The following is a 57,671-nucleotide window of genomic DNA, read 5'->3' on the forward strand; positions in this document are numbered from 1 at the left end:
ATAATAGTAACACATTTATTAGTTTGTAAATGTGTCTACCTATATCAGGATAAGACAGTAAATGGAGTTCCCCACTGAGGTAAATAAGTTATCCTGCTGGAGTGAATGAAGTGATATAGGCTTATCTGATGTCCGCCCCCCACATTAGTTTATTGCGAAGGGTATCAAAGAAAATATGGTTGAACCGTTTCACTACCTTTATGCTATAGTCGGCACGTGAGATGTGCAACTGGGTCGTTTCTTTGCAGGACTCGCTACGGCCGTCGATGGCAACCAAGAAGTTGTGGCTGCGGCTTTCCACATCAAGTGTAATTTCCCAGTCGTCACAAATGACGATGGGACGGACGTTGAGGCTGTGTGGAGCCACCGGGGTGATGGCAATGGTTTTACTGTGGGGCACAATGACCGGACCGCCGACGCTGAGTGAGTAGGCGGTGGAACCGGTAGGTGTGGAGATAACTAGGCCGTCAGCTTGATAAGTGGTCAACGGAGCGCCATTGATGGCGGCGTGGATACTGATCATGGACGAACTGTCCCGCTTCAATACGGCTATCTCATTGAGGGCGTAAGGGGATTGCATCAAGCGTTCATCGTCGCACCTCAATTGCAGTACACTACGCTCTTCCACCTTATAGTGGTTGTTGTAGATTTCATCGAAGGTCTCTTCCATCTCTTCCGGTGAGATGTCGGCAAGGAAACCCAGCCGGCCGGTATTGATGCCCAATATGGGGATATTCTTCTTTCCTACACGGCTGGCTGCTTTCAGGAAAGTGCCGTCGCCACCGATGCTGATAACCATGTCGGCACAGAAATCATCTCCGTCAAACAATTCGGCGTCAGGTATGTTTAAATGTAAATCGGTAGTCAGGAAGTGATGGAATTCCCGGCAGATGCAGAGCTGTGCATTATGCTGTCCGAGCAACCGGAAGAGGTTTTCTGCATGCGAGGATTTCTTTGCTTGGTAGGTATTTCCGAATATGGCAAATTTCATAATCAATTCTGTTGGATTGAAGTGCAAAGATGCTATTTTTTTCTCAGAATGCTGCCAATATATAACTATTATTTGTACTTTTGTCCCAAACTATAAACCGAATTATGACTAGATTAAGCGTTAATATAAATAAGGTGGCAACGCTGCGCAATGCCCGTGGAGGTGATGTCCCGAATGTTGTGAAGGTAGCGCTGGATTGTGAAGACTTTGGTGCTGATGGCATTACGGTGCATCCCCGTCCTGACGAGAGGCATATCCGCCGTAAGGATGTATATGATTTGCGGCCGTTGCTGCGGACAGAGTTCAATATCGAGGGTTATCCTACACCCGAATTTATGGATTTGGTCTTGAAGGTGAAACCGCATCAGGTAACTTTGGTGCCCGACAGCCCTACACAGCTGACTTCAAACGCAGGCTGGGATACCAAGACCCATTTTGACTTCTTGAACGAAGTGTTGGATGAGTTCAACAATGCTGGTATCCGTACTTCCGTATTTGTTTCCACCGATGCCGAAATGATAGAATATGCTGCCAAAGCCGGTGCCGACCGCGTGGAGCTATATACGGAACCTTATGCTACGGCTTATCCCAAAGGACGGGAAGCGGCTGTAGCTCCTTTTGTCGAGGCTGCCAAGGTGGCCCGCAGCTTAGGTCTGGGGCTGAATGCCGGACATGATCTGAGTCTGGTGAATCTGAATTATTTTTATCAAAACATTCCGTGGCTGGACGAGGTATCCATCGGGCATGCGCTGATTAGTGACGCGTTGTATCTGGGATTGGAGCGTACGGTCAAGGAATATAAAAACTGTCTTCGCTGATGAATGTAATGTTGTTATTGGCCCAAGTGGCTCCGGCACTGACTGACTCTATTGCAGGTGCCAATCCGGTACTGACACAAGTAAACGCTTCCGACGAAATGAATTTATGGAGCATGGCCATCAAAGGTGGCTGGATTATGATTGTCTTGGGTTTGATGTCCGTACTTTGTTTCTACATCTTGTTTGAACGTAATTATGTTATCCGGAAGGCGGGGAAAGAAGACCCTCAGTTCATGGATAAAATAAAGGATTATATTTTGGGTGGGGAATTGAAAGCTGCCATTGCTTATTGTCGCAGTGTGGATACTCCCTCGGCCCGTATGATTGAAAAGGGTATCAGCCGTTTGGGACGCCCGGTGAACGATGTGCAGGCTGCCATCGAGAATGTGGGTAATATTGAGGTTGCCAAACTGGAGAAGGGAATGACGATTATGGCCACGATTTCCGGTGGCGCTCCTATGCTAGGCTTCCTTGGCACGGTGACGGGTATGGTACGTGCATTTTGGCAAATGGCAAATGCCGGAAATAATATTGATATAACGTTGCTTTCCGGTGGTATTTATGAGGCGATGATTACTACGGTGGGCGGTTTGATAGTCGGTATCATAGCTATGTTTGCCTACAATTACCTGGTGACATTGATAGATGGCGTGGTCAACAAGATGGAAGCCAAGACAATGGCATTCATGGATTTGTTGAACGAACCGGCGAAATGATTAATTAAAGAATTAAGAATTAAAACTTAAAGGCGTGTTAAAACGTAGAGCTAAAATATCACCCAATTTCAGTATGGCGTCCATGACGGACCTGATTTTCCTGCTGCTGATTTTCTTTATGATAACATCTACCATGGTATCGCCCAATGCTATCAAGGTACTGCTGCCGCAGGGAAAGCAACAGACTTCTGCAAAGCCTTTGACAAGAGTCATCATAGATAAGAATCTGAATTATTATGCTGCTTTTGGCAATGACAAGGAACTGTCTCTGACGCTTGAAGAATTGACTCCTTTCCTACAATCGTGTGCGGAGAGGGAGCCTGAAATGTATATAGCTTTGTATGCTGACGAAACAGTGCCTTACCGGGAAATCGTGAAGGTGCTGAACATTGCAAACGAGAATAAATTCAAGATGGTGCTGGCTACACGACCACCGGAAAACTAAATCGTACATTGTACATGGCTAAATTGTAAATGCAATGGTGAATCGGAAGAAGAAAGGAAAATATATAGGTATGGCAGGTGCACTTGTGGTGCATGTTGCCATTATTGCCCTTCTGATACTGGTAGGATTCACACCGCCGGAACCCTCGGAAGAAGGCGGTGTACCCGTTATGCTGGGAGAGGTGCCCGATGCACTGGGCGCTGCCGACCCTTCTTTAGTAAAGGTGGATGTCATGCCGGAGGAAACCGCTCCTCAGGTGCAGGAAACGGTGGAGCAGGACATCATTACGCAGGAAACTGAAGAAACCGTTGCCATAAAGCCCAAAGCCGAACCCAAGAAAAAGGAGGAGGTGAAGAAACCGGAAAAGACGGAAGCCGAAAAAGCGGAAGAGGCCCGCAAACTGGCAGCGGCAAAAGCCGAACGGGAACGTAAGGAAGCCGAGGAAGCTGCCCGTAAACGGGTAGCTGGCGCTTTTGGCAAAGGTGCCCAAATGGGTAGTAAAGGCGATACGGAAGGCGAAGGTATTCAAGGAAGTCCTACGGGAAATGCTCCGTCCGGAGCCACTTCGGGTACGGGAGGCTACGGCTCGTTTAATTTGGGCGGACGTTCTCTTGGTGAGGGCGGATTGCCGCGGCCGGTATATAATGTGCAGGATGAAGGTAGGGTTGTGGTGACCATCACAGTGAACCCTGCCGGACATGTGATAGCAACCAGCATCAACCGCCAGACCAATACCGTCAATCCCGCATTGCGGAAAGCGGCGGAGGATGCTGCCAAGAAAGCCCGTTTCAATGCGGTAAGCGGCTTGAACAATCAGACGGGAACAATAACGTATTATTTTAATCTAAAATAAGAGGAGGAACAATTATGGGTACAGTTTATGTTTTTTTTGCCGACGGATTTGAAGAAATAGAAGCTTTTACTTCTGTGGATGTGATGAGACGCGCCGGACTGAACGTAGAAATGGTGACGGTAACCCCTGATGAAATAGTGACGGGAGCACACGATGTTCCGGTCTTGTGCGATAAGAATGTAGTGAACTGCGACTTCTTTGATGCAGAGCTTGTATTATTGCCTGGCGGTATGCCGGGTGCGTCCACTTTGGAGAAGTGTGGAGAACTGCGTAATCTGGTACTGCGTTTTGCCCAAGAGCAGAAACCGATTGCTGCTATTTGTGCGGCTCCTATGGTATTGGGTAAGCTGGGATTGCTGAAAGGCAAGAAGGCTACTTGCTATCCCGGCTTTGAACAGTATTTGGAAGGTGCCGAATGTACGGGTGCTCCGGTAGAAAGAGATGGCAATATCATCACTGGTAAAGGACCGGGCGCTGCCATGGAGTTTGCATTGGCCGTAGTGGAGCTGTTGCAAGGCAAAGAGAAGGTGCAGGAACTGAAAGAAGCTATGTGCGTAACGGATTTATGATTTTAAATCATAAATCATAAATCATAAATCATAAATGGTTCAGTATGCTCTGATTGTTGCCGGTGGTAAGGGGTTGCGCATGGGGACCGAACTCCCCAAACAGTTTCTCCCGATAGGGGGGAAACCTGTTTTGATGCGCACTCTGGAGGCGTTTTATGACTACAATGCTGAGATACGGATAATATTGGTACTTCCCCACAGCCAGCAGGATTACTGGAGGCAGCTGTGCAGGGAGTACCGTTTTTCATTGCCGCATGCCATTGCAGATGGGGGGGAGACGCGGTTCCACTCCGTAAAGAACGGTTTGGCTTTGGTCAAGACACCTGCTTTGGTCGGTGTGCACGATGGGGTGCGTCCGTTCGTGGCCCGGGAAGTGATTGCACGCTGTTATGACTTGGCGGCCGAGAAAAAGGCCGTAATTCCGGTAATCGGTGTGGTGGAGACCGTTCGCCGTATGGAAGGGGAAAGCAGTGTGACTGTCGGCAGGGATGATTATAGATTGGTGCAGACTCCCCAGGTTTTTGATGCGGAACTGCTGAAAGCGGCATACGAGCAGCCCTATACACCCCATTTTACCGATGATGCTTCTGTGGTGGAGGCATTGGGTGTATCTGTCTTTTTGACGCCGGGAAACCGGGAAAACATTAAAATAACCACTCCTTTTGATTTAAAAATAGCCACAGCTCTGATAGGTTCATGTTCGATTTAGCCACGCGTGACATAAAATATTTGTCGGGCGTCGGGCCGCAGCGTGCTTCGGTGCTCAATAAGGAATTGGGCATTTACTCCTTGCACGATTTGCTATATTACTTTCCATATAAATATGTAGACCGCAGTCGGATTTATTATATTCAGGAGATCGATGGGACGATGCCCTATATTCAGCTGAAAGGTGAAATACTAAGTTTTGAGACGGCTGGAGAAGGGCGCCAGCGCAGGTTGATTGCTCATTTCTCGGACGGTACGGGGGTGGTGGACCTGGTTTGGTTCCAGGGCATCAAATATTTGGTAGGGAAGTATAAAGTGCATCAGGAATATATTGTGTTCGGAAAACCGACCTTCTTCAATGGTAGAATAAATATGGCTCATCCGGATATAGACTCTGCTTCGGATTTGAAATTGTCGTCCATGGGGTTACAACCTTATTATAATACGACTGAAAAGATGAAACGGAGTTCTCTCAATTCGCATGCCATCGAGAAGATGATGAATACGGTGGTGCAGCAGTTGCGTGAGCCGTTGCCCGAGACCCTTTCTCCCGCTATACTTGCCGAGCATCATCTGATGCCGTTGACGGAAGCTTTGGTCAATATACACTTTCCCGCTAATCCGGATTTATTGCGTAAGGCACAGTATCGCCTGAAGTTTGAGGAGCTCTTTTACGTACAGTTGAATATCCTGAGGTATGCAAAAGACCGTCAGCGGAAATATCGCGGTTATATTTTTGAAAGGGTGGGCGAAGTGTTCAATACCTTCTACTCCCGTAATCTTCCTTTTGAACTGACCAATGCACAGAAGCGGGTATTGAAGGAAATCCGTAAGGATGTAGGCTCAGGAAAGCAGATGAACCGCTTGCTGCAAGGGGATGTGGGAAGTGGAAAGACGCTTGTCGCACTGATGAGTATGTTGATGGCGCTCGATAATGGTTTTCAGGCATGCATGATGGCACCTACCGAGATTTTGGCAAACCAGCACTATGAAACCATCCGTGAGCTGCTGTATGGAATGGAGGTACGTGTGGAACTGTTGACCGGTTCTGTTAAGGGCAAGCGGCGCGAAGCTATCCTTGTCGGTTTGTTGACGGGAGACATACATATACTGATAGGTACCCATGCCGTCATTGAAGATACGGTGAATTTTGCTTCGCTCGGTTTGGTTGTGATTGACGAGCAGCATCGTTTCGGTGTGGCCCAACGGGCACGGTTGTGGACAAAGAATGTGCAGCCTCCCCATGTATTGGTGATGACGGCAACCCCGATTCCCCGTACATTGGCAATGACGCTTTATGGCGATTTGGATGTGTCTGTCATCGATGAATTGCCTCCCGGACGTAAACCGATTGTCACTCTTCATCAGTTTGATAGCCGTCGGATAAGCTTGTATCAGTCCATGCACAAGCAGATTGCCGAAGGCCGGCAGGTCTATATTGTCTACCCGCTGATTAAGGAAAGCGAAAAGATTGACTTAAAGAACCTTGAAGAAGGGTATCTGCATGTTTGTGAAGAGTTTCCCGAGTATAGGGTTTGCAAGGTACATGGAAAGATGAAACCTGCTGAAAAGGATGCTCAGATGCAATTGTTTGTATCCGGCGAGGCACAGATAATGGTGGCTACCACCGTGATTGAGGTAGGTGTAAATGTGCCCAATGCTTCGGTGATGGTGATTGAGAACGCCGAGCGTTTCGGGCTGTCCCAGCTTCATCAGCTTCGGGGACGTGTAGGACGTGGAGCTGACCAGTCCTATTGTATCCTGGTTACCGGCTACAAGTTGGCGGAGGATACAAGGAAGCGTTTGGAGATAATGGTGCGGACTAATGACGGCTTTGAAATAGCGGAAGCAGACTTGAAACTACGTGGTCCTGGAGATTTGGAAGGGACACAGCAGAGCGGCATTGCTTTCGACCTGAAGATTGCCGATATAGCCCGTGACGGACAATTGCTGCAATATGTCCGTGAAGTGGCGCAAACGGTGGTGGATGCAGATCCACATGGCATGTTGCCTGAGAATGAGGTCTTGTGGCGACAACTGAAAGCGTTGAGAAAAACGAACATTAATTGGGCTGCCATTAGCTGAAAAAACGGTTAAACATGCACTTTTATTGCATTTTATGTTGTAAAACATGTTTGCTTGTAAATCTCCTATCCATAGGGAATTAAGGCTTCTTTGCGGGCCTTGTAGTTCCCTCCACTTCGAAAAAATAGTTAATGACTGATGTCGTTTTTCAGAGAGAAATGTTACCTTTGGGAGAATTTTTGAAAATCAATCTGGATATTCGCATAGAACAGGTGGTGTTTGATTTGCCGAGATGCTTGCAACGGATATCAAAATGAATGACGAAACGGATGAATTTTAATTGGATAAAAACTGCTTTATTGGCTGCGACGGCAATGGTTAGCTTGAATTCTTTCTCGCAAGACCTGATTGCCCGCCAGGCCCCTATCGACAGAAAACTTAAGAGTGTTGATTCACTGGCTTTGCAAAAACAGATACGTGCAGAACAATCATTGTATCCGGGTTTGGATTTGTATCCCAACTGGAACAACGAATTCGTACAAGCCTATGGCAATGCGATTGTGCCTGAGAGCTATACATTTGATTTGACAGGTTTCTGTATGCCTACTCCCAATACCCGTATCACAGATGTATTCGGTTACCGTCCCCGGAGAAGAAGAGCTCATTATGGTTTGGATATCAAGGTGTATGTAGGCGATACAATCCGTGCGGCTTTTGATGGAAAAGTACGCGTTGTCAAGAATCAAGGTCGTCGTGGATACGGCAAATACGTCGTTATTCGTCACGACAATGGCTTGGAAACCGTTTACGGACACTTGTCTAAACAATTAGTTGATACAAACCAGTTGGTAAAAGCTGGCGAACCGATTGCATTGGGAGGAAATACCGGACGTTCTACCGGTTCACACCTTCACTTTGAAACCCGTTTCTTGGGTATTCCCATCAATCCTGCGCTTATGTTTGATTTTGAAAAGCAGGATATCGTAGCTGATTCCTATACTTTCCATAAAACAAAAGGCTCTTCCGGTACGGCGCGTAGCATGGCATCGGGTGAAGGTCTGTTCTATAAGGTAAAGAAGGGAGACACATTGGGACGGATTGCAGCACGTCAGGGAACCTCCATCGACAAGCTTTGCAAACTGAACAGAATTACGCGTAAAACAATCCTGAGACCGGGACAAGTATTGCGCTGCTCATAAAAACGTAAACAATCTCTATAGAAGAGGGTACTTTAATAGATTTTAGAGTGCCCTCTTTTTCTTTTTCTTTAATTATTCCTATCTTTGCAGCGCACTGTGAAAAAAGGAAATGAAAGATACCAAGCAACAATTTGAACATGTCATTGCGGTTTGCCGTGACTTGTTCTCTAAGAAACTTCATGATTACGGTCCGGCGTGGCGCATTCTTCGTCCGTCTTCCGTAACAGATCAGATATTCATCAAAGCCAACCGTATCAGAAGTATTGAAACGAAAGGGGTGACTTTGGTAGACGAAGGCATCCGTTCTGAATTCATAGCTATTGTCAACTATGGAATTGTAGGGCTGATACAGTTGGAACTTGGTTATGCCGAAGCTGCCGATATGACCAATGAAGAGGCATTGGTGCTGTATGACAAATATGCCAAAACCTCTTTGGAGCTGATGCTTGCCAAAAATCATGACTATGATGAGGCTTGGCGTAGTATGCGTATCAGTTCGTATACGGATTTGATATTGATGAAGATTTACCGGACAAAGCAGATTGAAAGCTTGTCCGGAGCGACTTTGGTTTCGGAAGGTATTGATGCCAACTATATGGATATGATTAACTATTCTGTATTCGGCTTAATTAAGATTAAATTTGGAGATTGACAAGAAACATATTGTCGGGAAAGTTTGGGTGAACCTCTGCCGTTTTCTGCTGGGGGCTTTGTTCATATTTTCCGGATTTGTGAAAGCTGTTGATCCGTTGGGTTTCTTCTATAAAATTCAAGATTACCTGACGGCTTTCGGCATGATTTCCTGGTTTCCTTCTTATGCGCCCTTGCTGGTAGGGATAGCGTTGTCTGCCATAGAGTTCAGTGTAGGTGTTTTCTTGTTTTTGGGTATACGCCGGAAGGTGGCATCTGTATTGGCATTATTGCTGATGGTTGTAATGACTCCGCTAACACTTTATCTGGCTTTGGCGAATCCGGTATCCGACTGCGGATGCTTCGGTGATGCGTGGATATTGACCAATTGGCAGACTTTCGGCAAGAACGTAGTATTGTTGGTGGCGGCAGTATCTGTATTCAAGTGGCAGGATTTACTGGTGCGTTTCATTACTCCGAAGATGGAGTGGATGATTTCCATGTATACGTTTCTATTTGTGTTTGCGTTGTCCTTCTATTGCCTGGAGAATTTGCCGATACTTGATTTCCGACCTTACAGAATTGGAGCGAATATCAAGGCGGGCATGGAAATTCCGGAAGGTGCTAAACCAAGCGTGTTTGAAAGCCGGTTCATTTTGGAAAAAGGAGGAAAGCGTCAGGAATTTACATTGGACAACTATCCGGACAGTACATGGACGTTTGTAGAATCGCGTACGATACTGAAGGAAAAAGGTTATGAACCTCCCATTCATGATTTTTCCATGATGAGTCTGGATACATGGGAAGATATAACGGACAGCGTACTGTCGGATAAAGGATATACGTTTCTGCTGGTTGCCCATCGGATAGAAGGAGCGGACGACAGTAACATCGACCTTATCAATGAAATATACGATTACAGTGTGGAGCATGGTTATGGCTTTTATGCCTTGACTTCATCTCCGGAAGACGAGATAGAATTGTGGCGTGACAAGACTGGAGCGGAATACCCTTTCTGCCAGACAGATGATATTACGCTGAAGACCATTATCCGTTCAAATCCCGGTTTGCTGTTGGTAAAGGACGGAACAATTTTGAATAAGTGGAGTGACAACCGGCTGCCTGATGAATATGTGCTGACCGATAGCCTGGACAAGTTGGAATTGGGCAAGCAGAAGCAGGAAAGTGACTTACAAACAATAGGCTATGTGTTGCTGTGGTTCATCCTTCCTCTGATGATGGTGCTTTGTGTCGATATTTTAGTCGTAAGGCGCCGGGAGAAACAACGCCTCAGACAACAATAGTATCAAATAGTAAATAGTAAATACATTAACCCTTTTAATAATAAAACAAAATGAGAAAAAACATTGTTGCAGGAAACTGGAAAATGAACAAAACCCTCCAAGAGGGTATTGCTCTTGCAAAAGAACTGAATGAAACATTGGCTAACGAAAAGCCTAACTGTGATGTAATCATCTGTACTCCGTTTATCCACCTGGCATCTGTTACTCCTTTGGTAGACGCTGCCAAGATTGGTGTAGGTGCAGAAAACTGTGCAGACAAGGAGTCAGGCGCATATACCGGCGAAGTATCAGCTGCTATGGTTGCTTCTACTGGTGCAAAATATGTCATTCTGGGTCACTCTGAACGTCGTGCTTACTATGGTGAAACAGTTGCTATTCTGGAAGAAAAAGTAAAATTGGCTTTGGCTAACGGTCTGACTCCGATTTTCTGTATCGGTGAGGTATTGGAAGAACGTGAAGCAAACAAGCAGAATGAAGTGGTAGCCGCTCAGCTGGCTTCTGTATTCTCTTTGTCTGCCGAAGATTTCTCTAAGATTATTTTGGCTTACGAGCCGGTTTGGGCTATCGGTACCGGTAAGACTGCTACTGCAGAACAAGCACAGGAAATCCACGCTTTCATCCGTTCCTTGATTGCTGAAAAGTATGGTAAGGAAATTGCTGACAACTGCTCTATCCTTTATGGTGGCAGCTGTAAGCCTTCTAATGCAAAGGAACTGTTTGCCAACCCGGATGTTGACGGCGGTCTGATTGGTGGTGCTGCCTTGAAGGTTTCTGACTTCAAGGGTATCATCGATGCCTTTAATTAAATAGTTGAAAGCTGAAAGTTGAAAATTGAAAATGGATTGCATGTTGTATCTGCATGACTGTTTTTCATTTTCTATTTTCCATTTTCAGCTTTCCATTTTCCGTTATATAAAGATATTGACTCATGAAAAAGCTTGGTTTACTTTTAGTTGCATGTTTCGCTTTTGCAACGATTTCTGTAGCGCAGAATAATATTGTGAAAAGCCTGGAACGTAATGTGCCGGGACAAGGCAAGGTGACTATCCATCAAGATGCACGCATTGCGGCATTGATAGGTTCGGAGTATGTTCCTGCCGGTTCGGATGAGCAGAAAGTGATTAAAAGTTCGGGTTACCGCATACAAGTTTATGCAGGGAATAATACCCGTCAGGCCAAGAACGAAGCTTATGCGGTAGCTACCCGCATCAAGGAACATTTTCCCGAACTTACAGTTTATACCTCTTTCAATCCCCCCCGTTGGCTGTGCCGTGCAGGAGATTTCCGCAGTATCGAAGAAGCGGATGCCATGATGCGTCAGTTGCGGGCTACTGGTGTATTCAAGGAAGTTTCTATCGTGAAAGAGCAGATAAACATCCCCTTATAAAGAATTATCATGTTAGGAAAAGAAGAAATTGTATCTCCTTCATTAGATGAATTGAAGGAACATTATCACCGCATCCTTACTCTGTTGGGTGAAGATGCCGGACGTGAAGGTTTGCAGAAGACACCTGAACGGGTGGCGAAGGCCATGTTGTCGTTGACGAAAGGGTATCATATGGACCCGCACGAGGTACTCCGTTCAGCCAAGTTTCAAGAAGAATACAGTCAGATGGTGATTGTGAAAGACATTGATTTCTTCTCGCTTTGCGAACATCACATGCTTCCCTTCTACGGAAAGGCACATGTGGCATATATTCCTAACGGCTACATTACCGGACTGAGCAAGATAGCCCGCGTAGTGGATATTTTCTCTCACCGCCTGCAAGTGCAGGAACGTATGACTCTCCAAATAAAAGAGTGTATTCAGGAGACGCTGAATCCGCTGGGGGTTATGGTTGTTGTGGAAGCCAAACACATGTGCATGCAGATGCGCGGAGTAGAGAAACAGAACTCCATTACCACTACATCCGATTTTACCGGAGCATTCAACCAAGCGAAGACCCGCGAGGAATTTATGAATTTAATCAGGCATAATTCTTGACGGAGAACTCCCCGAATTGAATTTAAAAATTCAGGATGACTCTGTCTCCCAGCCGCTTTGCCATGATGCTTTTTACTTTGTTCAATTCGTTGTAGCGCTCCATGATGCTGTTACACTGGGTTTCATCATTGGCTATGGCAGGGTTCTGTAACGCAAATAGGGTATGCTTCAATTCTTCGCAGACGATGGCATATTTGAAGTTTATCATTAACCGTGGAATTAGCTCATAGAGGCGTTCTTCGTCCGTCACCATTTGTTCTATCTGTGATTTCCTTAACTGATAGCGGTTGCTGATAAGCTCCACACTCAGCTTGCTGATGACGGGGTCGGGATGCGCCACAAAATACCGTTCGGCGGTAAAACCCTCATTGTGGATACGTTCGGCAGCCTCTGTCAGGATTTGCCGGTGAAGCGGATTGTGGAAGGCAAGTTCGTCTTCTTTTAAATCATTGACTATATATTCAGTTACAGTGATAGGGGTTTCCTGCCCCTCTTCATTGGTGACATTGCACATCACCCGCTCACCATAGAGCACTACCATCTTCAGAATAAGTCGTTCGTATTTATAGAACTCCTGGCCCTCCTTGCCCTCCTGCGGGATGAAGGATACATATTCTTCCTCGGGTGGAAAAGGTGGAGGTGTTTCGGAAGGGAGACCGGCAGGCAGTGATTGGGACGGATAGCCAGCTTGTTGTGCGTCGGGGCTGGTAGCTGCAGTATGACTGCCATTGACCTCCGCTTCTGCATTGGCTCTTGCGGCATTGGCCGACCGACGCTCACGTTCTGCTCGCTCAGCTTGTTGCTCGGCTTGCTTTTCTCGACGCTTGGCAACCTCAGAAACCAGCAGTTTGTCTTCTACGTGCAATAATTGGGCGCACTCCTTGATATAGACATCACGCACAATGGCTTCGGGAATGATGGAAATGCTTTGCACAAGGTTTCCTATAAGCTCGGCACGCTTGATGGGGTCTTTTCCAGCATCTTCCAGCAACAGATTGGTTTTGAAGCGGATAAAGTCCGTTTCATTCTCTTGTATGAAGGCCTGGAACTCCGTCGCATTGTGTTTGCGGGCAAAGGAGTCCGGGTCGTCACCATCGGGCAGGAGGCAGACTTTGACGTTCATGCCTTCTTCCAGCAACATATCAATACCTCGGATAGAAGCCTTTATACCGGCAGCATCACCGTCGTAGAGCACTGTCATATTGTTGGTGAAACGATGAATCATCCGGATTTGTCCGGATGTCAATGCTGTGCCCGAAGAGGCAACCACATTCTCTATGCCCGATTGGTGCATGGAAATGACGTCTGTATAACCTTCGACCAGAAAACAACGGTCTTGTTTCACAATGGCTTGTTTGGCAAAATATATGCCGTACAGTTCATTGCTTTTATGGTAAATCTCCGATTCAGGCGAGTTGACGTACTTCACCTTGACGCCTTTGGTGGCGCCGGCAAGCACACGTCCCCCGAAAGCCACCACCTTACCGGAGAGAGTGTGTACCGGAAAGATGACCCGCCCCCAGAAGCGGTCGCGCAGTCGGTGGTCGTCCGTCTCGTAGCAGAGGCCGGTCTTGACAAGATAATCCTTTTTATAGCCTTTTTTCAAAGCTTCCTGGGCAAGGGCATCGTGGCTCTCGGTACAATAGCCCAACTGGAACTTCTCGATGATGTCATCCCGGAAGCCGCGGCTGCGGAAATAGGCCATGCCGATACTCCGTCCGTCTACGTGGTTCTTTAGGATATTCTGGAAGTAGTCACGGGCAAAGTTGTTCACAATGAAGAGGCTTTCCCGTTCGCTCTGTGCTATCTTCTCCTCGCTGGATAGTTCGCGTTCTTTGATTTCAATGCCGTATTTTTTTGCGAGATATTTCAGCGCCTCAGGATAAGACATCTGTTCGTGCTCCATGATGAAATGCACTGCATTTCCTCCTTTTCCGCAGGCAAAACACTTGCAGAGCCCTTTGGCGGGGGATACATAGAAGGAAGGGGTTTTGTCATCGTGGAAGGGACACAGTCCTACATAATTCACGCCGCGTTTGCGCAGGGTAACGAAGTCCGATACGACATCGTATATTTGTGCGGCATCGAGAATTCTGTCTATAGTGGGTTGGTCTATCATGAAAGCGGTTCTATTAACAGTGCAAAGATAAAAAAAATCCCTCGTTGAGGACGAGGGAACCTGATGTTTTCACAATGGACATCTTTTCTATTTAATCTTTTCTCTGATTTTGGTCAGATACTTCTTCATGCCTTCCGCATCCTTGTTGTTGATGATTTCCAGCAGATTCTTCAGTTCCAGGCGGATGTTCTCCACTTGTGAGGGAGTGCGCGGGTTGAAGAGAATTTCTTGGAGCAAGTAGTCATCTTCACTCAGCAGTCCTTTGGCAATAGCCATGTGCTTCTTGAATGTAGTGCCTGGAGCTTCCTGGTGTTTCATTACCGCTGCAAACACGAAGGTGGATACAAACGGAATGGACAGCGAATAGGCTACAGTCTCATCATGCTCGTCGAATGTATATTCGAAGATGTTCAGTTTCATTGTCTGGTAGAGGTCCTTGAAGAAGATTTTTCCCAAGTGGTCACCTTCGCTGATGATGATGGCATTCTCTGTATTCAGATTGCTGAGACTGGCAAAAGTAGGGCCGAACATGGGATGTGTCGATACATATCGGAAACCGCTTTCTTCGTAAAATTTCTTCAATCCGGTCTTTACCGAAGCAATGTCACTGATGATGCAGTCCTTAGGCAGTACTGGCAGCACTTGGCGGAAGGCGTCCAGTGTGTATTTCACCGTAGCGGCATTGATGACCAGTTCCGGCTCGAACTCCTTGATTTCCTCCAATGTAGTGAAGCGGTAGGTGTTGTAGACAAAACGCAGTTGGTGCGGGTTGACATCGAACACAGCCGTCTCGTGCTGGAAACTCAATATATCTGTAAAGAAAGAGCCCATTTTTCCGGCCCCAAGTATAAGTATTCTCATGATGTTTAATGTGCTAATGTGCTAATGTGCTTATTGCCATGCGGCATCACTGCGCAGCCAATAAGCACATTGGCACATTAAATAATTACTTATTTATAATTTCCATTTGTTGCCTCACACTTTCTTCGTGTATCGCCTCAAATACCTTTTTGATGAATTCAGCATCCATGCCACACAATGCGCCTTGCGAGCCGCGTTTCTCGAGGATTTCGTTGTAGCGTCCGGTTTGCAGGATGGTCATGTCATGCTCTTTTTTGTATGTACCGATTTCACGTGCCACACGCATCCGTTTGGCCAGCTCCTGAATAAGATTGTTGTCGCATTCGTCTATCTGCTTGCGCAATTCGCTGAGGTTCTCGGTGCTTTGTGTTTCCTTGCGGATGACCAGCAGGTTGAGGATGTAATCCAGCACATCCGGGGTGACTTGCTGGGCTGCATCGCTCCAGGCACAGTCCGGGTTGCAGTGGCTCTCGATAATCAGTCCGTTGAAGCCCAAATCCATAGCTTGCTGGCAGAGTGGAGCAACCAGTTCGCGCTTTCCACCTATGTGGCTGGGGTCACAGATAATAGGAAGGTTGGGAATTCGGCGGCGCAGCTCAATGGGGATATGCCATTGGGGCAAGTTACGGTAGAGCTTTTTGTCATAGCTGCTGAATCCGCGATGGATGGCACCCAGACGTTTCAAGCCTGCATTGTTGATACGTTCCAAAGCTCCAATCCACAGCTCCAGGTCAGGATTTACCGGATTCTTCACCAGTACCGGGATATCTACGCCTTTCAGTGCATCGGCAATTTCCTGTACGGCGAAAGGATTGGCGGTGGTACGTGCACCTACCCAAAGAAGGTCAATTCCAGCCTTCAGGCATTCGTATACATGTTTGGCGGTAGCTACTTCTGTTGAAACGTACATGCCGGTTTCTTTCTTTACCTCCTTCAGCCATGCAAGGCCGTCTACGCCTACTCCTTCGAAGCCGCCCGGTTTGGTGCGCGGTTTCCAGATGCCGGCACGGAATAGCTTGAGGCCTTTGTCTGCCAATTGTTTGGCGGTGCTCATTACTTGTTCTTCGGTTTCGGCACTGCAGGGGCCGGCTATTACCATAGGGCGTTTGTCTTCAACACCAGGTAATGTGATAGGTTCTAATTCGAGTTCCATATTCTTTATTTGTTTAATAATATTCTTTAATTATGCTTTTTCTTCCTTGTGACGTTTCCTCCTTTTCAGAAGACTTTCTGAGCAAGGTCCCGGAGATTTAGTAAAACGTCGGAGAAGATTTACTAAATCGTTCCTCCCGTTTTAGTAAATCTCCGGTGGAGTTTTAGTAAACGGGATTCCGGCTTTAGGGTGTTCATCTCTTACTTGTAAGCATTTATTTCATGTCCTTGATACGCTTCAATGCTTCTGCCAGTTTATTGTCCTTACAGCAGAGGGAGATGCGGATATACCGTTTCCCGTTACTTCCGAAGATAAACCCGGGAGTAATGAACACTCTGGCTTTATGCAGCACGTGTTCAGTCAGTTCTTCCACGTCTGTACAGCTGTCGGGGATTTTGCCCCAGAGGAACATGCCTACCTGGTTTTCGTCGTAGGTGCAACCCAAGGTATGCATGATTTCTCCTGCCAACTGACGGCGGTTGCGGTAATTCGCGTTGTTGCCGTCATACCAGTCTTGCTCTGCTTCCAGGGCAGTGGCGGCTGCCAGTTGCATGGCACGGAACATACCGCTGTCGATGTTGCTTTTTACTTTCAATATCCATTGCACGAAGTCGGCATTCGAGGCAAGCATGCCGATACGCCAGCCCGGCATGTTGTGGCTTTTGCTCATGGAATTGAATTCTATGCAGCACTCTTTGGCACCCGGAATGCTGAGGATGCTGATAGGATGTTCGTTCAGGATGAAACTGTAGGGGTTGTCGTTTACGATGACGATGTCCTTGCGGCGTGCGAAGTCCACCAGTTTCCGGTACAGTTCCGGTGTTGCGTTCGCCCCGGTGGGCATATTGGGATAGTTGGTCCACATCAGTTTTACACGGCTCATGTCCATCCGTTCCAGTTCGTCGAAGTCGGGCATCCAGCCGTTTTCTTCTTTCAAGTTATAGTTCACGACCTCGGCACCCAGAATCTTGCTTAATGAAGTATAGGTGGGATAGCCGGGATTGGGAACCAATACTTGTTCACCGGGGTTGACAAAGGCCAGCGTCACGTGCAGGATGCCTTCTTTGGAGCCGATGAGCGGTTGTATCTCTGTGTTGGGATTCAATGCTACACCGTACCATTTTTGGTACCAGTCCGCAAAACCGCGGCGCAGTTCGGGGATACCTACGTAGGGCATGTAACCATGTCCGTCCGGATTGCAGGCAGCTTCGCAAAGTGTCCGGATTGTCTTTTCGGAAGGCGGCATGTCGGGGCTTCCGATTCCCAGGCTGATGACATCCATTCCTTCGGCATTCATTTGTGCCACTTCTTTCAGCTTCTTCGAGAAGTAATATTCGCTTACGCTTGCCAGGCGGTCGGCAGGCTTTATTCTACACGTTTGATTTTCCATCTTCATATTCTCCTAATATTTTCAGCTCTTTGGTCAGCGGTGTGATGGCCGCAATGGATTGTTTATATCTCAGTACATTGTCGAAGACGACATCTACGTAAAACTGGTATTCCCATTCACGCCCGATGATGGGCAGTGATTGTATCTTGGTCAGGTTGATGCGGTAGAAAGACAAAATAGACAATACTTGGGAAAGGCTTCCTTCAGTATGGGGAAGTGTGAATACCATGCTTGCCTTGTTGACGTCCTTGCTGCGATGCCGGTTCAGTTCATCTACTTGCCAAGGGTCGGCTACGACCAGGAAACGGGTGAAGTTATGTTTGTTGGTTTCGATACCTTCCTGCAGGACCTTCATGCCATAACGCTCTGCAGCAGCTTTGGAGCAGATAGCTGCATGGCCTTTCAGATGTTCCTGTTGGATGATTTCGGCACTGCGGGCGGTATCTTCGCCTTCCACCACTTTGATTCCGGGGTGTTGTCCCAGGAATTCACGGCATTGCATCAGGGCGATAGGGTGGGAGTTGACTTCGGTAATATCATCCCAGTCTTCATCGGGCAGGCAGACAAAACTATGGGAAATACGCAGCTTGTACTCGCCGACAATCTGTGCGCCACTTTGGCGTAATAGCTCATTGTTATGCAGCAAACTACCTGCAATGGTGTTTTCTATCGCCAGCATTCCTATGGTCTGACTGTCTTTTTTGATGGCACCGAACACGTCTTCAAAGTTGGCGCAACAGATTAACTCTATTTCTTCTCCTTCGAAGTACTTGTGTGCGGCGATGTCGTGATACGAGCCTAATGTTCCTTGAATGGCTACCTTTTTCATTATTTTTATTTTCTTGGTTATGCTATAAAAAAAATCCCGCTTCCATACGATGGAGCGGGATTCTGTATATTTACTTGTTTCTCTATTCAGTCCTTAAGCATCACTGTCACTTGATACATACAAACTCCCGCTCTACTTTCTGGCTAAAGTAAAAGTAAAAAAAGAAGTAATATGCATAAGTAAATGACTTCATACTTGTATTCTCTATTTTTGAATTACGTGACAAAAGTAATGCTTTTCTTTTATATACAAACAAAAAACAATGTTTTTTTTAGGGATAGTAGCAATTTAACTTATTTCCCTTTAACTTGTACAATGACTTGAACCGGACGATGGTCGGATGAAATGGTGTCTTCTATGACTTTCCGGTATTGTACGTCAAACCGATACCCATTCTTGGAATAGCCGTAGATGTAGTCTATACATCGGTTGGGACGGTCTGCCGGGAAAGTATAAGAGGTTGTGTCATTGAGGGTGGCAAAATGTTTTGCCAATTCCAGCTGGGGAACGCTTGCTGGTGCAGAGTTCATGTCGCCTGCCATAAAGATGGGCTTATCGACGTTTTGCAAGGCTTTTTCTATCAATGGTACGGCAAGGAGCTGGTCTTCTGGAGTGAGGGACTGGTGTGTGGCACAAAATACATAATCTTTAAATTCTGCAATAATGAGGGTACGTTTTTCTTCCCGTCCGGGCATTGGAATGATTTTGTATTTTATGGGTATCTCTCTGGAGAGGATTCCGATGCCGTAGCTTCCACCCTGAAAAGGAATGGCTGCTGCATAAGTCCCGTGCATTCCGGTCAGTTTTTCTAGTTCTCCGAGAGCATGGATTCCTTTGTTGCGCACCGTTACACTGTCAAGTTCCTGCAGGGCGACTATGTCCGGAGAAGTTTGACTGATAACATTGGCAATGCGCCGGTAATTGTACTCCTTGTCCATACCTATGCAATTATGTACGTTATAGGACAATATGTTCACTTGCTGTGCATGGGCAGGTGCGAACATCAGTACAAAAAGTACTGATAGAAATAAATTTCGTTTCATTGGCGGCAATAATTGAATTTGTCATAATCCCAGGATATTACCGGTACTTCCCCCCGGTTGGTTACCATATTGTCCGTTAAAGTTCTGTATCTCTTTAGGATTGAGTTCCAGTCCTTTCTTCATGTCTTCTGCAGAACCTTCCTTGTCGCCGTTCAGCAACTTGGCACGTCCGCGCTCATGATAGGCCTCTGCGAAATTAGGGTTCAGTTCTGTGGCTTCCGTAAAGAGCTCGATGGCTTCTGCCAGTTTGTTTTGGGTGATGTAAAGCTGTCCTAAGTAGAGGAAGGCTTGTTCGTTGAAGGGATTCAACTCCGTCACTTTCTGATAGCTGCTTTCTGCTTTTTCTTTGTCTCCCGTAGCTTCTTCTATCTTTCCGCGGAGCAAGATGGCACTTTCGTCTTCCGGGTCTTGTGCCAGAATGGTGTCTATGTCTTCCATCGCTTCCTTGTATTGCTGCATTTGGACCAGGGCTTCGGCACGGAGCAGACGTGCTTCGATGAAATCATCTTTCAGTACGATGGCTTTCGTAAGATGGGCGATGCACATGATGCCGTCCCCTTGCCCATTGTCTGCTTTGCCGAGCAGGTAATGTGCCATGGCGTTGCCCTCTTCTATTTCGATAGCCTTCTTTGCCGCTCCTGCCATGGCGGGATAGTCTTCCTGCATGTAGCATACGTTGGCAAGACTGAGGTAGGTGGAGATATGTTCCGGCTCTATTTCGGTCATGCGTTCCAGTAGTTTGTGCGCCTCGTCCAGTTCGCTGGTCTGGGTGTAGACTTGGGCGAGATATCCCATGGTCTCGAAGTCTTCCTGAATGGCAAGGGCTTCAGTGAAGCATTTGATGGCGTAGTCTGTACGGCCCATGCGTTGTGCGCGCATACCGTCATACTTGAATATCTCAAAATTCTTCTGTTCGTTTTTTTGTTTCTCATTTGCCGGACTGTCTGACTTGCCGGAGAAAAAAGATTTAAAGAATCCCATAGGTGATTAAAATTAAAGAATTAAAAATTAAAAAGGAAAAGGAGGGGCATGGCTGATAGGAGATGTTCCTCTCAGCGGCAGGACATTCTTTTCCAACGGCAAAAGTAATGAATTATTTTTTGATTTGAAGCATTCCGTTGACAGCAATTACCTTGCCTTCGTCCAACAATCCATGTAACACATCGATGAGCATGTTTTTATCGTCTGCTATCTGTTCTGCCAAAGTGGCTGGAGTTTGTCGTTTATCAGATAGGGCTTGAAGAATCTTTTCAGAAAGTTCCTTTTCCGAAAGGTGGCCGGAAGGTTTCTTGTTCTTCAAATTGATGCAAGTGTCGCACTGCCCGCAGTTATGCTCGTTCTTCTCTCCGAAGTAGTGTAGCAGCATCCGGCTACGGCACACGGTATCGCTGCTCACGTAATCCAGCATGGCACTTATGCGTTTCTCATATCGCTCTTTGCGTTCCTCGTACACGGTGGAAGGGATTTGCAGGTGGCGCATTTCAACCCTCTCTCGCGTGTATATTATATATGGTGTCTTTTTGCGGGGGATGTAACTGACGATATGTAGCTTGGCTAGGTGGATGAGCTGTTCATACACTTGCCGGCGTGTGAGTCCAGTGCGTATGGCCAGTGAATCTTCATTGATGAAAGCATGGTCTGTGAAAACCCCGGTATAGGAGCGGAGAATGGTTTGGATGAGTTTGTCCATATCTTCGCCGAGCTCTCTCAGTTTATAAAGTTCATCTCGACGGATAGTGAACAGTAGCCGGGATGCATTGTCTTGTTCGTCTGTATATTCCAGGTATCCCGCTTGTGTCAGAATCTTCAAGGCACTGTCCACGGGAACGGGGAAGTACTTGAACTTTCGACAAAAGTCTTCTATATTGAACTCGCGTACACAGCCTTGTCCGTCTCCCATTGCCATCTGGTAATAGTATTGAAGATGCTCATATACTTCCTTTATATACTCTTTTTCAGGAAAGGTGTCGGGAATGCGTTTGTGCAGTGTTGCCTTATCCGACTTGGCGTAAAGGACGACCGCGTAGGCTTTTTGTCCGTCCCTTCCGGCACGTCCTGCTTCCTGGAAGTAGGCTTCTATGGAATCGGGCAGGTCCATGTGGATGACAATCCGTACATCCGGTTTGTCGATACCCATACCGAATGCATTGGTGGCGACCATGACACGGCTTTCTCCTGTTTGCCAGCGTTGTTGGCGGATGTCTTTGGTGGCGTCATCCAGTCCGGCATGGTAGAAATCTGCGGTGATGCCTTCGTTGTGCAGCAGTTCGGTAATTTCCTTGGTGCGGCGGCGGTTGCGCACATAGATGATGGCGCTTCCGGGCATACGGCGCAGGATGTGCAACAGCTCTCCCGTCTTGTTTTCCGTTTTACGGACGATATAGGCGAGATTTTTGCGCTCGAAACTCATGCAGAACACATTTTCCTCACGGAAATGCAGACGGGCCTGGATATCTTTCACTACTTCCGGAGTGGCAGTGGCTGTCAGTGCCAGCACGGGTACACCGGGTAGCAGTGTGCGTATCTCGGCTATCTTCAGATAGGCAGGACGGAAGTCGTAGCCCCATTGCGATATGCAGTGGCTTTCGTCTACCGTAATCATACTGATTTTCATCTTCTGCAGTTTGGTGCGGAAGATTTCAGTATCGAGCCTTTCGGGGGAGATATAGAGGAACTTGAAATTGCCGAATATACAGTTCTCCAGTGTGACGATGATTTCCTGCCTGCTCATGCCTGAGTAGATGGCAAGCGCCTTGATTCCCCGCTTTTTCAGGTTTTGTACCTGGTCTTTCATGAGGGCAATCAACGGAGTGATGACCAGGCAAAGTCCTTCTTTAGCAAGTGCCGGAACTTGGAAAGTGATGGATTTTCCTCCTCCCGTGGGCATTAGTCCCAAAGTGTCCCGTCCCTCGGTAATGCTGTTGATGATATCTTCCTGGATTCCCCGGAAGGTATCGTATCCCCAGTATTGCTTCAGAAGCCTCACCCCCAATCCCTCCCCCATAGGGAGGGGAGTTTTGAAGTTACTACTGCTGCTCATGGTCTTATTGAACTTTCTTGCTACTTCTTATCGTTGAATTGATATTCTTTCCTTCTCTATGCTAATAGTAGTGATTACTAATCTTATAGCATCAACCAATTTTCATCATTTCCTTAATATAAGGAGACTATTCTTATTCCCCTCCCTGTGGGGGAGGGGTTAGGGGAGAGGCTTTCAGTTCGGCTTTATGTCTTCAATCTGCAACTGCACTTCACCCCTCTTATGGGTATTCTCTTCAATGGAATAGCAGATGTCGAAGGAACGTTTGGTCTTGATGAAGCGTACGTGGGAACTTTGCCCGAAAGCGATGCCGTTCATTACATTGTTCGATTTATTATCCACCAGTTCTAGCTTGATATGTTCCTGGTCGCGGCCTACGACTTTGCTGGTACCATAATCATAGACATTGTGCGTACAGAAAATGGGTTTGGCATTGTCCGGTCCGAATGGATTGAATTTCTTCAAGTCGCTGAAGAATTTCGGAGTGATGTCTCTGAAATCAATCTCGGCATTGATGTCGATGACGGCGCATGTCTGTTCCGGCAGGATATTTTGTGATACGAACTCTTCGAAGCGTTCGATAAAGGCCGGTACATTTTCCACCTTCATGGAAAGACCGGCGGCGTAGGTATGACCTCCGAAGTTTTCCAGAAGGTCGCGGCAGTATTCAATGGCTTTGTAGACATCGAATCCGGAGACGGAACGGGCAGATCCGGTTGCCATGTCATCCGTACGTGTCAGTACTACTGCCGGCCGGTAATAGATTTCCGTCAGCCGGGAGGCTACGATGCCGATGACGCCTTTATGCCAGTCTTCATTGTACAATACGATGGAACGTCGGTCGGCAAGTCCGTCCAGGTCAGCTACAATCTTGTTGGCCTCCTCGGTCATGGTCTTGTCCAAGTCCTTGCGTGTCTCGTTGTATTGGTTGATTTGTCCGGCTTTCTCCAGGGCAAGAGAGAAATCTTTTTCAGTAAGCAAGTCAACAGCTTCTTTCCCGTTCTGGATACGTCCGGAGGCGTTGATGCGGGGACCTATTTTGAATACAATGTCACTGACGGTGATGTCCTTGTCCGTCAGTCCGCAGACATCAATGATTGCTTTCAGGCCTACGCTGGGATTACTGTTCAACTGCTTCAAACCGTGGTAGGCGAGAATGCGGTTTTCACCCATAATGGGGACAATATCCGATGCGATACTGACGGCGCAGAGGTCCAGTAAAGGGATAAGGTGATGGAACTCGATACCGTTGTTGAGGGCAAATGCCTGCATGAACTTAAAGCCTACACCGCATCCGGACAGATGTTCATAAGGATAGGTGTTGTCTTCCCGTTTGGCATTCAGAATGGCTACAGCAGGGGGCAGTACATCATCGGGGACATGATGGTCGCAGATGATGAAATCAATGCCTTTCTCCTTGGCGTATGTGATTTCTTCGACGGCTTTGATACCGCAGTCCAATACAATAATCAAACCTACACCACTCTCTGCGGCATAGTCTACTCCTTGGATTGAAACTCCATACCCCTCATTGTAACGGTCGGGGATATAGTAGTCGATGTTCGAATAGAACTGTTGAATAAACTTGTAGACCAATGCCACAGCCGTGGTACCGTCTACGTCATAATCTCCATAAACAAGAATGCGCTCTTTCTTTCCCATTGCCTTGTTCAGGCGCTCTACGGCTATATCCATATCCTTCATCAGGAATGGGTCGTATAAGTCCGGTAGTTGGGGGCGGAAAAACTTCCGGGCATCCGCTGCCGTTGTTATTCCCCGCTCCACCAGCAATTTTCCCAATATTGGGCTAATTCCCAATTCTTGGGCCAGTTGTTGGCTTGCTTCTGCCTGTTCGGGTGTAATGGGTTGATAATTCCATTTGTGAGTCATTTTATATATTATTTTTTCTTTTTCTATCTCAAGATGTTGGGGGAGTAGAGGGGGGCAATACGTGCACTTTTCTCCAACAAGGTGTAAAGGTATGAAAAACTCTTGAAACGGAGGTGAATTCTGCGGAAAAACTTTATAAGTATATGTATTCTCCACTAAAAAACTTTATTTTTGTATCCATTAAAAAATATCGCTATGCTTGTTTTTATCTCTTGTGCAAAGACCATGGCAGCGCGCTGCTCTGTTGTCGTGCCCGAAGTCACAGTCCCGAAATTCGAAACGGAGGCTGTGCGGAATGCGTTGGAAATGTCGCAGTATTCAGTATCCGAATTGGAAAGGCTTCTTCGGGTGAATACCAAAATTGCTGCCGAGAACCGTTTGCGTTTTCATGATTTCTGTTCGGAGGAGAATCGTTCGATGCCAGCCGTTTGCGCCTACACGGGAGCTGTTTTTAAACGCATTCTTCCGAAAGATTTTTCAGCGGAGGATTTTCGTTATGCGCAAGAACATCTACGTATCACTTCTTTTCTTTATGGGTTGCTTCGCCCGCTGGACGGTATCAAACCCTATCGTTTGGAAGGAGATGTCCGTTTGCCCGAAAAAGGTGGAATATCCATGTTTGATTATTGGAAGCCTTTGTTGACGGATTACTTCATAGAGGAAATTAAAAACTGTGGCGGTGTTCTCATTAATTTGGCAAGTGCTGAAATGAAAGATTTGTTCGACTGGAAGCGGGTGGAGCAAGAGGTGCGTGTTATTACGCCCGAGTTTCAAGTTTGGAAGGCCGGACAGCCGAAGACTGTCGTTATCTATGCCAAGATGTGTCGCGGAGAGATGACGCGTTTTATTGTCAAGAACCGTCTGGAGTGTCCTGAGGAGTTGAAATCCTTTTCTTGGGAGGGCTTCGTCTGGGATGAGATACGCAGTACGGAGAATGTATGGCATTTTTCGTTAGGTACATTTATGTAATGAAAAGGTACATTACGTTTGGCTCAGATGTTACTATATGTTGCTTTCGATGTTTGCGCAAAATGAAGAACTAAATACGCAATTTAGGATGAGGGAAAAGAATGAACCCTCTACATTTGCATGCAGTAAACTTAAAAGCAATATACTATGAAGAGAAACAGATTAAGAACAGTTGTTGTATTAGCTTTGACCATATTTCTATTGAATGCTCCGGTTTGTGCTACAGCTTCCAGATTGCAGGATACTTGTGCGGAGGCGCGGGATGAGGTTGCACTGCGGCCTGAGTGGATGAGGATTCTCCATGATACGCTTCCTATATGTAAGATTTCTATTCCTGGTTCACACGATAGCGGTAGTATCAAAGGAGGGCATATGTTGAAAACACAAGCAACAGATATTCCCGCTCAATTACGGCAAGGCATCCGTGCTTTCGATATCCGTTTGGAAAAGAAGGGTAATAAACTGGGGGTGTTTCACAGTCATGCCTTTCAGGATATATATTGGGAAGATGATGTTTTACCTGCTTTTATACACTTTCTGCAAACATATCCTTCTGAGACTTTGATTGTTTCCTTGAAAAAGGAAGGGGGAGAATTGCGGGATTATGCTTCTCTGCTGTCCGTTTCTTTAAGCAGCCCTGAGTATCAAAGTTATTTCGTGATGGACTTTCGCCCTGAACTGACGCTGAAAGATTGCCGTGGAAAGATTCTTTTCCTGCATAGGGATCATGCTATGGATAATTATCCTGGAGCAGCATGTGTAGGTTGGGAGGATGACAGTACTTGCCTGCTCACTCTTCGCAATAAAGATGGTAAGGAAGGAGTGGCTTTGCTCGAAGATAAATATCAATATGAATCGGGTGAGGAGGCCGGGAAGAAGGTAGGGGTTTGTGTCCGTAATATTGAAGGGATGTCTGCTGAGCCGGTTTCCTCACGTCGGTGGGGAATTACTTTTGTAAGTGCGACGGGGCTGCCCTTGGGAACCCCTAAAGTCTTTGCTGATAAGGTAAACAAGCCTATTGCTGACTATTTAAAACAAAAGAATAGCCGGAATTGCGGTATTGTTTTTATCGATTTTGTCAGTGAACCTGGAGGAAAAGATTTGGTGGAATATTTGATTGACAGTAATGTTTGCGCAAAATGAAGATTTATATGCGCAATTGGGAATACTGAAAAAAAAGCATTTTCTTAATTTTGCACATGTTGAACACCTTAATGTTATATACTATGAAACTGTCAATAGATTTAGGAGGAACCAATATTCGAATAGCCCAAGTGGAAAAAGGGAACTGCTTGAATAAAGTGTCGGTTCCATGTTTAGCTCAGCAAGATGCTTCTACTGTGCTAAACCAGCTTTCCCAGCTTATTCGGAATATGATGAATGAGCAGGTAGATGGTATCGGTATCGGTGTCCCTTCAATTGTTGATCCGGAGAAAGGAATTGTATATAATGTAGCAAATATATCTTCTTGGAAAGAAATACACTTGAAGGAGATTTTGGAGAACGAATTCAAGGTGGCAGTTGCCATTAATAATGATTCCAACTGTTTCACTTTGGGGGAGAGCCTATACGGCGAAGGAAAATCTTATACCAACATGGTAGGCGTTACTATTGGGACCGGAATTGGAGCTGGCGTTGTCATTGGCCGTCGTTTGTATGGTGGGCAATATATGGGAGCCGGTGAGATAGGCTCATTTCCTTATTTGGACTCTGATTTTGAACACTATTGCAGTAGTTTCTTGTTTAAACGTTATGGCACTACCGGTGCGGTAGTAGCTGAAAAAGCCCAGCAAGGAGAACAAGCTGCATTGGAGATTTGGAAAGAGTTTGGGAGGCATTTGGGTAATCTTATAAAGGCAATTCTTTTTGCCTATGCTCCCCAGGCTATTGTTTTAGGAGGCGGTATTGTATCGGCTTTTCCTTTCTTTAAAAATGCTATGGAACAAACAATGCAAAGTTTTCCCTACAAGATTATATCGGATAATGTGAGTGTGGTGGCTTCGCATCAAAAGGATTCCAGTTTATTGGGTGCTGCCGCTCTTCTTGAGTAATAATCCCTATACGGTTTGATTGAAAATAATAAATATTTTGCAGTTATATTATTTTACGCATAAATAAGGACTGTTAGAGAATTGTTCCTTTTGTAATAACTATGTAATTCTGCTTTCTGACCTTTGTGGCGGAATTATAATTTTCTATATTATAAACTTTAAATTTTGAATGCATGAAACAAGTAAATCTTAGAATCTATCGAACGATTCTGACCCTATTGTTGGGACTGTTCTTGTCGGCAGGTGCTTATGCACAGCAGATTTCTGTGAAAGGAACAGTAAAGGATCAGACTGGCGAACCTGTGATTGGTGCCAATGTGTTAGTAAAGGGGACGACTAATGGAGTGATTACGGACGTTGACGGAAACTTTAATGTTTCGGCCGATAAAAACGGCGTATTGGTAATCAGTTTTGTCGGCTATGTGACTCAGGAAGTACCAGTGGCAGAAAAACAAATGGTAATTGTGCTTAAAGAGGATACAGAACTTCTGGATGAGGTTGTTGTATTAGGGTATGGTGCGAATACACGTAAGCAGGACTTGTCTGCTTCAGTGGGTGTAGTAAGTAATACTGAAGAATTGGCTGCTCGCCCGGTAACTTCTACCGAAGGCATGCTGCAGGGACAGCTGGCAGGTGTTACCATTACGGCCGATGGTGGCGACCCAACTTCTTCTCCTAACATTGTGATTCGTGGTCAAGGCTCACAAGATGGAGACAATGTACTTTGGGTTGTGGACGGTGTTCCCGGTGCACCTATCTCATCCATGAATGATATTGAAAGTATCGTTGTTTTGAAGGATGCTGCTTCTGCTGCTATCTATGGCGCACAGTCTGGTGCAGGTGGTGTTGTGTTGGTAACTACCAAAAAAGCGAAACAAGGTGCTCCTTCGTTGACTTATGACGGCACTTTTGGTATTCGTCAGGCTACCAATTTGATAGAACCACTGAATGCGGAGCAGCAGATTGAGATGCGTAAGATATCTCATCAAAATGCAGGACTTTCGCTTCCAGTCGGTTGGGATGTTACCAAAAATCCATGGATAGGTACGACTCGTACTGATTGGATGGATGAGATTTTCCGCACTGCCTTCTACCAACGTCATAACGTAGCGTTGAATGTAGGTTCTGATAATTTTTCAAATCGTATATCTTTTGCTTACGATAATGATGAAGGTGTTTTGATTAATACTTTCAAGAAGAATCTTACATTACGTTATAATGGTAAAATGCAGCTGAACAAGTGGGTGAGCGTCAGTGAGGATTTTGTATGGCAGAACACTACCCAACGTTCCAAAGCTACGGATAACGATGCTTATACAGGACCTATCCTTTCGGCTATCTACATGCCGGCAAGTGCCACTGTCTATAATCCGTTGGACGGAAGTTATGGTGGTGTGACTACGGAAGAGCCTGCCTATATTGAAAAATATGGTTCGAATTTCTCTGATATCCACGGGGATGCTGTAAATCCGGTACGTCTATTGGAAGCAGAGAATTTGTATGACAAGATAAGTGACATATGGAGCACTACCAGCTTGGAGATAGCTAATGTACTTCCTGGATTGAAGTTTACGAGTCGTTTTACTTATAATATGAAGACTAATCATTACAAGAAGTTCAATCCTATTCGTGATGAAGTAGGTAAACCGGCTTTGTCGAATAATCTTCAAGAAACTACTTACCGTAGAGATGCTTGGAAGACGGAAAATACCCTGACTTATGATAAGACATTCGGTGAACATACGGTTGGTGCCTTGTTCTCGACTACGGCAGATCATTCTGAAATGCGTGGACTGGAAGTGACGGGTAAGGATTTTGCGGATGAATCGGAATTTTTACAATACATGGCGTATGCAGGATCAGTGACAGCATCTGACTATTTGACTGGACCTGATGCCAATGTGTCGTTGATTGCCCGTTTGGCTTATTCTTATAATGACCGTTATTTTGCTACTGCATCTTGGCGTCGTGATTATGCTGGACGTTTGCCTAAGGAAAATAACTATGGTGATTTCCCTGCAGTGACCCTTGGATGGAAAATATCTAATGAAAAATTCTTTAAGAAGAGTGATTTTATCAGTTTGCTGAAATTGCGTGCTTCTTGGGGGCGTGTAGGTAATTTGAGCTCTATAGGGCTTAATTATAAGTCTGCTTTGTTGAAGAAAAGCTCGTGGACAGAACAAGCACAATATGGTCCTGAGGCAAATAATATCTGGAATACTTTGATTTACAACGGCTCTGCGTTAAATCCTGATTTGACCTGGGAAACTTCAGAACAGACTGACTTGGGCTTGGATGTTGAGATGTTTAAAAACCGTTTGTCGGTATCATTAGACTATTTTGATAAACGTACTTTCAATTTGATTCAGACACAATCAATGGGGTGGCCTTCTACTATGGGACTCGATGCCATGTTAATCAATCAAGGTGAAGTGCGTAACCGTGGCTTTGAGATTCAAGCTAATTGGAGCGATAAGATTAACAAAAACCTTTCTTATTTCGTATCGGGTAACTTCTCGTATTTAAAGAACTGGGTATCAGATATAGGTGTGAAGGATGCGGATGGCAATCCGGGTTTGTGGCCTAATGATAAAAGGTTCCGTAGCATCCCTTATATGATGCAGAGTACGGAAGGGGAACCTCTGAATTCCTTCTACTTGATTAAGACAGATGGTTTGTTCCAAAGTGATGCAGAAGTTGCCGAGTGGAATGCTAAACATGGAACATATGTGACCAATGATAATGGTGAAAAAGAGTGGGTAGGTATTCAGCCGAATGCCAAGGCTGGTGACTTGAAGTTTGTGGATCATAATGGCGATGGTAAAATTACGGATGCAGACCGTCAGTATATGGGTAGTGCGACTCCGAAGACGACTTTTGCCTTTACATTGGGAATGACGTGGAAAAAACTTTCTTTCAGTGCCATGTTCCAGGGAGTAGGTGGAGCAAAAGCTTTATATGTAGGAAAGTACATGCTGTTGAGTGATGTAGAAGGAAACTTTAACCGTTCCAGCGGGATATTGAATGCTTGGAGTCCTACAAATACCGGTTCTGATATTCCTCGTTTGTCAAAGAATGACCCGAATGGAAACTTTACGACTGCATCTGATTGGTATTTGGAGAATGCTTCTTATCTGCGTTTGAAGAATGTAACCCTTTCTTATGATTTAAGCGATGTATTCCGCAAGTGGTCTCATTTGAATGACCGTAACAGCCGTTTGTCTGTGTACTTCAGTGGTGAAAATCTTGCTACTATCACTGGATATTCTGGTATGGATCCTGAATGTGGTGGCTGGGATGCTTTGAAATATCCGGTATCTCGCGTATTATCTGTTGGTGTAAAATTGACTTACTAATAATTAATAGAGAAGAATGATTATGAAAAAAAATATATTATTTTTTGCGATGTCTGCCACATTGCTTATGAGTTCTTGCAGTGACTTCCTTGATGTGCAACCAGAGGGAGATGCTACTACAACGACTTATTTTACCAATGACCTGCAGGCTATTGATGCTGTAGATGCATTGTATGAAAGATTTCATCAGGAAGCTGTATATGGACGCGAACTGTTTTGGGAACAAGGTGCCGCGTGCGACGTTGTGTGGGGAAAGACCCGTGATTTTCCAACACTTGCTACATTGAAATATACAGGAGACGAATCCCCTTTGCGTACTATTTTTGATACTATGTACAAAGTGATGGCACGTTCCAACTGGGTAATACAAGAGTTGCTTAAGAAAGGGAAAAGCACCACTTTGAGTGATATTGAAAAGAGAAGTCTCGGTGAAGCTTACTTCACTCGTGGATGGGCTCATTTCTTGATTGCTTATCGTTACGGTCTTGATACACAAGGGGTACCTTTTGTCCGTTATGAAGATTTTGAAGGTGGCTATGACAATTCTATTCCTCCTCAGCAAGCTTCGGTCATCGATAATTATAAATTGATTATCTCGGATATGGACAAGGCAATAGAGTATTTGCCCCGTTTTGAAGAGTATGGAGATAATGATAGAGGACGCGCGCACGATGCGGCTGCAGTAGCTTTTAAAGCTAAAGTTTATGCTTATTGGGCAACTTGGGATGCTACACAATGGGGAAATGTAATCAGTATGGTCAATGAACTGGAAACTGCTTACGGACGTGATTTAGCCGGTACTTATGAAGAGTTGTTCTCTTCTGATTTCTCTAAATGGTGGAATAAAGAGTATATTTGGACTATTCCTGGAAATGGTGGCTCTCAAGGTGGCGGTTCGGAGTTTCCGGGAGTTGTCCTTGAGAACAAAGGCTGGGGACAATATAATGGCTGGGGACAGAACAAGCCGTCTTATGATATTTACGAAGAGATGTTGAAAGACGGAGCTGGTAATGACCGTTTGGTTCGTACGGTTTTAGAGTATGGTCAGGAATTTCAATTCTTGGGTGAATCCCGTGCTTTTTATTCAAGCTCGGATATTGAATCCGGTTTTATGATTAATAAATACATGGATCCCTTTAAGTATGAAGATGCAGCCAATAAGGGGTATATCAATACAAACGGAGACTGGCCGACGGTACGTATTAATTTTCCGGTTATCCGTTTTGCAGAAATGTTACTTTTCCGTGCGGAAGCTTATTTGATGACTAATAAAGCGGACTTGGCTACGGCTGATTTGAATCGCATTCGTAAACGTGCCAATGTTGCATTATTGACGGGCACTGCTACTATGGCTGACCTATATCATGAACGCCGTTGTGAATTGGCATTTGAGTTTACAGACCATTTATATGATTTGAAACGCTGGTATCGCTCAGGCAATACTGAAATAAAGGCTTTGGCTGCTGCCGAATTGAATGCCCGTCCGCGCGTACGTCATTATGCCAACCGCCAGGACCCTGCTTCCACATTCGTTGTAGGTGAGTATGAGGATTATACGGATAAGATTGCTTATCAGGATTACATGATCGTATTCCCTTATCCTTCGGTTCAGATTACCAAATCTGATGGTAAATTAAAACAGAATCCTCATTATGATTGATATTTTCTCTGAAAGAGATAAAATATAAAAAAAGACCTCATTGCCATTGGTCTAATCTGCAGGGGTTGGTATTTTCGGGTATTGATCCTTGCAGATATTTCTTCTTTTTCTTTCATTTGCAAAGGCTATTCATAAAATCATTTTAATATACGGAGAGACGGCATTCCCGACAGTCTGCAGCGCTCTTCAAATATACAGTCTGATGAAATTAAAAACTCTTATATGTGCAACTACTGCCTTTTGGGCTTGCTGCTCTTGTACATCCGGTGAACTATCTCCCGTAGACTATGTAGACCCTTTTATAGGTACCGGCTTTCATGGGCATACTTATCCGGGGGCAACCGTTCCGTTCGGGGCGGTACAGTTAAGTCCTGACACGCGTGCCGGAAACTGGGATGCTTGTTCGGGGTATCATTATAATGATACGACTCTAAAAGGTTTTTCACACACACATTTAAGTGGGACCGGATGCATTGATCTTGGGGATATACTGTTTCGTCCTACTACGCTGAAACCGGATTTGACTACGGAAAGCATTTACCAGCCAGCGGCTTTTTCCCATAAAGACGAAGATGCTTCTGCCGGATATTATTCGGTTGTTCTGAAAGAAGAAGGAATAAAAGCTGAATTGACGGTAACGGCACACGCCGGTATGCACCGCTATACGTTTTCTTCCGGCAAAGAAGCATCTATTATTATAGATTTGACTCATTTGCTTGATAACGAATATATTTATGAGGCTGAACTTGAACAGACTGCCGCCAACGAAATAACAGGTATGCGCAGAACCAGGGGATGGACGGACAATCAGTACGTTTATTTTGTAGCCCAGTTCTCGAAACCTTTTCAGGCCATAGACTTTATACAGAATAAAAAGATGGTTTCTGCAGGAGTTAAGTTGAACGGTACCGATTTGCAGGCTTGCTTGTCCTTCGATAATAGTAATGGAGAGCCGGTTATAGCCAAAGTTGGATTATCCATTGTCAGTGAAAAGAATGCACGTGAGAATTTGGAAACCGAGGTGATAGGTTTCGATTTTGATGCCGTGCGTAGTGCTGCCCGTTCCGCTTGGGAACAAGCTCTCTCTGCTATTACGGTAAAAGGCGGCAATACGGACGACTTGAAGAATTTCTATACAGCCATGTATCATTCTATGGTTGTACCCAATGTCGTGAGTGATGTCAATGGTGAGTACCGCCGTCATAATATGGAAATTGGGCAATTGCCAAAAGGCAAAGTGCAATATTCTACATTTTCGCTTTGGGATACTTTCCGTGCATGGAATCCGTTGATGACTTTGATTGATACAACTTTGGTCAATAATATGATAAATTCCTTTCTGGACATTTACGAATCTTCGGGTGAACTTCCTATCTGGCCGCTTTCTGCCGGAGAGACGGGAACTATGATTGGTTATCATGCAGTGTCCGTTATAGCAGATGCTTATATGAAGGGTATTAGAGGATTTGACGCGGAAAAGGCGTTGGAAGCTATGGTAGTTTCTTCTGAAAAGAACAAAAAGGGAGCTGATTACTATATTCAGAATGGCTTTATTCCTTCTAATATAAAGAAAGAGTCCATCTCTTGTTTGCTGGAGTTTGCCTATGATGACTGGTGTATTGCACGTATGGCTCAGGAAATGAGTAAGGATGATATTTATCAAAAGTATATTCAACGTTCCCAGAACTATATCAATGTTTTTGATGGTAATACAAAATTCTTCCGCCCCAAGCGGATGGATGGGAACTGGGAAACTCCCTTCAATCCTATTGAGGTAGGTCGTGCCTATACGGAAGCCACAGCCTGGCAGTATCGCTTCTTTGTACCTCACGATGTAAGCGGTATGGCACAACTGTTTGGTGGTAAGAAAGAGTTTATTACCACACTCGATTCTATCTTTACAGTAGAGTCGGATGTACATGGCGATTTAGTGGATATTACCGGACTGATAGGTCAATATGTTCATGGCAATGAGCCGAGCCATCATATCGCCTATCTGTACGATTACGTCGGACAGCCTTGGAAGACGCAGGAAATGACACGCCGTCTGCTCCATGAAATGTACGCTCCTACGCCTGAAGGAATCATTGGTAATGAAGATTGTGGACAGATGTCCGGTTGGTATATATTATCCAGCTTGGGTATTTATTCAGTTTGTCCGGGAAGCAATGAATTTGCACTGACTACTCCTCTATTTGAGAAAGCGGTTGTCAACCTGGCAAATAGAAAGACTTTGACCATCCTTGCCAACAATCCGAAGAAGAATGTCTATATCACAAAAGTAGAATTGAACGGACAACCGATAGATGTAAATTTTATTACTTATGCACAGTTGATGGAAGGTGGAGAACTTCGTTTTACTTTGTCCGATAAGCCGAATATGGAGAGAGGTGTTTCCTCTGAAGCATCCCCTTATTCCTATACTAAAGATGAAGTCGTTTCCATTCCCTATGTGGATAAGGATTTGAACTTGTTTATGGATAAGGTAACGGTTGCATTGGCCACAACAACCAAGGATGCCGAAATCAGATATACATTGGATGGCAGCGAGCCCACAGAGCAGTCGGCATTGTACGAGCAGCCTTTTGAACTGGACAAGACCACTTTAATAAAAGCCAAAGGATTCAAGGAAGGTCTCCGCTCAAGCAGAACATTATCCATATCGGCAACGAAAGCTGAATTAAAGGCTGCTCTTTCTGTAAATCCTACTCAGAATGGTACATCTTATAAGTACTTTGAAGGCACTTACCAGAAAGTGGCTGATGTAGAAAAGTCACCGTTGCTGGAGTCTGGTGTCATGCCCGAACCTTCTATTAAGGGTGCTAAGCAGGAGGATCATTTCGGTTATATCTTTTCTGGATTGATAAATGTTCCCGAAGATGGGGTCTATACTTTCCAGACCCGTTCGGACGATGGCAGTGTCTTGTACATTCACGATGAGCAGGTAGTCAATAATGATGCTTCCCATGCTGCAATTCCTGCTACCGGAATGGTCGCGCTGAAGAAAGGTTTTCATCCTTACAAGCTCTATTACTTTGAAGATTATGAAGGTGAGTATTTGAGCTGGGCTTGGAAACTGCCTTCTGCCGAGAAGTTGGCACCCATCCCTGCATCGGCTTTATTTGTGAAATAATAGTTTAATATATATGCTATGAGAAAGTTATTTTTGTTATTTTTACCTTTGTTCGCTGCATCATGCGGACAGGTGAAGCAGCAGGCGCCTGCACCAGAGCCCGTTAATGTCATGAGTTTCAATATTCGCTATGACAATCCGGAAGATAGCTTGGACAACTGGCAATACCGTAAAGACCGCGCGGCAAATGCCATCCGTTTTTATGATGTGGATATATTGGGTACGCAAGAAGTACTTCATAATCAGTTGGAAGACCTTAAACAACGATTGCCGGAATACGGAGTCATCGGTGTAGGTCGTGAAGATGGAAAGGAAAAGGGTGAATATAGTGCACTCTGGTATAAGAAAGATCGTTTCAACTTGCTGGATTCTGGCTATTTCTGGTTGAGCGAGACTCCTGAAGTTGCCGGTTCCAAGGGCTGGGATGGAGCTTGTGAGCGTATCGCTTCATGGGCAAAACTGCAAGATAAAGTAAGTGGCAAGGAGTTCTTCGCATTGAATACCCACTTGGATCATGTAGGTGTTGCTGCACGTCGTGAAGGTATAAGCCTTATGCTGGATAAAGTAAATGAGTTGAGTGGTAACTTACCCGTAGTAGTAACGGGCGACTTTAATGCTAGTCCGGAATCGGATGTCATCAAACACGTGACTGACCCTTCCAATCCGGAACACTTGACAGATGCACGCCAGGCATCGGCAATTGTTTATGGTCCGGCATGGAGTTTCCATGATTTCGGAAAGATTCCTTACGATAAACGTCCGCTGATTGATTACGTTTTTGTACGTAATGGACTGAAAGTTTTGAGGTATGGTGTATTGGCTGAAACAGAGAATAATGCTTTCCTCTCCGACCATGCCCCTATTTTAGTAACGGTTGAATAATAAAACAATAATTATGACTAAGATATTAAGAATATGTATCGTTATGCTCTTGGCAGTCTTGCTACTGCCGGTAGAGTTATCGGCACAAAGCCGCCGTGATAAAGAACAGACCTATGTTTTGGACCAACCTTATGAGGTGACAAAGATTACCCCTCCCCAGGGCAAGAAGATAAAGAATGTCATCTTGATGATTGGTGATGGCATGAGTCTTATGCACGTATATTCTGCCTGGACAGCCAATCGAGGCAAGTTGTTTTTGGATAACTGCCAGGTAGTGGGTTTGTCTAAAACCTATTGTGCCAACAAGCTGATTACAGACTCGGGAGCGGGTGGAACAGCCATAGCTACGGGGCAGAAGACAAACTATCATTCTGTGGGTGTAGATACCGAAGGACGTCCTTTGAAATCATTGGTAGACCTGGCTGCTGCTAAAGGTAAATCGACCGGTATAGCGGTGACTTGCCGTCTGTGGGATGCCACTCCTGCTGATTTTTGTTGCCATAACAAGGATAGGGATGCGGAAGCTGAAATCGTAGCAGATTACGTTAATTGCAGTGCCGATTATGTATTCGGTGGAGGTGCCAAGCTTTTCGAAAACCGTGAAGATGGACGTGACTTGTTTAAGGAACTACGCGATAAAGGATTTCAGACTCCTCGCAGTTGGGATGAATTGGCTGGCATAAAGAGTGGTAAGGTATTTGCCGTACCTTATCCCGTCGATACTCCTCTTCCTGCTGAACGTGGCGACCTTTTGGCACGTGCTTCATTGAAAGGTATCGAATTGCTGGACCAAAATAAAAACGGTTTCTTTATGATGATAGAAGGTTCGCAGCTGGATGACTACGGACACTTCAATGACATTGATTTGCTGATGCAGGAAACACATGACTTTGACCGTACTATCGGTGCCATTTATGAATGGGCTGCCAAGGATGGAGAAACATTGGTAGTAGTTACTGCAGACCATGAGACTGGTGGACTTACGTTGGTTGATGGAGATTTGGCAGAAGGCAGAATCGTATGTAAGTTCTCTACCGGTGGTCATAGCGGTGTAATGGTACCAGTGTATGCTTTTGGTCCCGGTGCAGAGGAGTTTACAGGGATTTTTGAAAATACTGCTATCTTTGACAAGATAAAAAAACTGCTCAATTTGTAATTTAAAAAATAACTATTTCCTATGTTGAAACACATTTTATTGGTAAGCTTGCTTTCTTTTTCCACTCTCCCTTTGCTGAAAGCTCAGAGCTGTGGCAATGATGAAAAGTATCATTTGCCTTATAAAAATACATATGTAAAGGAACCGCTGGTCACTGAAAATGAGTATCGTGTGGCAAAACCTGAGACGATTGTGCCGAAAAGCTTCGAAGAAGCTCGGCAGATTCTTCCCAATCCCATTTGGGGTGGACATGACAAGGAACTTGAAATGTATTGGAAGGCATGGGAAATAGCTATCGGCAATATTCGTGCTCCTCAAGCAGGCTCGGGTTTTGTCTCAAGCTATTTGGATACAGCTTATAATGGTAATATCTTTATGTGGGATTCCTCTTTCATTCTGATGTTTGCCCGCTATGGTACCCGTTTCTTTCCTTTCCAGAATACGCTGAACAACTTTTACGCCAAGCAGCATCCCGACGGTTTCATTTGCCGTGAAATAAAGGCGGATGGTGCCGATTGCTTTGAACGCTATGATCCGGTGAGTACCGGACCGAATTTGATGCCTTGGTGTGAGATGGTCTATTTCCATCAGTTTGGTGATACGGAACGCCTGCACAAGATATTTCCGGTACTTTGTGCTTATTATAAGTGGTTGAAATTGAACCATACTTGGAGAAATGGAACCTACTGGTCAAGCGGATGGGGGACCGGCATGGATAATATGCCCCGTGTTCCGTCGGAATACAGCCCTATCTACAGTCACGGGCATATGATTTGGTTAGATACAAACCTACAGCAATTATTTACTGCCAATTTACTACTTGAGATGGGCTTTTATCTGGAACGTTGGCAAGAGATAGAAGAGTTTGAAGACGAAGCCAAAATGCTGGGAAAATATATCCATGACAATCTTTGGGATGAAAAGACCGGTTTCCTTTATGACCAGTATGCTGACGGTACGCTCTGTACAACTAAGGGAATAGGTGCCTATTGGGCTCTGTTTACTGATGTATTGGATTCTGTACAGTTGGACCGTATGGTGAAGGAATTGGATAATCCTGCCACATTCAACCGGAAACACCGTATTCCTTCTTTGTCTGCCGATAATCCCAAGTACAAGGAGAATGGCCGTTATTGGCAGGGTGGCGTATGGCCGGGAACTAATTACATGGTGATGCAGGGCCTTGTGCAGAAAGGTTATGGTAAACTGGCACGGGAGATTTGTTTGAATCATTATGCCCAGGTGTTTGAGGTCTATAAGAAGACTGGAACTTTTTGGGAATATTATGCTCCGGAAAGTGCTGAGCCGGGATTTATGGCAAGGGATAATTTTGTGGGTTGGGCAGGACTTCCTCCTATTGCTGAATTGATAGAATTTATTATCGGTATTCGGGGAGATTATGCCAAAAAGCAGATTATCTGGGATATGAATTTGACGGAGATTAACGGCATAGAACGCTATCCTTTTGGTCCCGAAGGGCTTATCTCCTTAAAAGCTGAAGCACGCCGTTCTGCAAGTGATGAACCCCGTATCACAGTAGATTCTAATATTGATTTTGAACTGTGTGTACTCTATGGTGGAAAAGAGAAAAAGATAAATGTGACATCCGGTAAGCATACCTATTAAAGAAGAAATCAATCATGAAAAACAATATGTCAAGACGCCAATTTCTGAAGACTGGCGGGCTTGCCTTGGCTGCAATGACCTTTCAGCCCGCTTCCGTATTATCTTCATCCGGGACTTTCAACCAGAGATATGTTTCGTTGCGTCCTTCTGCAAGCAAAAGGAGCTTCATTTCGAAGGCAGTAGATGCTGCTATTGAAGAAGCAAAGCCTAAAATAAAGGACGAGAAGTTGCGTTGGATGTTCGAGAACTGTTTTCCCAATACGCTTGACACTACTGTCAGATATAGAGTGAAGAATGGCAGACCAGATACTTTCGTCATTACAGGTGATATAGATGCCATGTGGCTGCGCGACTCTTCAGCGCAAGTATGGCCCTATCTGCCGTTGATGAAGAAAGATAAGGACTTGCAGTTGATGGTGGCAGGACTTGTCAACAGACAGACTGAATGTATCTTAATAGACCCGTATGCCAATGCCTTCAACGACGGGCCGTTGGGCAGCTATTGGGAAACCGACCATACACAACATATGGCTAAGGAACTGCATGAACGCAAATGGGAGATAGATTCTTTGTGCTATCCCATTCGTCTGGCTTATCATTATTGGCAATACACGGAAGACACGTCTGTGTTCGATGAAAATTGGCATAAAGCTATGCTGCTGGTGGTCAAGACCTTTAAAGAGCAACAGAGGAAACAAGGCTTAGGACCTTATAGCTTTACGCGCGATTGCGACCGCCCTACAGATTCGCAGATTAACAACGGATGGGGAGCACCGGTAAAGCCGGTCGGCTTAATCGTTTCTTCTTTCCGTCCGTCAGATGATGCTACACAATACGGTTTTCTGATTCCTGCTAATATGTTTGCGGTTGTGTCATTGCGCCAATTGGCTGAGATAGAGGATAAAGTTTATGGAAACAAGGACTTCTCCGGAGAATGTATAACATTGGCAGATGAAGTGGATGCAGCTATCCGTAGGTATGGTACTTTCAATCATCCGGTTTGTGGGCGTATTTATGCTTTTGAGGTCGACGGTTTTGGTAACGCGCTTTGTATGGACGATGCCAATGTACCCAGTTTGCTGGCTGCGCCTTATCTGGGTTATTGTTCTTTTAAAGATGCGATTTATCAGAATACCCGTAAAATGATATGGAGCGGCAATAATCCTTATTTCTTTAAAGGAAAAGCCGGTGAAGGGGTAGGAGGCCCTCATGTGGGATTGAATTATATCTGGCCGATGAGCATCATTATGAAGGCTTTTACAACGGATGATTCCGAAGAAATACGTGCTTGTCTGAAGCAACTTCGTGATACGGATGGAGGGACGGGCTTTATGCATGAGTCTTTCCATTCGGAGGATGCCGCGGACTTTACTCGTTCCTGGTTTGCCTGGACAAATACTTTGTTCGGTGAACTGATACTGAATACAATCAAGGAATATCCCAACTTATTATCCCAAATACTATGAAGATAAGATATTGGTTACTGGCTATGTCATTCATTTTTCTCTCTTGTGGGAGAGTGGCTGATGATGTAGAGGCAAACTATGGTATTATACCCATGCCGAATGAACTTGCTCCAATGCAGGGAGTGTATGTCTTGCAAGGGAAAAAAACAGTGGCTGTCCCTTCCGGGGAAGCCGCGATGAAAGTTTTTCATTATTTGGAGGATGCGTTGAAAAACACTTCTGTAACGCTGAAGGATATTTCGGAAACGGGAAAGGCCGATATTTGCTTATCTATAGATAATTCCTTGCCCAATGAGGCCTATACATTGGAGGTTTCTTCCGATAGGATAAATATATCTTCCAATGAAACTGCCGCCGGATTTTTTTATGGTGTCCAGTCTTTGCTGCAGCTCATGCCGGCAGCCATTTATGATGGTGACCGGAAATACGAAGGAAAGATTAGGATTCCTGCTGTCAGCATTACGGATGCTCCCCGTTTCCCTCATCGTGGGGCTATGATGGATGTAGGGCGTAATTTTCTGCCAAAAGAGGAAGTGCTGAAGTTTCTTGATTTGATGGCATTCTATAAATTGAATAAATTCCATTTTCATCTGACAGATGACCAAGGATGGAGAATAGAAATAAAGAAATACCCGAAACTGACTGAAATAGGTTCTTATCGTAAACAGACTCAGATAGGACACTCTGATTATTATTTTCCACGGCGTTACGATGGAAAAGAAAAGAGAGGCTATTATACGCAGGAAGAAATAAAGGAAATTGTGAAGTATGCATCCGACCGTTTCATTACGGTCATTCCCGAAATTGAAATGCCGGGACATGCATCCGCAGCACTGGCTTCCTATCCGGAACTTTCTTGCGGACTGGGAAAGACTTATGTGGTGCGTGATTATTTTGATGTTTTTGATGAGGTCTATTGTCCCAAAGAGCATACATTTGAATTCTTACAAAATGTGCTGACCGAAGTTATGGAACTCTTCCCCAGCCATTATATCCACATTGGTGGAGATGAGTGTCCCAAGAAAGCATGGAAGAAGTGTGCCCATTGCCAGCATTTGATGAAGTGGGAAGGTCTGCCCAACGAAGAAGCTCTGCAAAGTTGGTTTATCCATCGGATTGAGCAATTTGTGAACAGTAAAGGGCGTGACATCATCGGGTGGGATGAGATTCTGGAAGGAGGGCTTGCCCCTAATGCTACCGTCATGTCATGGCGTGGCGAGAAAGGAGGTATCGAAGCGGCTCGCCAACGGCATAAAGTCATTATGACACCCGGCAAAAAGTGTTATTTGGATTACTACCAGGAAAGTCCGGAATTTGCCCCGTTGGCTATCGGCGGTTTTCTTCCGTTGGATACGGTGTACAATTATAACCCGCTTCCTGCTGAACTGACTCCGGAAGAACAAGCTTATATAATAGGTGTACAAGCCAATATCTGGGGAGAGTACATACAGACTCCCGAATATTTTGAATATATGGCTTTCCCTCGTTTGCTGGCTATGTCAGAGGTGCAATGGACACAGCCGGAACATAAGGACTTCGAGTCGTTTGCCCGTAGGCTGGATAAGGAGTTTGAACGATTGGATTATTGCGGAGTGAATGCTTGCCGTAACTTCTATGAAGTCAATCAGGCTGGTGCGTGGAACAAGTCGCAGCAGACTTATGAGGTGACTTTGAACACCTTCTGTCCGGATGCCGATATTTACTATGCGGTAAATGATTCAACGGTCAACACTTCATCTTCCCTTTATGAGACTCCGATACCGTTGGACGAGGATGCAACTATTTATTCGGCAGTTTACAGAAGCGGTAAGCCGCTAGGGAAAGTGACCCGCAAGAGTTTTGCTGTAAACAAGGCAACCGGATGTGACTATACTTGTAATCCTAAAGCAGGATGGGAACACTTGAATAAAGGCTTCGGGCTGACTGATGGACGACGTGGCTATGCCCGCGACATGCGTCGCTGGATTAGCTTCTACCAGGATACTGTACAGATTGTAGTGGAACTGAAGAAACCTCAAAAAGTCAAGGAAGTGGCCTTTTCTTCTTTATGGCGGCCGGTAAATGAGATATGGCCGGCAAGAGCGATGGGTGTCTCTGTTTCAATGGATGGTCAGACTTTTATTCCGGTGGGCACTAAACGGCTGACTTATGATTTTAGCTTGACGGAAGGCACCCGTTTTCCGGCATCTCTTTCATTTGCCGAAACGGAAGCTACATTTGTCCGCTTGGAATTATTGAGTGGTGGCTTGTGCCCGAAAGGATATTTTCATGAAGGGTTGCAGAGTGAGTTGGCAATAGATGAAATAGAAATATATTAATCTCAAGAAATTATGAAGAAAATAGTTGTTCTTTTAGTTGTACTGTTGGGCTGTATGCCGGTAACGGCTTTTGCGCAGAAGCAATTCTTTTTTAAGGATGGCAGGTTTGTAGTAGCACAGTTTACAGATTTGCACTGGATGCCGGGTTCTGCAAAGTGTGCCGAAACGGCAGCTACTATCCGTGCTGTCCTGGCAGCCGAACATCCGGACATTGCTATACTGAGTGGGGATGTGGTGACCGATGACCCTGCTATGGATGGATGGAAAAGTGTAGTGGATATTTTCAATGAAGCCAAGATGCCTTTTGTGGTGATGATGGGAAACCATGATGCAGAATACTTGACGCGCAATGAAATCTATGATTTCCTCTTGAAGTCTCCCTACTATGTGGGGGCAAAAGGCCCTGAAGATATTATGGGATGTGGTAATTGTGTGATTTCTATTTATAGTCCGGAGAAGAAGGACCAGGTAGAGGCATTGCTCTATTGCATGGATTCCAACGACTATCAGCCTAATAAAATCTATGGTGCTTACGACTGGATTCATTTCGACCAAATAGAATGGTACAGAAAGCAAAGTAAACACTTTGCAGAGAAGAACGGTGGTAATCCCGTTCCTGCTTTGGCCTTTTTCCATATTCCGCTGATTGAATACAACGAAATCAGAGGTGACGGGAAAACTTATGGCAATGACAAAGAAGGTGGAGTTGCCTCTGCTAATATCAATTCTGGTATGTTTGCTTCCTTCCTTGACATGAGGGATGTAATGGGAGTATTTGTAGGACATGACCATGATAACGATTTTATAGGAATAGATAAAGGTATTGCATTGGGATACGGACGGGTGACCGGTGCGGATGCGTATGGAGAGTTGACGAGAGGAGCCCGTATCATTGAACTGTACGAAGACCAATTCAAATTTGACACATGGATTTCCACTCCTTCGGGAAGGGAGGCTGCCTACTATTACCCTTCAGGTCTGAATTCGGATGAGGAGCAGAGTATGGCTTATTTGCCGGCTACGGGAACTTCTCCCAAGAAGCAGGGCGTGGCATATACCTATTATGAAGGCAAATGTAAACGTGTTGCCGATATTGCCGCCTGCAATAAAGTGAAGGAAGGGGTGATGAAGAACTTCTCGATTGAAGAAGTAGCCGTCCCTGATCATTTTGCTTATGATTTCCGTACGTTGGTGAAAATTCCAGAAAGGGGAGTATACCGTTTCTATACTTTTTCCGATGATGGTTCTAAACTATACATAGACGGTAAATTGATTGTTGATAACGACGGTGGACACAGCGGACGCCGTGCCGAAGGGAAAGTCGCTCTCGAAGCAGGGTACCACGAGTTGCATCTGCTGTATTTCGAAGATTACATGGGCCAGGAATTGGAAGTCGGGTATTCGGGACGGAATGTTCTGGAAACCGTGTTACCTGATACCATGTTGTTTGTACCGGATTAAATCAGCGCTGGTAACTCTTTGTCTGGTACTCTTTCCGATATTCATTGGGAGAGACTTTCTTCAAAGCTTTGAATTGGCGGGACAAGTTCTTCAGATTGTTTATTCCGACTTGTTCCGCCACATCTGCAATCGGAGCATCACTGGCCAACAGCAATTGGGCAAAGCGTTCCATCCTAAGGTTGAAGATGTATTTGTGGATGGATTGCTGGGTGACTTGCTTGAAGCGAATCTCCAATAAACGGCGTGATAATGGTACTTGTTTCACTATATCCGATACAGTGATATCAGCTGCTATATTCTGATGGATATATTTCAGAGCGGTTTGGATATGGGCATCGGTGGTAGAATAGAAGTCGGTCGAAAGCCGGTTGATTATATTAACTGGTTGGAGCACTACGTCCTGATAAGTGGCCTCCTCATCATTCAATAGATGTTCTATGAGGGCAGCTGCCTCAAATCCGCCTCTTACAATGTTTTGGCTGATACTGGATAGGGGAGGGTCTGAAAGATTGCATATAATCTCATCATTGTCGACTCCTAATATTGCTATCTTGTCGGGCACTCTGATGTTGTTGACTTTACAGATTTCCGTAATGCGGTTACCTTGATTGTCATCGCAAGCCATGAGTGCCGTAGGTTGTGGCAATGACTTTAACCAGTTGAGCAGGGGCGGTGCTTCATAAAACCATAAGTCATCAAGGGATTGGTCCTGATAAGAATAGAAATTGTTTCCAAACCCTTGGGCTGCTATACATTCATAGAAACCCTCGCAACGTTCTTGTGACCATACCGTATCGCGATAACCATAGAATGCGAAGTTCTGAAAGCCTTTACTCAGAAAAAACTCTGCTGCCATTCTGCCGGTCTTGCGGTAATCGCCGGTGATGTTTGGAATATTGCTGAACCTTGATTTATAATCCTGGGCCAATGCGATAATTCCGTTTTCACGGAATAGCTCCACGTTGTCATCATTGTCAAATCTGCCGATGATTGCATCTGCATGCCATGTCTTTGCCCATTTCAAGACTCCTTCTATACCATGACTGTTTTTGTAGGAGGGTGGCATACGGCATACTACCCATGGCTCATGGCTTTTGGAATAGGCCAATACCCCCTTTAGCAGATTGTACGAAAAGGACTCTGTAAAATCGGTCAATAATATCAATCGAATCATAGCAGTTGACTAAATGTAACTGATTGTTACTTATACAAATGTTAGCTTAATTGACAAATATAGGATTTTATTTCTTTTTCTTCAAATCTTTTCCCTCATATTTGCAGATTGCTTCAATCCATTTTTCTTCCAGTGGCTTGGACTCGTGTTTGGCGAGGTCGAAGGCTACCATGACGGAGGTACATACGCATTTTACTTCTTGGGTTTCCGTATCAATGACCCGTTGGGCGAGGTGGAAGCTTTTGGTTCCTATCTCAGTGACGGCAGTTTGCACGGCGATATGGTCCGAACCATAAATCTGTGCGAGGAAGTTTGCTTCAATATGGACGACAACGATACCATCCTTTTCCCAATCTACATCCGGGCATACGGAAGCGAAATATTCCGTTTTTCCTAAATCATAAAAAGAGAAGTAAACAGTGTTGTTTACATGGCCGAATTTGTCGACGTCATTGAAGCGTAGTTGTATGGGCAGGGTGTGGTTAAATTGAATTTCTTCCATTGTTTTCTCTTAAACTTTGTTTATAATCGCTGCAAAAATACTATTTTTGCGTGTTAATCCGTGAACTTATATATCAAGAAATGATAGAAGACATCAAAAAAGCCTGCCAGGTAATGAGCGAGGGCGGGGTAATTCTGTATCCGACAGATACGATTTGGGGTATAGGTTGTGACGCTACCAATGAAGAAGCGGTGCGCCGTGTATATGAAATCAAGCAACGCTCTGACAGTAAGGCGATGCTGGTATTGGTAGATTCTCCGGTAAAGGTGGATTTCTATGTGCAGGATGTTCCGGAGGTTGCCTGGGATTTGATAGAACTGGCTGACAAGCCCCTTACCATAATTTATTCCGGAGCGCGTAATCTGGCTCCTAACTTGCTTGCCGAAGATGGTAGTGTAGGTATCCGTGTCACCAGTGAGGCATTTTCAAAACGGCTTTGTCAGCAGTTCCGCAAGGCGATAGTCTCTACTTCTGCCAATGTCAGCGGGCAACCGTCTCCCGGTAACTTCAGTGAAATAAGTGAAGACATCAAGTCTGCGGTGGATTATATAGTAGGATACCGCCAGGAGGAAACGGGACGCCCGAAACCGTCCAGTATCATCAAGTTGGGCAAGGGCGGAGTCATTAAGATTATTCGCGAATAAAAGGAAAAATGGCAGAGGACAAGAGGAGTTTGTTGCAGCGCTTCATCATATGGCGCGAAAAGAATATCAAGGAAAAGCGGTTCATACTGATTCTCAGTTTTCTTGTAGGTATCTTTACGGCATTCGCCGCACTGATACTGAAAGTCATCATACACTGGATACAGAACTTCCTGACGGATAATTTCAATGCGACGGAAGCCAACTACCTTTATCTGGTCTATCCGGTAGTGGGTATCTTCCTGACCGGATTGTTTGTCCGCTACGTGGTGAAGGACGACATCAGTCATGGTGTTACCAAAATCCTATACGCCATCTCGCGGCGGCAGGGACGCATCAAACGGCATAACACTTGGTCGTCCATCATAGCCAGTTCCATTACCATCGGTTTCGGTGGTTCGGTCGGGGCGGAGGCGCCTATTGTGCTGACGGGTTCGGCTATCGGTTCCAATCTGGGAACCATCTTCAAGATGGAGCATCGTACGCTGATGCTATTGGTGGGATGTGGTGCTGCCGGTGCGGTTGCAGGCATTTTCAAGGCGCCGATTGCCGGTCTGGTATTTACGCTGGAGGTACTGATGATAGATTTGACAATGTCCTCCTTGTTGCCGTTGCTGATATCTGCGGTGACGGCTGCAACTGTTTCCTATATCGTGACGGGTACGGATGCCATGTTCAAATTCCATCTGGACCAAGCTTTCGAATTGGAGCGTATTCCGTATGTCATTATGCTGGGTATCTTCTGTGGATTGGTTTCCCTTTATTTTACCCGGGCCATGAACTCTGTGGAAGGCGTGTTCGGAAGGTTGAGAACTCCATATAAGAAGCTGATAATGGGTGGTGCCATGCTGAGTATCTTGATATTCCTTTTTCCTCCGTTGTATGGCGAAGGTTACGATACGATAGAGTTGTTGCTGAATGGGATGAGCAATGCCGAATGGGACACGGTGATGAATAATTCCTTCTTCTACGGGCACGGCAACCTGTTGCTGATATACCTCATACTGATTATTCTGTTTAAGGTCTTTGCTTCGAGTGCCACGAATGGCGGTGGCGGTTGCGGCGGTATCTTCGCACCTTCGTTGTATCTGGGTTGTATTGCCGGTTTTGTCTTTTCACATTTCAGCAATGAAATAGAGATGACGGCTTATCTGCCCGAGAAGAACTTTGCCTTGATGGGAATGGCGGGGGTCATGAGTGGGGTCATGCACGCTCCGCTGACCGGCGTGTTCCTCATAGCCGAGCTTACGGGAGGATACGACCTGTTTCTGCCACTGATGATTGTTTCCGTCAGTTCCTATCTTACCATCATCATGTTCGAGCCTCATAGTATCTATTCCATGCGTTTGGCCAAGAAAGGAGAACTGTTGACGCACCATAAGGACAAGGCTATCCTTACCCTGATGAAAATGGAGAATGTGGTGGAAAAGGATTTTGTGACCGTGCATCCCGAAATGGATTTGGGTGAACTGGTAAAGGCTATTTCCGCCTCGCATCGCAATGTTTTTCCCGTGACGGATAAGGAAGGGGTGTTGATTGGCATTGTCTTGTTGGACGATATCCGGAACATTATGTTCCGCCAGGAGTTATATCATCGCTTCACGGTGGGAAAACTGATGACTTCGGCTCCGGCACGTCTGTATGATACGGACAGTATGGAGCAGGTGATGCGCACCTTTGATGATACGAAGGCGTGGAATCTGCCGGTGGTGGATGCGGAAAACAAATACTTGGGCTTCGTGTCCAAGTCGAAGATATTCAACTCGTACCGTGAAGTATTGGTACATTTTTCAGAAGACTGAGGACTTTTTGGTATTTACTATTTTACTATTTACAAGTTACTATTTGCCGTTCGGGGTGATGGGGCATTGTAAATCGCAAAGAAGATGCTTCGTACATTGTAAATGGTAAATTGTAAATGGGCAAATGAGTTGCCTCGCAAATGGTACATTGTAAATGGTAAATTGTAAATGAAATGGTGGAAAAGAAGAATTTGAGGATTGTATATATGGGTACTCCCGACTTTGCGGTGGAGGCTCTTCGTTGTCTGGTAGAAGGAGGTTACAATGTGGTGGGTGTCATTACGATGCCCGACAAGCCTGCCGGACGGGGACATAAGCTCCAATTCTCTCCGGTGAAACAGTATGCACTGGAACATAATCTTCCGCTTCTTCAGCCGGAGAAGCTGAAGGATGAGGCTTTTGTGGAGGCGTTGCGTGCATGGAAGGCCGATTTGCAGATAGTCGTTGCCTTCCGCATGTTGCCGGAGGTGGTATGGAACATGCCGCGATTGGGCACCTTCAACCTGCATGCTTCCCTGCTTCCGCAGTATCGCGGCGCAGCCCCCATCAACTGGGCGGTGATTAATGGTGATACGGAAACGGGCATCACCACTTTCTTCCTGAAACATGAGATTGACACCGGTGAGGTTATCCAGCAGGTACGGGTACCCATTGCCGATACGGACAACGTGGGTATCGTCCACGACAAACTGATGCTGTTGGGCGGTCGCCTGGTGGTAGAAACCGTAGATGCCATTCTTGCCGGTACAGTGAAAAGTATTCCTCAAGAAGAAATGGCCGTCGTGGGTGAACTGCGTCCGGCACCGAAAATCTTCAAAGATACTTGTCGTATTGACTGGAACCGCCCGGTGAAGCGTATTTACGATTTTGTACGCGGCCTTTCTCCCTATCCTGCCGCTTGGACGGAGCTGGTCCAACCCGGTGGAGAATCTGTTGTGGTAAAAATCTTCGAGACGGAGAAAATAGGGGAATCCCATCAACTGGTTCCCGGAACCTTGCAGACAGACGGGAAGACCTATATCCGCGTTGCTGCCGAAGATGGCTTTGTCGGCATCTGCTCCCTCCAGCTTCCGGGCAAGAAGAAACTGAAAACGGATGAACTGTTGCGCGGCTTCCGGTTGACGGAAGGATACGTGATGAAATAACTGATTGTCATTCAATGACTTCCTACTGCAAAACTACTGCACTCGTTTTGCAGCGTCACTGCAAACCGCTTTGCAGTGTTGCTGCAACTAATATGCAGTGTGACTGCAACTGCTTTGCAGTGCTACTGCAACACGTTTGCAGTGACGCTGCAAAAGGTATGCAGTAAGTTTGCAGTGAGAGTTTTGATTTCCAATGTTAGGCTGAATTAAATCTTTTCTCTATATTTGTACATAACAAAGTTCGTAAACTTTAGAACATAACATTATGAAACCAATCATATCCCCTTCTATTCTCTCTGCCGATTTTGGTTATCTGGCACGAGACATTGAAATGATTAACGAAAGTGAGGCTGAGTGGGTACATATCGACATCATGGACGGTGTGTTTGTCCCCAATATTTCTTTCGGATTCCCGGTACTGAAGTATGTGGCAAAACTGTCGCAGAAACCTTTGGATGTGCATCTGATGATTGTACAGCCGGAGAAGTTTATTCCGGAGGTGAAGGCTCTGGGGGCACATGTCATGAATGTGCATTACGAGGCTTGTCCGCATCTGCACCGTGTGGTGCAGCAAATCCGCGAAGCAGGGATGCAGCCGGCGGTAACAATTAATCCGGCAACTCCCGTATCCTTGTTGAAGGATATTATTAATGATGTATACATGGTGCTGATAATGAGCGTAAATCCTGGCTTCGGCGGACAAAAGTTCATAGAGCATTCTCTTGATAAAGTGCGCGAGTTGCGTGAATTGATTACGGTTACCGGTTCGCAGGCCTTGATAGAAGTGGACGGTGGCGTAAACTTGGATACCGGTGCGCGTCTGGTAGAAGCTGGAGCAGATGTACTGGTGGCAGGCAATGCCGTTTTCTCGGCTCCCGATCCGAAGGAAGCTATCCGTGCATTAAGGAATCTGTAATCCGTCTTCTGGATTGATAATCGACAGCTGGCAACGGCATCCTTTCCTTCGACTGTTGATGCCGTTGGTAGTTGGTATTTTGTGTGGAGATGTGTTTCCACACGTGCTTTCTGCATGGGAGTATGTGGCAGGTTTTCTGCTTTTTCTTTTTATTATAGGTAGATACAAGCATACCGGATGGGTGTATGGAGCGGCGGTATACCTTTTCTTGGGTGGTACGGGGTTCTGCTTGATGAGTTGGCAGCAGGGAAAGACGGCATTTCCCTTTTCGGGCAAAACTGCTGTTTATAGGGTTTGTATCCGTGAGCATCCAGAAGAGAGGGAGCGCAGCATATTGTGCAGGGTTGCCCTGCTGGGAGAGGTAGAGAAGGATACAGTTACGGGTTGCCCCCGGAATCATCTTTTTCTGGCTTATTTTCCGAAAGATTCTGCTACGGCCACTTTGCGCCGTGGTGATGAGTTGCTGGTATCTGCCCGGCTTGTTCCTCCGGCAAACAATGGTAATCCCGACGAGTTTGACTATGCCCGCTACCTGAGGCGGAAAGGCTATAGCGGCACGGCTTACGTGGCTGACGGACATTGGCGGAAGACGGGGCATGATGCCTCTCGCACTGTCAGCCAGGTGGCACTGGATTATAGGGAGAAAGTGGTTGGCTTATACCGGAGTTTGGGTTTTGAAACTGATGAATTGGCGGTACTTGCTGCGTTGACAGTGGGGGATAAAGAGGAACTGAGTGATGATATTGTGGAGACCTACTCCGTTTCGGGAGCCAGCCATGTACTGGCACTTTCGGGATTGCATATAGGGTTTCTGTATGCTTTGCTCTTGTTTGTGCTTCGTCCTTTGTGGAGGCGATGGCGGCGGTTGAAACCTTTGTTGCTTTTGCTTCTGGTCCTTTTCTTGGTGAGTTTTGCTTTTTTCACGGGATTGTCTTCCTCGGTGGTGCGGTCGGTCATCATGTTCTCTTTGTTGGCGTTTGCCGGTTTGCAGCCGGAAAAGCCGCTGACTCTGAATACGCTGGCGGCAACTGCTTTCCTGATGCTGCTGTGCAAGCCGGTCTGGTTGTTTGATGTCGGTTTTCAGTTGTCATTCTCGGCGGTTGCAGCTATTGTACTTGTACAGCCTAAGTTATATGCCCTTTGGAAGGTTGACAATCGTTTCCTGCGATATTTGTGGGGACTTATGACAGTGTCCATGGCGGCTCAGCTGGGTACGGCCCCTTTGGTCATTTTCTATTTCTCCCGTTTTTCCACTCATTTTCTGTTGACTAATCTTTGGGTAATTCCCATGGTGTCACTCGTTCTGTATTCTGCTGTCTTTCTGTTGATGCTTACGCCGCTGCCTTTTGTACAACATCTGTTTGCAAGGGTAGTAGAGGCATTGGTACATGTCCAGAATGAAGTGCTCCGCTGGATAGAGCATCTTCCCGGCGCTGCTGTCGATGATATTTGGCTGGATATATGGGGTGTTCTGCTCGTCTATCTGTTCTTGGGGATGACATATTATGGCTTTCTACGCCTTACGGTACGTAGAGTCTGCTTTGCGTTGCTGGCATTGTTGGCACTGGTTTCCTGGCATTCCCTTTCCATCATGTCCAATGCTCCCCGGCAGGGGATTGCTTTTTATAGCGTGAGAGGTTGTCCCGTTGTCCATTGTATGGCAGACAACCGTCATTCTTGGTTGGCATGTACCGATAGCTTGCCGGATATGCCGCGTCTGTGCCGTGTCCTTTCTCCGCATTGGAACCGCCTGCGTCTGGAGACTCCCCGACTGGTTGCCGGAGATTATACCACTTCCGGCTTATCCATGCGCAACCAGATTGTCTCTTACGCCGGTAAGCGCATCTGTCTTCTTTCCGACAACCGTTGGAGAAACAAGAGCTCTTCCCGTCCCCTTTCAGTTGATTATCTGTATGTCTCCAAGGGGTATCAAGGTGGGATAGAGGAACTTACTTCGCTCTTTTCCATGGGCATGGTGGTGCTTGACGCTTCTCTTTCAGACTATTATCAGAATAAGATTGCCAATGATTGCGTTCGCTTAGGTATTCCCTATCTTCTTCTTTCTCAAAAAGGTTCTTACCGCATATTGTTATAAATCACAAACTTTTCGTACTTTTGCCCCTTCAATTTGTTATAAACGCCAAATAGTAAATAGTCAATCGTCAAATAGTAAATAAAAATATGTTGACCAAAGTAATAGAACAATCCAAGATAGACCATTTCACCAAATGGTTTGACCGTGCAGACAAGATAGTAATCGTTTCACATGTGGGTCCCGACGGGGACGCCATCGGCTCTTCTCTGGGCTTGTGGCACTTCTTCAGCTCGCAGGGAAAGACGGCGAATGTTATTGTGCCGAACGCCTTTCCCGACTTCTTGAAATGGATGCCCGGGAGCAAGGACGTCCTTCTGTACGACCGCTACAAGGAGTTTGCCGACAAGCTGATTGCCGAGGCGGATGTCATTTGTTGTCTGGACTTTAATGCTATCCATCGTATAGATGCCATGGGTGACGCTGTTCTTGCATCCCCGGCAAGAAAAATACTGATAGACCATCATCTCCATCCGGAGGATTTCTGCAAGATTATCATTTCCCATCCGGAGATATCTTCCACTTCGGAACTGGTTTTCCGCCTGATTTGCCGTATGGGCTATTTCAGTGACATTTCAAGGGAAGGAGCAGAGTGCATCTATACGGGTATGATGACGGATACCGGCGGGTTTACTTACAATTCCAATAACCGGGAAATCTATTTCATCATCAGCGAACTGTTGTCGAAAGGTATTGACAAGGACGAGATTTACCGCAAGGTGTTCAATACTTATTCAGAAAGCCGTTTGCGCCTAATGGGATATGTCTTGTCACAAATGAAGGTCTATCCGGACTATCATGCAGCCTTAATTTCTCTGACTAAAGCCGAACAAAGCCAGTTCGACTATGTGCGTGGAGATAGTGAGGGGTTTGTGAACATTCCTTTAAGCATCAAAGGGGTGATTTTCTCTTGCTTCCTGCGTGAAGATACGGAGAAGCCGATGATAAAGATTTCTTTACGTTCGGTCGGTACATTCCCCTGCAATCAGCTGGCTGCCGAGTTCTTTGGCGGCGGCGGTCATTTGAATGCTTCCGGCGGTGAATTTTATGGAACGATGGATGAGGCCCGCAAGGTCTTTGAGCAGGCTTTGGAGAAATACAAACCGCTGCTGAATGCCAAAGGATAAAAAAAGTTCAGTTGTAAAGGTTAAAAGTTACGAACTTTCTATCCGCAGCTTTCAACTTTCAAGGAAATCAGATACTTTTGTACGAAATTACTAAATAACAGAAATGAAGAAACTTACTTTATTCTTTTTTGCCTTACTTGCAGTTTGTTTAGCCTTCCAGGCATGCGATAATTCTAAAACTTATGCCGAAATGCTTGAGGAAGAAAAAGATGCCATCAAAGCATTTATCAAAGACAGTAGCATTGTCGTTATTTCTCAAAGTGAATTCTATGCGCAAGATTCGACAACGGATGTAAGCAGGAATGAGTATGTGCAGCTGGCAAGCGGGGTGTATATGCAGATTGTGGATAAAGGTTCGACGAATCCTGCAGATACAGTTAAACCGAATGATTTGATTTTGGTGCGCTTTGAAGAACAAGGGTTGATAGCTGTTGGAGGGGTGAAATCGTATATAACCAATATGAATAGTCCGACTGTTGTGGATGAGTTTAGATATTCTGTTACTTCTTCGTCTATTGCCGGACTTTTCACTCAAGGCTATATGCTTATATATCATGGTTCGTCTGTACCTGCTGGCTGGCTGGTTGCGTTGAATTATATTCGTAACGGAGCACATGTGAAGCTGATTGTTCCTTCCAAGATGGGACAGTCGGATGCTATGCGGGACGTTCATCCTTATTATTACGATTTACATAAACTCCAAATTTGGAACTAACCGATAAATTTTAAATCATTAACCTATGACTCTAATCAAATCTATTTCTGGAATCCGCGGAACAATTGGCGGTGGTGCTGGCGAGGGATTGAATCCGCTCGACATTGTGAAGTTCACTTCAGCTTATGCTACCCTGATTCGTAAGACGTGTACTGTAAAAAGTAACAAAATCGTGGTAGGGCGTGATGCCCGCATCTCTGGCGAGATGGTCAAGAACGTAGTAGTCGGTACCTTGATGGGTATGGGCTGGGATGTAGTGGACATTGATTTGGCTTCTACTCCGACTACCGAGCTGGCTGTAACCATGGAAGGTGCCAGTGGAGGTATTATCCTGACTGCCTCGCATAATCCCAAGCAGTGGAATGCGTTGAAACTGCTGAATGAAAAGGGCGAATTTCTGAACGCTGCCGAAGGTAAGGAAGTACTCCGCATTGCAGCTGCCGAAGAGTTCGACTATGCCGAAGTGGACCAACTTGGCTCGTACCGTCAGGATTTAAGCTACAACCAGAAACACATCGACAGCGTATTGGCACTTGACCTCGTAGATGTGGAAGCTATCCGAAAGGCAAACTTCCGTGTAGCCATCGATTGTGTAAACTCTGTAGGTGGTATTATTCTGCCGCAACTACTTGAACAACTTGGCGTTCAGCACGTAGAGAAGCTCTATTGCGAACCGACCGGTAACTTCCAGCATAATCCCGAGCCTCTGGAAAAGAACTTGGGTGACATCATGAATCTGATGAAAGGGGGGAAGGCAGATGTTGCATTTGTTGTAGACCCTGATGTAGACCGCCTGGCAATGATTTGCGAAGACGGCAAGATGTACGGTGAAGAATATACACTGGTTACTGTTGCCGACTACGTATTGAAACATACTCCGGGCAATACGGTATCCAATTTGAGTTCGACCCGTGCCTTGCGCGATGTAACTCGCAAGTATGGGCAAGAATATTACGCTTCTGCCGTAGGTGAAGTGAATGTAACTACCAAAATGAAGGAAGTAGGTGCCATTATCGGTGGCGAAGGAAACGGTGGGGTAATCTATCCGGCCAGCCACTATGGACGTGATGCCTTGGTAGGTATTGCCTTGTTCTTGAGCCATCTGGCACACGAAGGTAAGAAGGTGAGCGAACTCCGTGCATCCTATCCTGCATACTTCATGGCAAAGAATCGTGTAGACTTGACTCCTGAAACAGATGTAGATGCTATTCTTGCCAAGGTGAAGGAGCTGTATAAGAATGAAGAAATCAATGATATAGACGGTGTGAAGATTGACTTCCCCGACAAATGGGTTCATCTGCGTAAGAGCAATACGGAACCGATTATCCGTGTCTATAGTGAGGCTACCACACCGGAGGCTGCCGAGGAAATCGGCCAGCAGATTATGAAGGTGATTGAAGACCTGGCTAAATAAGGCCGAACGAAATGTTATAATGAATGTCCCACTTTCCCGTGAAAGAGAAGTGGGACTTTTTTTAAACCTTCCCATGAACTCCTCCATCAAACTACTACTATGAATGGTATTTTAGATTCTATAGGCTCAGCAATAACCACTGTCAGTGACTTTGTCTGCGGGTATCCCTTATTTATCCTTCTGATAGGGGGAGGACTTTTCTTGTTCTTTTATTCCGGAGCTGTGTCCCTCTGCCGCATCGGATATTCGATAAAGGCCTTGCGCTATAAATCGGAAGTGGCGGGCGAAGGACAAATCAGTTCTTTCCAGGCCTTGATGAGCGCCATAGCGTCAACAGTGGGTATGGGGAATATTGCGGGGGTGGCTATCGCTATTACAGTAGGAGGTCCCGGAGCCATTTTCTGGATGTGGGTAAGTGCTGTTGTGGGTATGTCCACCAAATTCTTTGAAGGGGCTCTTGCCATTATGTACAAAGGACACGATTCTGCCGGAGAACCGCAAGGGGGGACGATGTATATCATTCTTCATGGGTTGGGCGAACGCTGGAAACCGTTTGCTTATTTCTTTGCGGTGGTGGGGTTGATAGGTACGTTGTGTGTAATGCAAGCCAATCAGTTGGTCGAGTCTGTCACTACGGTATTTACTACTCCGGCAGGAATAGAGAATACACTCGGCCTGCGTTTTGTGATGGGTATTGTCATCAGCCTGGTGGTAGGGGCGGTCATTATCGGTGGCATCCGGCGCATTTCGGTTATCTCGGCTAAAATAGTGCCGGTGATGGTTACTTGCTATATGCTGCTTGTCTTCGTTGTTCTTTGTTTGAATTTTGATAAGTTGCCGGGAGTGTTGGCTTCCATTTTCCAGTCTGCCTTCAGCTTGGAAGCCGGTATCGGTGGAATTTTGGGAACTGCACTGACTGGTGCCCGCCGTGCTGCCTACGTCAATGAAGCAGGCGTAGGTACGGCCTCTATGATGCATGGCGCCTCCCGTAATGACAATCCCATTCGTGAGGGGCTGGTAGCCATGATTGGACCGGCCATCGACTCGGGGCTTGTTTGTACATTGACGGCCTTCCCTATTCTTATAGCTGGAAACTATGCGTCGGAAGGAGGCATAAAAGGCCTTTATATTGCTTTGAATTCTTTTGAGCAGCTCCTTCCCGGCTATGGGCATTATCTGCTGATGGTGATGGTCTTTTTCTTTGCCTTTTCTACCATGTTCTCTTATTCGTATTATGGACTGAAGTGCACCAACTTCTTGTTTGGTGCGGAGAATGCCAAGTATTATAACTACTTCTATTTGGTGATGATTGTTGTGGCTGCCATGATTCCGTTGGGAGCAGTGGTTGCCATCATGGATTTGGCTTTTGCCTTGATGGCATTGCCTACGATGACGTCACTGCTGTTACTTGCTCCACGGGTCAGGAGAAAGATGAAGGAATATTTTGCGAACTGATAGACAGCAGCTTCCACTACAAGTTGATGACCTTTCCTATCTC

The 57,671-nt window shown here is 45.6% G+C and carries 47 protein-coding genes (1 of these 47 running past the window's edge); 34 read left to right on the plus strand and 13 right to left on the minus strand.

Annotated features, from left to right (window positions below; translation table 11 throughout):
- Positions 1-121 precede the first annotated feature (121 nt).
- On the minus strand, positions 122-991 hold the full coding sequence (locus DWY55_RS17255) for an NAD kinase (protein WP_009037868.1): 870 nt from the start codon (positions 989-991) through the stop codon (positions 122-124).
- A 104-nt stretch (positions 992-1,095) separates the two neighbouring features.
- Between DWY55_RS17255 and DWY55_RS17260 the strand changes: the two genes are divergently transcribed.
- The 13 genes from DWY55_RS17260 (at position 1,096) to folE (ending at position 12,242) form a co-directional block, all read left to right on the plus strand.
- Positions 1,096-1,809, plus strand: a complete 714-nt coding sequence (locus DWY55_RS17260; RefSeq protein WP_005833357.1) for a pyridoxine 5'-phosphate synthase — start codon at positions 1,096-1,098, stop codon at positions 1,807-1,809.
- Entirely contained in the window at positions 1,809-2,525 is a 717-nt protein-coding gene (locus DWY55_RS17265) for a MotA/TolQ/ExbB proton channel family protein (RefSeq protein ID WP_005833356.1), read from the plus strand. The genes DWY55_RS17260 and DWY55_RS17265 overlap by 1 nt, the downstream gene beginning before the upstream one ends.
- A 34-nt stretch (positions 2,526-2,559) precedes the next feature.
- A complete protein-coding gene (locus tag DWY55_RS17270; protein ID WP_005833355.1) occupies positions 2,560-2,970 on the plus strand; it encodes an ExbD/TolR family protein in 411 nt (136 codons plus the stop codon).
- A gap of 34 nt (positions 2,971-3,004) precedes the next feature.
- Complete coding sequence (locus tag DWY55_RS17275; RefSeq protein WP_005829957.1) at positions 3,005-3,823, plus strand: TonB family protein; 819 nt, start codon at positions 3,005-3,007, stop codon at positions 3,821-3,823.
- Positions 3,824-3,837: 14 nt separating this feature from the next.
- The gene (locus DWY55_RS17280) at positions 3,838-4,392 is read left to right on the plus strand and encodes a DJ-1 family glyoxalase III (protein WP_005829959.1); all 555 of its coding nucleotides are present in this window, start codon (positions 3,838-3,840) and stop codon (positions 4,390-4,392) included.
- Positions 4,393-4,426: 34 nt separating this feature from the next.
- Positions 4,427-5,101: a 2-C-methyl-D-erythritol 4-phosphate cytidylyltransferase gene (locus tag DWY55_RS17285; RefSeq protein ID WP_005833354.1), complete on the plus strand. Its 675-nt coding sequence runs from the start codon at positions 4,427-4,429 to the stop codon at positions 5,099-5,101.
- Positions 5,089-7,185 carry an ATP-dependent DNA helicase RecG gene (gene recG, locus DWY55_RS17290; protein WP_057258795.1) on the plus strand — a complete coding sequence of 699 codons (2,097 nt, stop codon included), beginning with the start codon at positions 5,089-5,091 and terminating at the stop codon, positions 7,183-7,185. The genes DWY55_RS17285 and recG overlap by 13 nt, the downstream gene beginning before the upstream one ends.
- Positions 7,186-7,454: 269 nt before the next feature.
- Positions 7,455-8,324: a M23 family metallopeptidase gene (locus tag DWY55_RS17295; protein ID WP_005837478.1), complete on the plus strand. Its 870-nt coding sequence runs from the start codon at positions 7,455-7,457 to the stop codon at positions 8,322-8,324.
- A gap of 109 nt (positions 8,325-8,433) precedes the next feature.
- Positions 8,434-8,976 carry a DUF1599 domain-containing protein gene (locus tag DWY55_RS17300; RefSeq protein WP_057258796.1) on the plus strand — a complete coding sequence of 181 codons (543 nt, stop codon included), beginning with the start codon at positions 8,434-8,436 and terminating at the stop codon, positions 8,974-8,976.
- Positions 8,966-10,258, plus strand: coding sequence for a BT_3928 family protein (locus DWY55_RS17305; RefSeq protein ID WP_005829971.1), 1,293 nt, complete (start codon positions 8,966-8,968; stop codon positions 10,256-10,258). The genes DWY55_RS17300 and DWY55_RS17305 overlap by 11 nt, the downstream gene beginning before the upstream one ends.
- A 50-nt stretch (positions 10,259-10,308) precedes the next feature.
- Positions 10,309-11,064, plus strand: coding sequence for a triose-phosphate isomerase (gene tpiA / locus DWY55_RS17310; protein WP_005829974.1), 756 nt, complete (start codon positions 10,309-10,311; stop codon positions 11,062-11,064).
- A gap of 122 nt (positions 11,065-11,186) precedes the next feature.
- Entirely contained in the window at positions 11,187-11,645 is a 459-nt protein-coding gene (locus DWY55_RS17315) for an SPOR domain-containing protein (RefSeq protein ID WP_005829980.1), read from the plus strand.
- A 9-nt stretch (positions 11,646-11,654) separates the two neighbouring features.
- Positions 11,655-12,242 carry a GTP cyclohydrolase I FolE gene (folE, locus tag DWY55_RS17320; protein ID WP_005829983.1) on the plus strand — a complete coding sequence of 196 codons (588 nt, stop codon included), beginning with the start codon at positions 11,655-11,657 and terminating at the stop codon, positions 12,240-12,242.
- Positions 12,243-12,264: 22 nt separating this feature from the next.
- On the opposite strand, the gene dnaG is transcribed toward folE, so the two are convergent.
- The 9 genes from dnaG to recJ all read right to left on the minus strand — a co-directional run bounded on the left by dnaG (position 12,265) and on the right by recJ (position 24,567).
- Complete coding sequence (gene dnaG, locus DWY55_RS17325; protein ID WP_057255821.1) at positions 12,265-14,361, minus strand: DNA primase; 2,097 nt, start codon at positions 14,359-14,361, stop codon at positions 12,265-12,267.
- Between the two features lie 87 nt (positions 14,362-14,448).
- A complete protein-coding gene (locus DWY55_RS17330) occupies positions 14,449-15,222 on the minus strand; it encodes a prephenate dehydrogenase (RefSeq protein WP_008664194.1) in 774 nt (257 codons plus the stop codon).
- 85 nt (positions 15,223-15,307) lie between these two features.
- On the minus strand, positions 15,308-16,375 hold the full coding sequence (locus tag DWY55_RS17335; RefSeq protein WP_005829998.1) for a bifunctional 3-deoxy-7-phosphoheptulonate synthase/chorismate mutase type II: 1,068 nt from the start codon (positions 16,373-16,375) through the stop codon (positions 15,308-15,310).
- 214 nt (positions 16,376-16,589) lie between these two features.
- Positions 16,590-17,771 (minus strand): pyridoxal phosphate-dependent aminotransferase, encoded by a 1,182-nt coding sequence (locus DWY55_RS17340; RefSeq protein ID WP_005830000.1) that lies wholly within the window; start codon positions 17,769-17,771, stop codon positions 16,590-16,592.
- Positions 17,746-18,594, minus strand: coding sequence for a prephenate dehydratase (locus DWY55_RS17345; protein ID WP_005830004.1), 849 nt, complete (start codon positions 18,592-18,594; stop codon positions 17,746-17,748). Before DWY55_RS17345 ends, DWY55_RS17340 begins: the two co-directional genes overlap by 26 nt.
- A 293-nt stretch (positions 18,595-18,887) precedes the next feature.
- Positions 18,888-19,637 carry an endonuclease/exonuclease/phosphatase family protein gene (locus DWY55_RS17350; protein WP_005830009.1) on the minus strand — a complete coding sequence of 250 codons (750 nt, stop codon included), beginning with the start codon at positions 19,635-19,637 and terminating at the stop codon, positions 18,888-18,890.
- A gap of 21 nt (positions 19,638-19,658) precedes the next feature.
- Positions 19,659-20,618: a tetratricopeptide repeat protein gene (locus DWY55_RS17355; RefSeq protein WP_005830011.1), complete on the minus strand. Its 960-nt coding sequence runs from the start codon at positions 20,616-20,618 to the stop codon at positions 19,659-19,661.
- A 112-nt stretch (positions 20,619-20,730) separates the two neighbouring features.
- Complete coding sequence (locus DWY55_RS17360; RefSeq protein WP_008664190.1) at positions 20,731-22,641, minus strand: ATP-dependent DNA helicase RecQ; 1,911 nt, start codon at positions 22,639-22,641, stop codon at positions 20,731-20,733.
- Between the two features lie 210 nt (positions 22,642-22,851).
- On the minus strand, positions 22,852-24,567 hold the full coding sequence (gene recJ / locus DWY55_RS17365) for a single-stranded-DNA-specific exonuclease RecJ (RefSeq protein WP_005833333.1): 1,716 nt from the start codon (positions 24,565-24,567) through the stop codon (positions 22,852-22,854).
- A gap of 195 nt (positions 24,568-24,762) precedes the next feature.
- On the opposite strand from recJ, the gene yaaA reads away from it, so the two are divergent.
- The 12 genes from yaaA (at position 24,763) to DWY55_RS17425 (ending at position 44,645) form a co-directional block, all read left to right on the plus strand.
- On the plus strand, positions 24,763-25,536 hold the full coding sequence (yaaA, locus tag DWY55_RS17370) for a peroxide stress protein YaaA (RefSeq protein ID WP_005830017.1): 774 nt from the start codon (positions 24,763-24,765) through the stop codon (positions 25,534-25,536).
- A 147-nt stretch (positions 25,537-25,683) separates the two neighbouring features.
- Entirely contained in the window at positions 25,684-26,679 is a 996-nt protein-coding gene (locus DWY55_RS17375; protein WP_117879051.1) for a phosphatidylinositol-specific phospholipase C, read from the plus strand.
- An 83-nt stretch (positions 26,680-26,762) separates the two neighbouring features.
- Positions 26,763-27,587 carry an ROK family protein gene (locus tag DWY55_RS17380; RefSeq protein WP_005833328.1) on the plus strand — a complete coding sequence of 275 codons (825 nt, stop codon included), beginning with the start codon at positions 26,763-26,765 and terminating at the stop codon, positions 27,585-27,587.
- A gap of 173 nt (positions 27,588-27,760) precedes the next feature.
- Positions 27,761-30,943 (plus strand): SusC/RagA family TonB-linked outer membrane protein, encoded by a 3,183-nt coding sequence (locus DWY55_RS17385; protein ID WP_117879050.1) that lies wholly within the window; start codon positions 27,761-27,763, stop codon positions 30,941-30,943.
- A gap of 22 nt (positions 30,944-30,965) precedes the next feature.
- A complete protein-coding gene (locus DWY55_RS17390; protein WP_005833325.1) occupies positions 30,966-32,603 on the plus strand; it encodes a RagB/SusD family nutrient uptake outer membrane protein in 1,638 nt (545 codons plus the stop codon).
- Between the two features lie 202 nt (positions 32,604-32,805).
- Positions 32,806-35,736 carry a GH92 family glycosyl hydrolase gene (locus DWY55_RS17395; RefSeq protein WP_120178185.1) on the plus strand — a complete coding sequence of 977 codons (2,931 nt, stop codon included), beginning with the start codon at positions 32,806-32,808 and terminating at the stop codon, positions 35,734-35,736.
- 18 nt (positions 35,737-35,754) lie between these two features.
- On the plus strand, positions 35,755-36,618 hold the full coding sequence (locus DWY55_RS17400; RefSeq protein WP_005830032.1) for an endonuclease/exonuclease/phosphatase family protein: 864 nt from the start codon (positions 35,755-35,757) through the stop codon (positions 36,616-36,618).
- Positions 36,619-36,631: 13 nt separating this feature from the next.
- Positions 36,632-37,774, plus strand: a complete 1,143-nt coding sequence (locus DWY55_RS17405) for an alkaline phosphatase (protein ID WP_008664179.1) — start codon at positions 36,632-36,634, stop codon at positions 37,772-37,774.
- Between the two features lie 21 nt (positions 37,775-37,795).
- Complete coding sequence (locus DWY55_RS17410; RefSeq protein ID WP_005830037.1) at positions 37,796-39,400, plus strand: MGH1-like glycoside hydrolase domain-containing protein; 1,605 nt, start codon at positions 37,796-37,798, stop codon at positions 39,398-39,400.
- Between the two features lie 14 nt (positions 39,401-39,414).
- Positions 39,415-40,866: a glycoside hydrolase family 125 protein gene (locus DWY55_RS17415; RefSeq protein ID WP_120178187.1), complete on the plus strand. Its 1,452-nt coding sequence runs from the start codon at positions 39,415-39,417 to the stop codon at positions 40,864-40,866.
- Positions 40,863-43,184: a glycoside hydrolase family 20 protein gene (locus tag DWY55_RS17420; protein WP_016273081.1), complete on the plus strand. Its 2,322-nt coding sequence runs from the start codon at positions 40,863-40,865 to the stop codon at positions 43,182-43,184. Before DWY55_RS17415 ends, DWY55_RS17420 begins: the two co-directional genes overlap by 4 nt.
- A gap of 12 nt (positions 43,185-43,196) precedes the next feature.
- Entirely contained in the window at positions 43,197-44,645 is a 1,449-nt protein-coding gene (locus DWY55_RS17425) for a PA14 domain-containing protein (RefSeq protein WP_005830044.1), read from the plus strand.
- 1 nt (position 44,646) lies between these two features.
- Here DWY55_RS17425 and DWY55_RS17430 read toward each other — a convergent pair whose 3' ends face one another.
- Positions 44,647-45,819 carry a xylose operon transcription regulator XylR gene (locus DWY55_RS17430; RefSeq protein ID WP_005830046.1) on the minus strand — a complete coding sequence of 391 codons (1,173 nt, stop codon included), beginning with the start codon at positions 45,817-45,819 and terminating at the stop codon, positions 44,647-44,649.
- 67 nt (positions 45,820-45,886) lie between these two features.
- Positions 45,887-46,321, minus strand: a complete 435-nt coding sequence (locus tag DWY55_RS17435) for an acyl-CoA thioesterase (protein WP_005830048.1) — start codon at positions 46,319-46,321, stop codon at positions 45,887-45,889.
- An 80-nt stretch (positions 46,322-46,401) separates the two neighbouring features.
- On the opposite strand from DWY55_RS17435, the gene DWY55_RS17440 reads away from it, so the two are divergent.
- The 9 genes from DWY55_RS17440 to DWY55_RS17480 all read left to right on the plus strand — a co-directional run bounded on the left by DWY55_RS17440 (position 46,402) and on the right by DWY55_RS17480 (position 57,628).
- A complete protein-coding gene (locus DWY55_RS17440) occupies positions 46,402-46,965 on the plus strand; it encodes an L-threonylcarbamoyladenylate synthase (protein WP_005830050.1) in 564 nt (187 codons plus the stop codon).
- Positions 46,966-46,973: 8 nt separating this feature from the next.
- Positions 46,974-48,764 (plus strand): chloride channel protein, encoded by a 1,791-nt coding sequence (locus DWY55_RS17445; RefSeq protein WP_016273078.1) that lies wholly within the window; start codon positions 46,974-46,976, stop codon positions 48,762-48,764.
- A gap of 173 nt (positions 48,765-48,937) precedes the next feature.
- Positions 48,938-49,909: a methionyl-tRNA formyltransferase gene (fmt, locus tag DWY55_RS17450; RefSeq protein WP_005833316.1), complete on the plus strand. Its 972-nt coding sequence runs from the start codon at positions 48,938-48,940 to the stop codon at positions 49,907-49,909.
- 265 nt (positions 49,910-50,174) lie between these two features.
- Positions 50,175-50,825: a ribulose-phosphate 3-epimerase gene (rpe, locus tag DWY55_RS17455; RefSeq protein WP_044467757.1), complete on the plus strand. Its 651-nt coding sequence runs from the start codon at positions 50,175-50,177 to the stop codon at positions 50,823-50,825.
- Positions 50,826-50,883: 58 nt separating this feature from the next.
- Entirely contained in the window at positions 50,884-52,920 is a 2,037-nt protein-coding gene (locus DWY55_RS17460; protein ID WP_120178189.1) for a ComEC/Rec2 family competence protein, read from the plus strand.
- Positions 52,921-53,006: 86 nt separating this feature from the next.
- A complete protein-coding gene (locus DWY55_RS17465) occupies positions 53,007-54,044 on the plus strand; it encodes a DHH family phosphoesterase (RefSeq protein WP_005830066.1) in 1,038 nt (345 codons plus the stop codon).
- Positions 54,045-54,147: 103 nt separating this feature from the next.
- The gene (locus DWY55_RS17470) at positions 54,148-54,759 is read left to right on the plus strand and encodes a DUF4827 domain-containing protein (RefSeq protein WP_005830068.1); all 612 of its coding nucleotides are present in this window, start codon (positions 54,148-54,150) and stop codon (positions 54,757-54,759) included.
- 25 nt (positions 54,760-54,784) lie between these two features.
- Positions 54,785-56,173, plus strand: a complete 1,389-nt coding sequence (glmM, locus tag DWY55_RS17475) for a phosphoglucosamine mutase (protein WP_120178191.1) — start codon at positions 54,785-54,787, stop codon at positions 56,171-56,173.
- Positions 56,174-56,272: 99 nt separating this feature from the next.
- Positions 56,273-57,628, plus strand: a complete 1,356-nt coding sequence (locus DWY55_RS17480) for an alanine/glycine:cation symporter family protein (RefSeq protein WP_120178193.1) — start codon at positions 56,273-56,275, stop codon at positions 57,626-57,628.
- 16 nt (positions 57,629-57,644) lie between these two features.
- Here the strand turns inward: DWY55_RS17480 and DWY55_RS17485 are convergent, their stop codons facing one another.
- Positions 57,645-57,671: the 3' portion of an NUDIX hydrolase gene (locus DWY55_RS17485; protein ID WP_005830075.1), read on the minus strand. 477 nt of this gene lie beyond the right edge of the window; 27 of the gene's 504 nt are visible here — the last part of the coding sequence; its start codon lies beyond the right edge, outside the window — the gene reads right to left on this strand; it ends in the stop codon at positions 57,645-57,647.

It is taken from the genome of Bacteroides sp. AF25-38AC (assembly GCF_003602995.1).
Classification (GTDB): Bacteria; Bacteroidota; Bacteroidia; order Bacteroidales; family Bacteroidaceae; genus Bacteroides; species Bacteroides uniformis.

Excerpts from the sequence above, each read along its gene's own strand:
- DWY55_RS17385 (WP_117879050.1), top strand. The coding sequence starts at position 27,761 with ATGAAACAAGTAAATCTTAGAATCTATCGAACGATTCTGACCCTATTG.
- DWY55_RS17345 (WP_005830004.1), bottom strand. The coding sequence starts at position 18,594 with ATGAAAAAGGTAGCCATTCAAGGAACATTAGGCTCGTATCACGACATC.
- DWY55_RS17275 (WP_005829957.1), top strand. The coding sequence starts at position 3,005 with ATGGTGAATCGGAAGAAGAAAGGAAAATATATAGGTATGGCAGGTGCA.
- DWY55_RS17400 (WP_005830032.1), top strand. The coding sequence starts at position 35,755 with ATGAGAAAGTTATTTTTGTTATTTTTACCTTTGTTCGCTGCATCATGC.
- DWY55_RS17330 (WP_008664194.1), bottom strand. The coding sequence starts at position 15,222 with ATGAGAATACTTATACTTGGGGCCGGAAAAATGGGCTCTTTCTTTACA.
- DWY55_RS17285 (WP_005833354.1), top strand. The coding sequence starts at position 4,427 with ATGGTTCAGTATGCTCTGATTGTTGCCGGTGGTAAGGGGTTGCGCATG.
- DWY55_RS17265 (WP_005833356.1), top strand. The coding sequence starts at position 1,809 with ATGAATGTAATGTTGTTATTGGCCCAAGTGGCTCCGGCACTGACTGAC.
- DWY55_RS17350 (WP_005830009.1), bottom strand. The coding sequence starts at position 19,637 with ATGAAACGAAATTTATTTCTATCAGTACTTTTTGTACTGATGTTCGCA.
- DWY55_RS17295 (WP_005837478.1), top strand. The coding sequence starts at position 7,455 with ATGAATTTTAATTGGATAAAAACTGCTTTATTGGCTGCGACGGCAATG.
- DWY55_RS17380 (WP_005833328.1), top strand. The coding sequence starts at position 26,763 with ATGAAACTGTCAATAGATTTAGGAGGAACCAATATTCGAATAGCCCAA.
- DWY55_RS17470 (WP_005830068.1), top strand. The coding sequence starts at position 54,148 with ATGAAGAAACTTACTTTATTCTTTTTTGCCTTACTTGCAGTTTGTTTA.
- DWY55_RS17420 (WP_016273081.1), top strand. The coding sequence starts at position 40,863 with ATGAAGATAAGATATTGGTTACTGGCTATGTCATTCATTTTTCTCTCT.
- DWY55_RS17445 (WP_016273078.1), top strand. The coding sequence starts at position 46,974 with ATGGCAGAGGACAAGAGGAGTTTGTTGCAGCGCTTCATCATATGGCGC.
- yaaA (WP_005830017.1), top strand. The coding sequence starts at position 24,763 with ATGCTTGTTTTTATCTCTTGTGCAAAGACCATGGCAGCGCGCTGCTCT.
- DWY55_RS17340 (WP_005830000.1), bottom strand. The coding sequence starts at position 17,771 with ATGAAGATGGAAAATCAAACGTGTAGAATAAAGCCTGCCGACCGCCTG.
- DWY55_RS17360 (WP_008664190.1), bottom strand. The coding sequence starts at position 22,641 with ATGGGGGAGGGATTGGGGGTGAGGCTTCTGAAGCAATACTGGGGATAC.
- DWY55_RS17260 (WP_005833357.1), top strand. The coding sequence starts at position 1,096 with ATGACTAGATTAAGCGTTAATATAAATAAGGTGGCAACGCTGCGCAAT.
- DWY55_RS17255 (WP_009037868.1), bottom strand. The coding sequence starts at position 991 with ATGAAATTTGCCATATTCGGAAATACCTACCAAGCAAAGAAATCCTCG.
- folE (WP_005829983.1), top strand. The coding sequence starts at position 11,655 with ATGTTAGGAAAAGAAGAAATTGTATCTCCTTCATTAGATGAATTGAAG.
- DWY55_RS17480 (WP_120178193.1), top strand. The coding sequence starts at position 56,273 with ATGAATGGTATTTTAGATTCTATAGGCTCAGCAATAACCACTGTCAGT.
- DWY55_RS17405 (WP_008664179.1), top strand. The coding sequence starts at position 36,632 with ATGACTAAGATATTAAGAATATGTATCGTTATGCTCTTGGCAGTCTTG.
- DWY55_RS17355 (WP_005830011.1), bottom strand. The coding sequence starts at position 20,618 with ATGGGATTCTTTAAATCTTTTTTCTCCGGCAAGTCAGACAGTCCGGCA.
- DWY55_RS17465 (WP_005830066.1), top strand. The coding sequence starts at position 53,007 with ATGTTGACCAAAGTAATAGAACAATCCAAGATAGACCATTTCACCAAA.
- DWY55_RS17425 (WP_005830044.1), top strand. The coding sequence starts at position 43,197 with ATGAAGAAAATAGTTGTTCTTTTAGTTGTACTGTTGGGCTGTATGCCG.
- recG (WP_057258795.1), top strand. The coding sequence starts at position 5,089 with ATGTTCGATTTAGCCACGCGTGACATAAAATATTTGTCGGGCGTCGGG.
- DWY55_RS17375 (WP_117879051.1), top strand. The coding sequence starts at position 25,684 with ATGAAGAGAAACAGATTAAGAACAGTTGTTGTATTAGCTTTGACCATA.
- DWY55_RS17415 (WP_120178187.1), top strand. The coding sequence starts at position 39,415 with ATGAAAAACAATATGTCAAGACGCCAATTTCTGAAGACTGGCGGGCTT.
- recJ (WP_005833333.1), bottom strand. The coding sequence starts at position 24,567 with ATGACTCACAAATGGAATTATCAACCCATTACACCCGAACAGGCAGAA.
- dnaG (WP_057255821.1), bottom strand. The coding sequence starts at position 14,361 with ATGATAGACCAACCCACTATAGACAGAATTCTCGATGCCGCACAAATA.
- DWY55_RS17280 (WP_005829959.1), top strand. The coding sequence starts at position 3,838 with ATGGGTACAGTTTATGTTTTTTTTGCCGACGGATTTGAAGAAATAGAA.
- DWY55_RS17430 (WP_005830046.1), bottom strand. The coding sequence starts at position 45,819 with ATGATTCGATTGATATTATTGACCGATTTTACAGAGTCCTTTTCGTAC.
- DWY55_RS17335 (WP_005829998.1), bottom strand. The coding sequence starts at position 16,375 with ATGGAACTCGAATTAGAACCTATCACATTACCTGGTGTTGAAGACAAA.
- DWY55_RS17395 (WP_120178185.1), top strand. The coding sequence starts at position 32,806 with ATGAAATTAAAAACTCTTATATGTGCAACTACTGCCTTTTGGGCTTGC.
- DWY55_RS17460 (WP_120178189.1), top strand. The coding sequence starts at position 50,884 with ATGCCGTTGGTAGTTGGTATTTTGTGTGGAGATGTGTTTCCACACGTG.
- DWY55_RS17390 (WP_005833325.1), top strand. The coding sequence starts at position 30,966 with ATGAAAAAAAATATATTATTTTTTGCGATGTCTGCCACATTGCTTATG.
- glmM (WP_120178191.1), top strand. The coding sequence starts at position 54,785 with ATGACTCTAATCAAATCTATTTCTGGAATCCGCGGAACAATTGGCGGT.
- DWY55_RS17435 (WP_005830048.1), bottom strand. The coding sequence starts at position 46,321 with ATGGAAGAAATTCAATTTAACCACACCCTGCCCATACAACTACGCTTC.
- rpe (WP_044467757.1), top strand. The coding sequence starts at position 50,175 with ATGAAACCAATCATATCCCCTTCTATTCTCTCTGCCGATTTTGGTTAT.
- DWY55_RS17315 (WP_005829980.1), top strand. The coding sequence starts at position 11,187 with ATGAAAAAGCTTGGTTTACTTTTAGTTGCATGTTTCGCTTTTGCAACG.
- DWY55_RS17300 (WP_057258796.1), top strand. The coding sequence starts at position 8,434 with ATGAAAGATACCAAGCAACAATTTGAACATGTCATTGCGGTTTGCCGT.
- DWY55_RS17440 (WP_005830050.1), top strand. The coding sequence starts at position 46,402 with ATGATAGAAGACATCAAAAAAGCCTGCCAGGTAATGAGCGAGGGCGGG.
- tpiA (WP_005829974.1), top strand. The coding sequence starts at position 10,309 with ATGAGAAAAAACATTGTTGCAGGAAACTGGAAAATGAACAAAACCCTC.
- DWY55_RS17410 (WP_005830037.1), top strand. The coding sequence starts at position 37,796 with ATGTTGAAACACATTTTATTGGTAAGCTTGCTTTCTTTTTCCACTCTC.
- fmt (WP_005833316.1), top strand. The coding sequence starts at position 48,938 with ATGGTGGAAAAGAAGAATTTGAGGATTGTATATATGGGTACTCCCGAC.